The organism is Acidovorax sp. GW821-FHT10E04 (genome assembly GCF_059415185.1).
The window spans coordinates 278,527-336,197 of the sequence record NZ_JBWKMT010000007.1 but is presented as its reverse complement, the minus strand read 5'-3'; the positions used below and the strand labels follow the sequence as shown (position 1 = coordinate 336,197).

General features: G+C 68.6%; 42 protein-coding genes (2 of these 42 only partly in view). 22 read left to right on the top strand and 20 right to left on the bottom strand.

Translation table 11 applies throughout. The features are described 5' to 3' along the window. Both AC07OC_RS22385 and AC07OC_RS22380 read left to right on the top strand, forming a co-directional pair. Positions 1-855, top strand: the 3' portion of a protein-coding gene (locus tag AC07OC_RS22385) for a sensor histidine kinase (protein WP_218341352.1). The gene continues 1,050 nt to the left of window position 1, outside the view; the window shows 855 of its 1,905 coding nt (coding positions 1,051-1,905); its start codon lies beyond the left edge, outside the window; it ends in the stop codon at positions 853-855. Then, on the top strand, positions 855-2,210 hold the full coding sequence (locus tag AC07OC_RS22380) for a sigma-54-dependent transcriptional regulator (RefSeq protein ID WP_218341353.1): 1,356 nt from the start codon (positions 855-857) through the stop codon (positions 2,208-2,210). The genes AC07OC_RS22385 and AC07OC_RS22380 overlap by 1 nt, the downstream gene beginning before the upstream one ends. A 174-nt stretch (positions 2,211-2,384) precedes the next feature. Here AC07OC_RS22380 and AC07OC_RS22375 read toward each other — a convergent pair whose 3' ends face one another. Beyond that, the gene (locus tag AC07OC_RS22375; RefSeq protein ID WP_218341354.1) at positions 2,385-4,352 is read right to left on the bottom strand and encodes a sensor histidine kinase; all 1,968 of its coding nucleotides are present in this window, start codon (positions 4,350-4,352) and stop codon (positions 2,385-2,387) included. After that, positions 4,342-5,088 carry a helix-turn-helix transcriptional regulator gene (locus tag AC07OC_RS22370; RefSeq protein ID WP_218297342.1) on the bottom strand — a complete coding sequence of 249 codons (747 nt, stop codon included), beginning with the start codon at positions 5,086-5,088 and terminating at the stop codon, positions 4,342-4,344. Before AC07OC_RS22370 ends, AC07OC_RS22375 begins: the two co-directional genes overlap by 11 nt. Before the next feature lie 387 nt (positions 5,089-5,475). Between AC07OC_RS22370 and AC07OC_RS22365 the strand changes: the two genes are divergently transcribed. Further along, on the top strand, positions 5,476-8,361 hold the full coding sequence (locus AC07OC_RS22365; protein WP_494602270.1) for an IPTL-CTERM sorting domain-containing protein: 2,886 nt from the start codon (positions 5,476-5,478) through the stop codon (positions 8,359-8,361). Between the two features lie 54 nt (positions 8,362-8,415). Here AC07OC_RS22365 and AC07OC_RS22360 read toward each other — a convergent pair whose 3' ends face one another. Beyond that, a complete protein-coding gene (locus AC07OC_RS22360) occupies positions 8,416-11,781 on the bottom strand; it encodes an EAL domain-containing protein (protein ID WP_218341356.1) in 3,366 nt (1,121 codons plus the stop codon). 292 nt (positions 11,782-12,073) lie between these two features. Here AC07OC_RS22360 and AC07OC_RS22355 point away from each other — a divergent pair, with 292 nt between their 5' ends. Then, a complete protein-coding gene (locus AC07OC_RS22355; RefSeq protein WP_218297339.1) occupies positions 12,074-12,499 on the top strand; it encodes a Fur family transcriptional regulator in 426 nt (141 codons plus the stop codon). 458 nt (positions 12,500-12,957) lie between these two features. Next, the gene (locus tag AC07OC_RS22350; RefSeq protein ID WP_218341357.1) at positions 12,958-14,214 is read left to right on the top strand and encodes an Hsp70 family protein; all 1,257 of its coding nucleotides are present in this window, start codon (positions 12,958-12,960) and stop codon (positions 14,212-14,214) included. Positions 14,215-14,352: 138 nt separating this feature from the next. On the opposite strand, the gene rsmI is transcribed toward AC07OC_RS22350, so the two are convergent. Next, entirely contained in the window at positions 14,353-15,306 is a 954-nt protein-coding gene (rsmI, locus tag AC07OC_RS22345) for a 16S rRNA (cytidine(1402)-2'-O)-methyltransferase (RefSeq protein WP_218297337.1), read from the bottom strand. On the opposite strand from rsmI, the gene AC07OC_RS22340 reads away from it, so the two are divergent. The 3 genes from AC07OC_RS22340 (at position 15,306) to AC07OC_RS22330 (ending at position 17,083) form a co-directional block, all read left to right on the top strand. After that, positions 15,306-15,716 carry a YraN family protein gene (locus AC07OC_RS22340; RefSeq protein ID WP_492805894.1) on the top strand — a complete coding sequence of 137 codons (411 nt, stop codon included), beginning with the start codon at positions 15,306-15,308 and terminating at the stop codon, positions 15,714-15,716. The genes rsmI and AC07OC_RS22340 overlap by 1 nt on opposite strands. A 99-nt stretch (positions 15,717-15,815) precedes the next feature. Next, the gene (locus AC07OC_RS22335; RefSeq protein WP_218297335.1) at positions 15,816-16,418 is read left to right on the top strand and encodes an SIS domain-containing protein; all 603 of its coding nucleotides are present in this window, start codon (positions 15,816-15,818) and stop codon (positions 16,416-16,418) included. Next, positions 16,415-17,083, top strand: coding sequence for a BON domain-containing protein (locus AC07OC_RS22330; RefSeq protein WP_218341359.1), 669 nt, complete (start codon positions 16,415-16,417; stop codon positions 17,081-17,083). Before AC07OC_RS22335 ends, AC07OC_RS22330 begins: the two co-directional genes overlap by 4 nt. A gap of 223 nt (positions 17,084-17,306) precedes the next feature. On the opposite strand, the gene AC07OC_RS22325 is transcribed toward AC07OC_RS22330, so the two are convergent. From AC07OC_RS22325 to AC07OC_RS22310, 4 genes are all read right to left on the bottom strand, one after another. Beyond that, complete coding sequence (locus AC07OC_RS22325; RefSeq protein ID WP_218341360.1) at positions 17,307-18,221, bottom strand: NAD(P)-dependent oxidoreductase; 915 nt, start codon at positions 18,219-18,221, stop codon at positions 17,307-17,309. 167 nt (positions 18,222-18,388) lie between these two features. Then, positions 18,389-19,525 (bottom strand): PilT/PilU family type 4a pilus ATPase, encoded by a 1,137-nt coding sequence (locus tag AC07OC_RS22320; protein WP_218297332.1) that lies wholly within the window; start codon positions 19,523-19,525, stop codon positions 18,389-18,391. A gap of 64 nt (positions 19,526-19,589) precedes the next feature. Next, positions 19,590-20,225 (bottom strand): Crp/Fnr family transcriptional regulator, encoded by a 636-nt coding sequence (locus AC07OC_RS22315; RefSeq protein ID WP_218297331.1) that lies wholly within the window; start codon positions 20,223-20,225, stop codon positions 19,590-19,592. A gap of 60 nt (positions 20,226-20,285) precedes the next feature. Then, positions 20,286-21,329, bottom strand: a complete 1,044-nt coding sequence (locus AC07OC_RS22310) for a type IV pilus twitching motility protein PilT (protein WP_010463046.1) — start codon at positions 21,327-21,329, stop codon at positions 20,286-20,288. Between the two features lie 36 nt (positions 21,330-21,365). Between AC07OC_RS22310 and AC07OC_RS22305 the strand changes: the two genes are divergently transcribed. After that, the gene (locus tag AC07OC_RS22305) at positions 21,366-22,082 is read left to right on the top strand and encodes a YggS family pyridoxal phosphate-dependent enzyme (RefSeq protein ID WP_494602267.1); all 717 of its coding nucleotides are present in this window, start codon (positions 21,366-21,368) and stop codon (positions 22,080-22,082) included. A 16-nt stretch (positions 22,083-22,098) separates the two neighbouring features. Here the strand turns inward: AC07OC_RS22305 and ltaE are convergent, their stop codons facing one another. From ltaE to AC07OC_RS22285, 4 genes are all read right to left on the bottom strand, one after another. Continuing rightward, a complete protein-coding gene (gene ltaE / locus AC07OC_RS22300; protein WP_218297329.1) occupies positions 22,099-23,169 on the bottom strand; it encodes a low-specificity L-threonine aldolase in 1,071 nt (356 codons plus the stop codon). A gap of 193 nt (positions 23,170-23,362) precedes the next feature. Further along, positions 23,363-24,631 carry a branched-chain amino acid ABC transporter substrate-binding protein gene (locus AC07OC_RS22295; RefSeq protein ID WP_218297328.1) on the bottom strand — a complete coding sequence of 423 codons (1,269 nt, stop codon included), beginning with the start codon at positions 24,629-24,631 and terminating at the stop codon, positions 23,363-23,365. 78 nt (positions 24,632-24,709) lie between these two features. Further along, on the bottom strand, positions 24,710-25,690 hold the full coding sequence (locus AC07OC_RS22290; RefSeq protein ID WP_494602265.1) for a Bug family tripartite tricarboxylate transporter substrate binding protein: 981 nt from the start codon (positions 25,688-25,690) through the stop codon (positions 24,710-24,712). Positions 25,691-25,742: 52 nt separating this feature from the next. Next, positions 25,743-26,390 carry a TetR/AcrR family transcriptional regulator gene (locus AC07OC_RS22285; RefSeq protein ID WP_218297326.1) on the bottom strand — a complete coding sequence of 216 codons (648 nt, stop codon included), beginning with the start codon at positions 26,388-26,390 and terminating at the stop codon, positions 25,743-25,745. A gap of 159 nt (positions 26,391-26,549) precedes the next feature. Here AC07OC_RS22285 and AC07OC_RS22280 point away from each other — a divergent pair, with 159 nt between their 5' ends. The 3 genes from AC07OC_RS22280 (at position 26,550) to AC07OC_RS22270 (ending at position 32,743) form a co-directional block, all read left to right on the top strand. Next, complete coding sequence (locus tag AC07OC_RS22280; protein ID WP_218341364.1) at positions 26,550-28,157, top strand: AMP-binding protein; 1,608 nt, start codon at positions 26,550-26,552, stop codon at positions 28,155-28,157. 65 nt (positions 28,158-28,222) lie between these two features. Beyond that, entirely contained in the window at positions 28,223-31,510 is a 3,288-nt protein-coding gene (locus tag AC07OC_RS22275; RefSeq protein ID WP_494602262.1) for an acetyl-CoA carboxylase family protein, read from the top strand. 93 nt (positions 31,511-31,603) lie between these two features. Next, on the top strand, positions 31,604-32,743 hold the full coding sequence (locus tag AC07OC_RS22270; RefSeq protein WP_218341365.1) for an aminotransferase class V-fold PLP-dependent enzyme: 1,140 nt from the start codon (positions 31,604-31,606) through the stop codon (positions 32,741-32,743). 186 nt (positions 32,744-32,929) lie between these two features. On the opposite strand, the gene AC07OC_RS22265 is transcribed toward AC07OC_RS22270, so the two are convergent. Continuing rightward, entirely contained in the window at positions 32,930-33,355 is a 426-nt protein-coding gene (locus AC07OC_RS22265) for an XRE family transcriptional regulator (RefSeq protein ID WP_218297323.1), read from the bottom strand. 436 nt (positions 33,356-33,791) lie between these two features. On the opposite strand from AC07OC_RS22265, the gene AC07OC_RS22260 reads away from it, so the two are divergent. Together AC07OC_RS22260 and AC07OC_RS22255 are read left to right on the top strand one after the other, a co-directional pair. Continuing rightward, a complete protein-coding gene (locus AC07OC_RS22260; protein WP_218341366.1) occupies positions 33,792-34,007 on the top strand; it encodes a hypothetical protein in 216 nt (71 codons plus the stop codon). Positions 34,008-34,143: 136 nt separating this feature from the next. After that, entirely contained in the window at positions 34,144-35,445 is a 1,302-nt protein-coding gene (locus AC07OC_RS22255; protein ID WP_218341430.1) for a DUF445 domain-containing protein, read from the top strand. 442 nt (positions 35,446-35,887) lie between these two features. Here the strand turns inward: AC07OC_RS22255 and AC07OC_RS22250 are convergent, their stop codons facing one another. The 6 genes from AC07OC_RS22250 to purU form a co-directional block, all read right to left on the bottom strand. Further along, the gene (locus tag AC07OC_RS22250) at positions 35,888-36,322 is read right to left on the bottom strand and encodes a hypothetical protein (protein ID WP_218341367.1); all 435 of its coding nucleotides are present in this window, start codon (positions 36,320-36,322) and stop codon (positions 35,888-35,890) included. 238 nt (positions 36,323-36,560) lie between these two features. Next, positions 36,561-37,073 carry a hypothetical protein gene (locus AC07OC_RS22245; protein ID WP_218341368.1) on the bottom strand — a complete coding sequence of 171 codons (513 nt, stop codon included), beginning with the start codon at positions 37,071-37,073 and terminating at the stop codon, positions 36,561-36,563. Positions 37,074-37,264: 191 nt separating this feature from the next. Beyond that, positions 37,265-38,764, bottom strand: a complete 1,500-nt coding sequence (locus AC07OC_RS22240) for an FAD-linked oxidase C-terminal domain-containing protein (RefSeq protein ID WP_494602259.1) — start codon at positions 38,762-38,764, stop codon at positions 37,265-37,267. A gap of 189 nt (positions 38,765-38,953) precedes the next feature. After that, positions 38,954-40,948: a UvrD-helicase domain-containing protein gene (locus AC07OC_RS22235; RefSeq protein WP_494602257.1), complete on the bottom strand. Its 1,995-nt coding sequence runs from the start codon at positions 40,946-40,948 to the stop codon at positions 38,954-38,956. Between the two features lie 205 nt (positions 40,949-41,153). Then, positions 41,154-42,059 carry a LysR substrate-binding domain-containing protein gene (locus AC07OC_RS22230; RefSeq protein WP_218297316.1) on the bottom strand — a complete coding sequence of 302 codons (906 nt, stop codon included), beginning with the start codon at positions 42,057-42,059 and terminating at the stop codon, positions 41,154-41,156. 13 nt (positions 42,060-42,072) lie between these two features. After that, the gene (gene purU / locus AC07OC_RS22225; protein ID WP_218297315.1) at positions 42,073-42,924 is read right to left on the bottom strand and encodes a formyltetrahydrofolate deformylase; all 852 of its coding nucleotides are present in this window, start codon (positions 42,922-42,924) and stop codon (positions 42,073-42,075) included. A 53-nt stretch (positions 42,925-42,977) separates the two neighbouring features. On the opposite strand from purU, the gene AC07OC_RS22220 reads away from it, so the two are divergent. Beyond that, positions 42,978-45,284 carry a putative bifunctional diguanylate cyclase/phosphodiesterase gene (locus AC07OC_RS22220; protein ID WP_218341371.1) on the top strand — a complete coding sequence of 769 codons (2,307 nt, stop codon included), beginning with the start codon at positions 42,978-42,980 and terminating at the stop codon, positions 45,282-45,284. Positions 45,285-45,302: 18 nt separating this feature from the next. On the opposite strand, the gene AC07OC_RS22215 is transcribed toward AC07OC_RS22220, so the two are convergent. Next, positions 45,303-46,199, bottom strand: coding sequence for a ChaN family lipoprotein (locus tag AC07OC_RS22215; protein ID WP_494602255.1), 897 nt, complete (start codon positions 46,197-46,199; stop codon positions 45,303-45,305). A 72-nt stretch (positions 46,200-46,271) separates the two neighbouring features. Here AC07OC_RS22215 and AC07OC_RS22210 point away from each other — a divergent pair, with 72 nt between their 5' ends. The 7 genes from AC07OC_RS22210 to narJ form a co-directional block, all read left to right on the top strand. Then, positions 46,272-48,272, top strand: coding sequence for a type IV pili methyl-accepting chemotaxis transducer N-terminal domain-containing protein (locus tag AC07OC_RS22210; protein WP_255591675.1), 2,001 nt, complete (start codon positions 46,272-46,274; stop codon positions 48,270-48,272). Next, a complete protein-coding gene (locus AC07OC_RS22205) occupies positions 48,269-49,033 on the top strand; it encodes a response regulator (protein ID WP_492245696.1) in 765 nt (254 codons plus the stop codon). The genes AC07OC_RS22210 and AC07OC_RS22205 overlap by 4 nt, the downstream gene beginning before the upstream one ends. A gap of 341 nt (positions 49,034-49,374) precedes the next feature. Next, positions 49,375-50,667: an MFS transporter gene (locus tag AC07OC_RS22200; protein ID WP_369641217.1), complete on the top strand. Its 1,293-nt coding sequence runs from the start codon at positions 49,375-49,377 to the stop codon at positions 50,665-50,667. A gap of 19 nt (positions 50,668-50,686) precedes the next feature. Then, the gene (locus AC07OC_RS22195; protein WP_494602252.1) at positions 50,687-52,096 is read left to right on the top strand and encodes a NarK family nitrate/nitrite MFS transporter; all 1,410 of its coding nucleotides are present in this window, start codon (positions 50,687-50,689) and stop codon (positions 52,094-52,096) included. Between the two features lie 34 nt (positions 52,097-52,130). Further along, positions 52,131-55,934, top strand: a complete 3,804-nt coding sequence (locus AC07OC_RS22190; protein WP_494602250.1) for a nitrate reductase subunit alpha — start codon at positions 52,131-52,133, stop codon at positions 55,932-55,934. Positions 55,935-55,957: 23 nt separating this feature from the next. Then, positions 55,958-57,481 (top strand): nitrate reductase subunit beta, encoded by a 1,524-nt coding sequence (narH, locus tag AC07OC_RS22185; protein ID WP_176888071.1) that lies wholly within the window; start codon positions 55,958-55,960, stop codon positions 57,479-57,481. 21 nt (positions 57,482-57,502) lie between these two features. Beyond that, positions 57,503-57,671 carry the start of a nitrate reductase molybdenum cofactor assembly chaperone gene (gene narJ, locus AC07OC_RS22180; RefSeq protein ID WP_218297308.1) on the top strand. 533 nt of this gene lie beyond the right edge of the window, so 169 of the gene's 702 nt are visible here — the first part of the coding sequence; it begins with the start codon at positions 57,503-57,505; its stop codon lies off the right edge, out of view.

Below are 57,671 nucleotides of genomic sequence, written 5' to 3'. Positions count from 1 at the left end.
CGTGAGGAGATGCGCAAAGCCAAGCGCGCGCTGGTGGAAGCGAATGCCCGGCTTGAGCAGCGCATCATCGAGCGCACGGCGGATATCAGCCACGCCAATGCCTCGCTGGAACGCAAGATCGAAGAACTGCGCCGTACCGAGGCGATTCTTCATGAGACGCGGGACGGTGCGGTGCATGCGGGCAAGCTCGCCGTGCTCGGGCAGATGTCTGCAGGCATGGGCCACGAGCTCAGCCAGCCGCTCACCGCGCTGCGGACCCTGTCGGACAACGCGATCACGCTGCTTGACGGCGCGCGCCTGGAAGAGGTGCGCGAGAACCTTCACCTCATCAGCGAACTCACCGCCCGCATGGGGCGCATCATGGCGCTGCTCAAGGCCTTTGCCCGCGCCGACAGCACCAGCCTCGAACCCGTGGCCATGGACATGGCGATCCATCATGCGCTCATGCTCGTAGAGTCTCGGCGGTGCGAGGTGCGGGCGGATATCCTGGTCAGCTCAACGCTGGCGACCCGCCCGGTGCGGGCCGACGCCACCCGGCTCGAACAGGTGCTCGTGAACTTGATGCGCAACGCGCTCGACGCGGTCGAGTCCCGGGCGGAGCGCCTGGTGAGGGTGGCGGTCCGGCAAAAAGGGCGCCATGCCGTCATCTCCGTCAGCGACACGGGCGGCGGCATCGCGCCAGAGGCCATGCAACGGCTGTTCGAACCGTTCTACACCACCAAGCCCGCGGGCGCGGGGCTGGGTCTTGGGCTCGCCCTTTCGCAAAGCATCGTCGAGAGCTTCGGCGGGCGCATCGAAGCGCGCAACCTGGACCGGCAGGGCGCGCTCTTCACCATCACGCTGGAGGTCTATTGATGCCCGTGCCACCCATCCCTGCCGACGAAAGGCCGCGAGTTCTCCTCGTGGATGACGAGCCCGCCGTGCGGCGCGGCCTCGAGCAAGCCATGGTGCTTGCCGGCATCACTGTGAAGGCGGTCGGCAGCGCGGAGGCCGCGCTGGATGTTTTCGAGGACGTGCAGCCGTGGGCCGTCGTGAGCGACGTCAAGTTGCCCGGCATGGATGGCCTGGAGCTGCTCAACAAATTGCGCCAGTATGATCGTGAAGTCGCGATGGTTCTCATCACCGGGCACGGGCACGTCGCCATGGCGGTGCAGGCAATGCGCGAAGGCGCCTACGATTTCATAGAGAAGCCGTTTTCCTCGGAAACGCTGGTCGGCGTCGTGCGCCGGGCCGTCGAGCGGCGCGTGCTGCTGGAAGAGAACCGGCGCCTGCGTGAGCGCTTGCCTTGCGAAGAGGGGCGTCCGCTCATTGGCCAGACACCCGCCGTGCAGCGTGTCCGCCAGCTGGTTCGCGCACTGGCGGCGACCAACGTGGATGTCCTGATCGCCGGAGAGACGGGCGCGGGCAAGGAGGTCGTGGCACGGGCGATTCATGCCGCCAGCGGCCGCAGCGGTCCCTTTGTTGCGCTCAACTGCAGCGCCCTGCCAGAGAGCGTCATCGAGAGTGAAATCTTCGGCCACGAGGTGGGTGCCTTCACCGGCGCCGCCAAGCGGCGCGTGGGGCGCATCGAGTTCGCCAACAAAGGCACATTGTTCCTCGATGAAATCGAGTCGATGCCGCTCTCCGTTCAACTGAAGCTGCTGCGGGTGCTGCAGGAGCGCGAGATCGAACGGCTGGGCAGCAATGTCTCCATACCCGTCGATTGCCGCGTGCTCGCCGCCGTCAAGGGGGACCTCAAGGCCATGACGGCGGCAGGCCGATTTCGCGAGGACTTGTTCTACCGGCTCAATGTGGTGACGATCGACGTCCCGCCATTGCGCGATCGCATGCTGGACATCCCGCTGCTCATGGCCCACTTCCTGCGCGAGTTCGCCCAACACCACGGCATGGCGCAACCGGAATGGAGCGATGACGACCTGCGCCGCTGGAAGGCCCACCGGTGGCCCGGCAATATCCGCGAGCTGCGCAACGTTGCCGAGAGGCTTTGCCTGGGCCTGCCCGACGGGCTTTCGCAAGCCGATCCGCCGCCGGTTTCTACGTCGCTCACCGCGCGCGTGGACGAAACAGAGGCCGCGCTGATACGTGAAGCGCTTCGCCAGGCACGGGGCCGCGTGGCCCAGGCCGCCGAGCAGCTCCATCTCCCCCGAAAGACGCTGTACGACAAGTTGCGCCGGCATGGCCTGGTGGCAAGAGACTTCCTGCGCGGCTAGGGTCCCGCTGCGCACGGAAGTCCCCATCGCATAGTCTTCTTCGCTCGATGGCGGCACTTCATGCCCTCTGGATCGCCACCGCTGTCGCTGCGGTGGATGCCTTGTGCTGGCGCCATCGGCCCTGAACCGGTGCCAACGATCCCGTGGCGGCTGGCTCGCGCGGAGGGCGGGGTGTCAGCCCTGCTTGTGCAGCGGCAGCCACAGCGTGAACGTGGAACCTTGCGCCTGGGCGCCGTCACTGGTGCTCCAGGTGCAATGCGCGCCCAGCACCAGCGCGCGGCTGTGCACGTTGGGCAGGCCCCGGCGGGCGGGCGCCAGCGCCTCGGACGCCGGGGGGGTGAATGGACGGCCGTTGTCCCGTATGCACACCTGCACGCCGCGCGTGCCATCGCCGCCGCCCTCTGGCGGGGGCCAGACGGCCTCGGCCGTGCTCAGCACGATCTCCGTCGCGCCACTGTGCTTGAGGATGTTGGTGAGGATCTCCTGCAGGATGCGCAGCACGTGCAGCGCGTTTTGCGCGTCCAGCCAGGGCAGCGGCGGCAGGTCGTCCACCTGCCAGTGCATGACCAGTCCCGCGCCCTCCAGCCGCAACCCGAGCCGATAGCGCAGGCCGGCCAGCAGTGCCAGCAGATCCGCATTCACGGGCTCCAGTGAGTCGATGGAGATCTTCAGGTCGTCGATGCACTCCCGCAGCACCTGCGCCACGTCCACGGGTGCCGCCGGCGCAGTCTCTACCAGCCGCAGCGCGCTCATCAGCGAGGAACCCACGCCGTCGTGCATCTCCCGCATCAGGCGCTGGCGCTCGTGCAGCAGCGTCTGCTCGCGCTCGGCGGCGCGCAGCAGCTCGTGTGTTTCGCGCAACTGCAATTCCTGCGCGGCCAGGCGCTCGGCCTGCACGGCATTGGCTTGCTCGGCGACTTCCAGCGCGCGGTGGTAGCGCGTGAAACCGACCAGCAGGAACATGGTGAACACGCCCATGTACACGTAGGGTGTGAGGTAGATGTGCTCGATGCTGATGCGGTAGCGCTGCATCGCCAGGTCGTGGACGGCCAGGGGGAACGAGAGCGCCACGGCCCCGGCCAGCAGCACGCTGGACCAGGAGCGTTCGCGCCAAGCGCCCAGCGCCGCCACGCACAGCACCACCAGGGCCGGAGGAAACAGCGCCAGGCGCAACAGCGGCAGCATCGCCTCGTGCCGCAGGTCCCACAGTGGCAGGGCCGCCAGCGCCACCAAGCCGCAATAGGCGACCACGGCGCGCGCCAGCCGCGGATAGCCCCGGCCCTGCATCCGGCACAACAGGAAGAAGGAGCAGGCCGACGACCCCAGCGAGCCCACGAGCGTGAGCCAGGAGAACCATTCGTCGGGCACGCCGAAGCCCTCGGCATCGACCAGGTAGAACAGCGTGGCCAGCAAGTGCCCCACCGACAGCAGGAAGAACAGCAGGTAGCCCGCCTCGCCCCGGCCGCGCCGCACCAGCCACACCGCCAGCGCGAACACGCCCAGCACCAGGTAGGCACCGCGCAGGTAGGCCACCAGGTCGGTCTGCAGCAGGCTGCGCAGCCGCCACCCCGGCCAGAGCGCCTCGGCCGGCCCGGCCCACACGCTGGACAGCGCGCCGCCCACGCCGGGCAGATTGGCCATGCGCACATGCACCTCCAGGGGAACGCCGGGCGCAGCATGGCCCGCCAGGTCCACCCACACCGGGCGGTTGAAGCTGTTCCAGACCCGGCTGCCGTGCGACTGCCAGACGAGGTGCCCATCGGCATACACCGCCACCGTGCCCACTGTCTGCCAGCGCGGGATGTACAGGCGCGTGCCCTGGGGCGTGGCGGCGAGCGCCTCGCCCGGCACCCGCAGGCGGTACCACCACACCTCGGGTGGCGCATCGGCCTGCGCGGCTGTCGAGACCGTGCTGCGTGCGCGGGCATGTGGCAGGTCCACCGTGCTCCACGGTATGGTGCTCGAAAGCACTGCATCGGGTGATTCGTGCAGCGAGGGCGGCGGCGCCCAGCCCCCGCTGGCGGGGTTCCACGCCTGCGCCTGCACCAGGTGCGCGGGCAGCACGCCTGCCAGCGCCGCGCCCCCGGCGGCGGCACCGGCCAGCAAGAGCCGCAGCGCCAGGCGCGCGAGATCAAGCCACATCGATCCACCCTTTGCGCGCCGCGGCGCTCACCGCTTCGGCCTGGGTCGTCACCTGCAGCTTGGCGTACACGCGCCGCACGAAGGTACGCACCGTGTGGCGCGACACGCCCATCGCCCGCGCCACCTCGTCCAGTGTGTAGCCGCGTGCCACCATGCGCAGCAACTCGGCCTCGCGCGCCGAAGGTGCCACCTCCGTGATCTCCGCCGCCGCCAACCCCGGCTCCAGGCCCGCTGAGGGCTTGGCTGTCACGGGAGACTGCGCGCGGCGCAGCAGCAGCTTGCGCGCCACCATCGGATTGATGGGGCTGCCCCCCGCATGCAGGCTGCGCACTTCGTCCACGACGGCGCTGGGTGGCAGGTCCTTGAGCAGGTAGCCCATCGCACCGGCCTCGATGGCGCCCAGAACATGCGCCTCATCGCCAAAGATCGTGCTCACCATGGCCGCCGCCCCGGGCCAGCGCGCGCGCAGCACGGCCAGCACGTCGAGCCCGCTGCCATCGGGCAGCCCCAGGTCCAGCAGCAGCACGTCCAGCGGCGCATCGTCCGCCTGCAGCGCCGCCAGCGCTTCGGCGCGGCTGGCCGCCACCCACTGCAGATGCATGTCGGCCGCGCCTTGCAAGGCATGCGCCAGCGCGTTGCGGCAGACGAAGTCGTCCTCCACCACCGCCACGCGGATGGCAGGGGGCGCAGGCGCCGCATCCGGCGCCCAGGGAGTTGTGCGAGGAAGGGAAACCATGCGCCGATGCTGCCACAGGCCCAGGTCAAAAGCGCCGGGCCTGGCGGGGCTGCTGTGCCCGGCAGGCCGGCTGCGCCAGCCGGTACGGTGGCAAGCGGCGGATCATGGTCGGTTCTTCGGGCTGCATGCGGGGTCGGTGGGTTTCTGCATGGGTTCCAGGTCGTCAATGCGCGCCCATTCGGCGGGTGCTCCGTCCATGCTGCCATCCCCCGGGGCCCTTGTCATGTCGCCCAAACGGGGGACATACAAAACCGTGCCCATCCGGTAACTTCCGGTCCCGCAAGCAGGGGCCTGCACCTGAATCCACAAGAACACGGTGGCCGACACCGTTCCATTCAGGGCAAGCCCGAGCGGCTTTTCTCGAACGCACCACGGAGTGAGGAATACATGATTCGGATGGTAGAGGCCGCGATGCGGCCGGGCGCAACGGCGCGCCACAGCTCCCGGCCAAGGCGCAGCGCGGGCGCATCCCTGGAAAGGTTCCGGGCGGTCCGGGGGCTCGCGCTTGCGGCGGCGGTGGTCTTGCTGCAGGCCTGCGGCGGAGCGACCTTGTCGTCGTGGATCGAGGCGCCGCTTGTCGCCGACGGCTACACCCGCAACGCGGACTATTTCCCCTTCGAGCCCACGCTGCTCGTGAACCCCGACGCGAATGCGCAGCTGAAGTTCTCGTACGCCACGTTGCCGAGCGGAACGTTGACCAAGCTGGTCGTGGACAAGGCGAGCACGACGGCCTCCGTGGGGCAGGAAGCCTACACGCTGAATGCCGACAAGGTCGCGCGCGCGCGCCTGGTGCTCTATGTGGAGAAAGTGGCCGCGCCTGGCTACATCGCGATATTCAGCGCCCATCAGGACGGTGCCGATTGCTTCGAGCGCGAGGACACGGCACCCCACTGCGGCCAGTCCGTGGCCAGCGCCGATGCGGCCGCCACCGATGCGGACAGTCCCGCGCAGCCCCTGCGCATCACCACGCCGGGTTTCTACAGCTTCGATGTCACCAAGCTGGTCAAATACCGGTTGGCCAACAACGTCGAGTCGATGATGCGTGTGGGCGCGGCCCCCGATCCCAACGACAACACCTTTGGCAGTTTCGAGTTCGCGAGCAAGGAGCTGCCAGCGGGGCAGGCCCATGTACTGCACCAGCCCCAGCTGCTGATCACGCTCAGCGATGCGGTGGGCGCCACCAGGAACGCCTATGCCGCGACCAGCGTGCGCCAGTCGTCCATCGACCCCTCCGTGGCTTCACGGAATTTTGCCCAGGACGAAAATCTGTGGCTGAGCGGCGTCCCGGGCAACCGGGCATATGCGCTGATACAGCCGCAATCATTGCCCACGGGCGCCTTCACCTTGCGCACCGCCCTGAACGAGATGGGTTCCGTGGGGGTCAAGCAAACCATGGTGGCGTTCGTGAATGCGCCGGTGCCGGAACAGGCCACGGCACAGCCGCAGGCGAATTTCTACACCAGGCCGGGATTCACCTCGCAGAACCAGCAGGTCACCTCCTGGAACGGGGGCTGGACCGAACCATCCGCAGCAGCCTTGTTCGCCACCGCACCGCTCGACCGGGATGCGCAGAACCAGTCCCTGTTCGTCGATGCCAGTGAGGGCTATGTCTCCGCGCTCGCGGGTGCCTACAACGCGGATCGCCGCGAGAACTTCGCCATCGCCGGCTCGACGAACCTGCAGGCTCCGCTGACGCTGGACAGCGACAACAACACCCGGACCGGGCACATGCCGCGTTTCGTCGCCGCGATCACGCCCGTGTCGGACAGGATGCGCAATTTCATGAAGTTCGACAGGGACGACAGCGAACACACCCGCAACTACTGCCTTGCGCTGGGCGATGGGATGTGCAACCCGTCGCTGTCGCTGCGCGCGCGCCTGGGGCAGCTCTTCACGAGAAACCCCATCGTCATCGACCCAAGGGCATCGACCCCCGAAGGTTCCTACCTGCCCTATGCGACCCCGATCAACGTCGCGGTGCCGTCCAGCGGCGCCAGCGCGATCATCCAGAGTGATCCCGATCCGGCGGAGCAGGGCTTCATGGGCGATGGCGGCACCGGCTACTACATCTACGACGCCCGGGCCAACCGCGTCGCGGGCCAGTACCAGGGAATCATCAGCATGCCGGGGCACAACCTGCGCGCCGTCATCCACTTCGAGAACCTGCCGCTGCCCGCGCCGTCGCTCGGTGGCCCGGGCACCATCGACATGGTGCCCGGCGCCGCGTCGGTGACGGTCGCGGCCAATGCGCCGATCCCGTTCCGGCTGACCGTGGTCGACCCGATCAATGCGAACATCGACGATACGACACGCTGGGCGATCACGAGCAGCAACCCGGGCGACACGATGCCGGGCGAGATCCAGCAAAGCGAAGGCAGCGCGGCGTTCGCGGCGACGTTTGCCGGGCCCGGCTCGCGCACGCTCACGGCGACGAGCAAGGGCGACGGCACGATCAAGACGACGATGAACGTCCTCGTCAACCAGGTGGTCCTGCCCGGCCAGGCGATCACGTTCACCTCCACGCCACCGGCGTACCCCGTCGTGGGCGGGGCCTATGCGGTGTCAGCCCTCGGCGGCGGCTCGGGCAACCCGGTCGTGTTCACCATCGATGCCGCCTCGACGGCCGGGGCCTGCTCGGTCGCGGGCAGCGTGGTGACATTTGCCGGCGCGGGCACCTGCACCGTCAATGCCAACCAGGCAGGCGACGCGAACTACGCCGCTGCCGCCCAGGTGCAGCAGACCATCGCCATCCCTGTCACCTACAGCGGCACCACCGTGCCCACCACGGGTGCGGGCGGCCCGGCCAGCGCCAGCTTCACGGGTGGAGGCGCCGGCTGCCGGTTCGACCCCGCCGCCACCGGCTTCATGGCCGCCAGCGCCGCCCCGCCGGGGCAGAGCGCACCGCAGGGCGCGTTCCGCGTCCGGCTGGTGGACTGCACCCCGGGCGCCACGGTGCGCGTGACCACCCTGTGGCCGCAGCCGGTCGCCGGCTTCACCAAGTACGGCAAGGCCAGCAGCGGCGCCGCCAGCGCCAGCTTCTTTGCGCCGAGGAATCTCACCATCGACGGCAACGCCGTGAGTTTCGACCTGACCGACGGCCAGCTGGGAGACGACGATTGGGCCCAGAACGGCGTGATCGTGGACCCGGTGATGCCACTGGCCGCCGCGGGCCTGGCCACCGCCATTCCCACGCTGAGCGAATGGGGCGTGGTGCTGACGGGGGCCACGCTGGCCGCCATGGCCTTGCTGGGGTTGCGCCGCCGCCGGGGCTGATGGGCGTGCAGGGGCCCTCACGGCGCACGGCCTCTGCCCGGCGCGTGAACGCGGTCATCCCCCGGGCGGGGGAGCCGGTGCCCTGAAGCTGGCGGCCCACGCCGGGAACTCGTCCGCCGGCATGGGCCTGGCAATGAAGTAGCCCTGCGCTATGTCGCACCCCAGATGCAAGAGCTGCTCCCAGTGCTCGCGGGTCTCTATGCCCTCGGCCACTGTCTTGCGGTCCAGGTCATGGACCAGGTCGATGGTGGAGCGCACGATCTTGGCGGAGCTCTTGTCGTGTGTCATGGCGGCGACGAAAGACTGGTCGATCTTGATGCAGTCCACGGGGAGCTTCTGCAGGTATGCCAGGGACGAGTAGCCGGTGCCAAAGTCGTCGATGTACAGCGGAATGCCTTCCTCCCGCAGGGCGTGGAGCACGCCCATGGCGTATTGCGCATCCTCCATGACGGTGCTCTCGGTGATCTCCACCTCCAGCAGCCCGCGTGCCACGCCGCGCTCGCGCTGCCAGTGGCGGAACTTGGCGAACAGCTGCTCATCGCGCAGGTTGCGCGCCGAGAGGTTGACGGCGATGGGCAGGGCGCAGTCCTGGCGCTGCCAGGCCTGGAGTATGTCGAGCACGGACACCAGCATCCATTCCGTCAGCGGCTTGATGAGCCCCGTGTGCTCCGCCAGTTCGATGAAGACCCCGGGCGCCAGCAGGCCGCGCTGGGGGTGGAGCCAGCGCACCAGTGCCTCGGCGCCGCAGACGCGGCCGCTGGCGAAATCGACCTTGGGCTGCAGGTAGACCCGCAGCTGGCCGGCGTCGATCGCGTGGCGCAGCTCGCCCGCCATGTTCAGGCGCTCGGCCTGGTCCTGTTCCTGCTGAGGAATGAAAACGACGTGGTCCACGCCCATTCTCTTGGCCTGGTGAACCGCCTTGTCCATGCGGCGCAGCAGGTCGTGCACGGTTCGCCCGTGCTCCGGGAACAGCGCGATGCCGGCCTTGGCCACCACATCCAGCGCGATGCCGGCCACCGAAATCGGCTGTGACAAGTTCTGCTCCAGCATGTTCACCGTGTGGCGGGCGGCGTGCAGGTCGCTGTCCGGCAAGAGGGCCGCGAACTCATCGCCGCGCAGGCGGGCCACCAGGGCCGATGGCGGGGCGCTGCGCTGCAGCCGCCGTGCGAACTCGCGCAGGATGTCGTCGCCGTGCGCAAAGCCCAGCGCTTCGTTGATTTCGCTCAGGCGCTCGATATTGAATTGCAGCACCGCCAGCGAGCGCGGCTGTTCGCCGCCTTCGTGGATGGCGGCGGCCAGCGCCTCTTCGAACTGGAGGGCATTGGGCAGGCCCGTCAACGGGTCATGCCGGGTGAAGTGGTGCATGGCGGCCTGCACGCGCTCCTGTTCGACGCGCGAGCGCAAGGTCGCGATGCCATAGGCAAGGTCATCGCTGGACTCCGTGAGCAGCGCGATTTCGTCCTCGCCAAAGGTGTCGGGTTCCGGGTCGTAGATGGACAAGGCGCCAATGACCTGGCCTGCCACCCGCAGCGGGCACGAGATGCCGGATCTCGGCCCGTGGGGCCTGCCGTGCCAGGGCGCATGGCCGGGGTCGGTGTTCATGTTGCGCACCAGGCAGACCTCCTCGGTCCGGATGGCGCTGGAGGTGACCCCCTGGCCCAGGGCCGTGCCGCTCAGGTCCAGCCCCAGCTGCCGCAGCGCGTCCATGCCGCCGGGGTAGCCGCATTCGGCCATGGGTTCAAGGGGCAGCTCCGGGCGGCTGCCGCAGTACCAGACCACGGCCATGCCATAGCCGCCGGCCGTGACGATGGCCTGGCACATGCTGTCCAGCAGATCCTGTTCCTCGCTGGCCCGCAGCATGGTGCGGTTGCCGGCGCTCAGGGTGCGCAGGGCGCGGGTCGCGTGCTCCAGCTGCCGTATGCGCTGCTCCAGTTCGGTGTTGAGCGTCTGTATGCGGTTCTCGAAGTGCTTGCGGTCCGTGATGTCGGTGCCCAGCACGTAGTAGCCGCCCACCTTGTCGTGCGCCTCGAACCTGGGCAGGTAGCGGATGGCCTGCCAGACCCCGGGGAAGGGCTGCCAGTCATAGGCCTGCGGGGTGCCCGCCAGCACGCCGTCGATCATCGGGGCGGCCTGGCCGTAGCGTTCGTCGCCGAGTATTTCCTGCACCGTGCACCCCGTGATGTCCGCGCGTTCCGGGGCGAAGCTCTGGCGGTACTGGTCGTTCACGTACACATAGCGCCGCTCGGCGCTCACGAACGCGATCAGCGCGGGAACCGCGCCAATGACGCTGCGCAGGTGGTCTTCGCTTTCTTTGAGCTGCGTCGTCCGCTCCCGGACGTGCGACTCCAGCAGGATGTTCTGCGCGCGAATGGTCTGCTCGGCCTGGCGCTCCGCCGTGACGTCACGGAAGACGAGGACCACGCCATGCAGCTGGCCGTTGGCATCCCGGATGGGGGCCGCGCTGTCCGCGATGGGGCATTCCGTGCCGTCGCGCGCGAGCAGCGACGTGTGGTTGGCGAGGGCTTGAATCTCGCCGGTGGCAAGCGCGGCGGCCACGGGCACCAGGGCGGGCTCGCGGGTCTGTTCGTTGACGATGCGAAACACCACTTCCACCGGCAACCCCCGGGCCAGCGCGATGGGCCAGCCCGTCAACTGCTCGGCCACGGGGTTCATGCGCAGGATGCGGCCTTCGGTGTCGGTGGCCAGCACGGCATCTCCGATGGAGTGCAGCGTGGTCGACAGGCTCTCTTCGCTGTCCGCCAGCGCGCGCTGGCTGGTTTCGGTTTCGCGCAGCTGCCGGCGGATCAGCACGTAGGTCGCGCCCAGCAGGGCCACCAGCATCGCGGCGGCGATGGAGCCCGCCACCACCAGTTTCTGCCGTGCCTGGGCATGCGCGTTGGCGCGCAGCGTGAGCAGGTGGCGCTCCGCCGTGTCCATGTCGCCGAGCAGCTCGTAGGTGCGTGCGCGCGTGGCCCGCAGCGGCGCCGTGGCCACGAAGGCATTGGCGGCCTCCTGGCCCTGGGTCTTGCGCAGCATCTCGACCTGCCGGGAGATCACCATCCGCTGGTTCACGATTTCCCGCAGCTGGCCCCAGCGCTGGTGCTGGTCGGGGTTGCTGGCGGTCAGCAACTGGATCCTCTCCAGCGTGCGCTCTCTCTGCGCGATGGTGTCGTCGCGTTCGGCGATGTGGGCGGGGTCTCCGCTGAGCCGGAAGTTCTGCGTGGCCAGCTCGATCTGCAGGGTGTAGCCACGGGTGCGGGCCAGGTTGTTGAGCACCTCATGGGTATGCGCGAGCATCAGCGCGGTCTGGGACGCATCGTTCGCCACCCGCCAGGTGGCCGCCACCAGCGCCGCCACCACCAGCACGGCGGCGCCGAATGCAATGGCGACCTTGCTTTCGAAACTGGACCAGCGTGCCACCGTATTGACCTTTCCGTGAGGAGACCCGGCCGGAGGGACCCGGATCGAACAGTACGCCGGCACCGGAAGGACGGGGTTCGCCATGCCTGCTGCATCGTGCAGCACATCAGGAATCCGTTGGCTGGCTGCTATCGGCCAGTTCGAATATACCGACTGGAGGCCTTGCGGGGAACCAATAGATGGCATGGTGGAGCTTTGTGGGCCCCCTCAGGGCGCGCCGCCCGCCGGTCCCGTGGGGCGCGGCGAGTCCCTAGAATCGCGGGAGCCCACCGACCCCCCAAGAAACACGACCATGGAACGAGCAACCCGCCAGCGTGCGGCAATCCACGCCGCGATAGCCACCGCAGGGCGTCCCTTGTCGCCGCAGGAGGTCCTGGAGGCAGCACGCGCCGACATCCCCTCGCTGGGGGTGGCAACCGTCTACCGGAATCTTCGCGCGCTGATGGAGGACGGCACGATCGAGCCGGTGACCCTGCCCGGCAGCAGCGCCCGCTACGAGATGGCGGGGCAGGACCACCATCACCATTTCCTGTGCCGGGTCTGCCACCGCGTGTTCGATATCCATGCATGCCCCGGCGGCTTCGCGCACCTGGCCCCGCCGGGCTTCACCGTGGACGGCCACGACATCACCTTGTACGGCCAGTGCAGCGATTGCCAGCCCCCGCCGCCGGCGAAGAAGGCGCCGGCCCCGGCGCGCCGGGGCCTCACCCGGGGCTGACGGCCTGCCTTTCCCGTGCCCGCCGGTGGCCGCGGCGGGCGGTCGCCGGTTTCCATGCGCACCTGCCGGGGGCGGCATGCCGCTTCGGGCCAAGGGCGCGCGGAGCGTGAGACAATGCCGCCGCTGCGCAGCGGCTCCACGGGAGCCCCACTGCCGCTGCCGATCCGAGGGCGCCATGCCGTGGCAGGCACCAGGCCCGGCGGCAACGCCAAGCAACGGCGTGTGAATGCGCGGCCGATGTGCCGGTACCCGCCTGCACAGCCGAAGGCCCTTGATTTGATGAAGGAATCAAGGGCCTTTTCTTTTCAATGGGCGCCCTGGGCGCCGGACGGTTTCCCCCGGCATGCCTCGCGGCATGCCATTCACCCTGTTCCACGCGGCCACCGCCGCCACTCGCCGGCCCGGGCACGACAGTTCGGCCGTGCAGAGTGACTTCGCCACCGATTCTCTGACCTCCCATGACACCCTTCCTGAAGGACACCACCCTCGGCATCGACTTTGGCACTTCCAACTCCGCGATGGCCGTGCGCCAGGGCACCGGGCCCGCGCGGATGATCGCGCTCGAAGGAGGCGCCCCCACACTGCCCACCGCGCTGTTCTTCAATGCGGAAGACCACCGCACCCACTTTGGCCGGGATGCCGTGGGGCAGTACCTGGCGGGCACGGAGGGGCGCCTGATGCGCTCGCTCAAGAGCCTGCTGGGCAGCGCGCTGCTGCAGGACAAGACGGCGGTGCACAACAAGCTGGTGAGCTACCAGGACATCATCAGCCTCTTCTTGCGCATGCTGGTGCAAAAGGCGCGCGATGACCTGGGCGGCATGCCGGCCCGGGTGGTGATGGGGCGCCCGGTGCATTTCGTGGACGGGGACGCCGGCCGCGACCAGCAGGCGGAAGATGCGCTGCGCCAGGCCGCGGTGGACGCGGGGTTCGCCGAGGTGTCGTTCCAGCTGGAGCCCATCGCCGCCGCGCTGGACCACGAGCAGCGCATCACGCACGAGTCGCTGGTGCTGGTGGTGGACATCGGCGGGGGCACGTCGGACTTCACGGTGGTGAGGCTGGGGCCGCAGCGCATGGCGCGCGCCGAGCGCGGCAGCGATGTGCTGGCCACCACCGGCGTGCACGTGGGCGGCACCGACTTCGACCGGCGGCTGAGCCTGGACCTGCTGATGCCCCTGCTCGGATTTCGGCACACCGGCCCCGCGGGGCGAGAGGTGCCCAGCCGGGTGTTCTTCGACCTGTCCACCTGGCACCTGATCCAGTGGCTGTACTCGCCGCGCGCGCTGCGCGACGCGCAGAACCTGCGCACCGACTATTCAGATGCCCGGCTGCACGCGCGGCTCATGCGGGTGCTGCACGAGCGCTTGGGGCACCGCATGGCCAACACCGTGGAGCAGGCCAAGATCGCCGCGTCCCTGGGCGATGCCGATGCGCCCATGCCGCTGGACTGGATCGAGGCCGGGCTGGCTGAATCCGTCACCCCCGAGGGGCTGGCGCGGTTCCTGTCGCAGCCCCTCGAACAGGTGGTGGCCTGCGCGCAGGAATGTGTGCAGCTGGCGGGCCTGGGGCAGCAGGGGGTCGATGCGATCTATCTCACGGGCGGCTCGTCGGCCCTGCGGCCGCTGCGCCAGGCCCTCAAGGCGGCATTTCCCGGCACCCCCCAGGTGGAAGGCGACCTGTTCGGCGGCGTGGCGGCCGGGCTGGCGGTGTCGGGGTGAGAGTCCGGCGGGAGGTGCCGCGCACCCTGGCCGGTGCCGGTACTCGCCGTGGCGGGTCGGTTTGCTATTGAAAATGTAGCTTTTGGCGCTTTCCTGCCAAGGGTCTAAGGCCAATTTGGCATGAAATCCGGGCCGGAATCAGTCCGCGGTGCCGCTGTCTGCACCACCGTCGTCCGCACCGCTGCGCTTCCATGCCAGGGCCGTGTCGTACAGCACATTGCGCGATGCGCCGGTGATCTCGGCGGCCAGGCGCACGGCGGTTTTCAGCGGCAGCTCCTGCACCAGCAGGCGCAGCACCCGCAGGCTGGAGCCATCGTCGCTGGCCACCGCCACCGGGTGCAGCAGCACCACGAACTCGCCGCGCGAACGCTGGGGGGCGCCGTCCAGCCACGCCGCCAGCTCATGGGCGGGCCGCGTGGTCACTTCCTCGAACTGCTTGGTCAATTCCCGCGCCAGCGTCACCGGGCGATCGCCCAGCACTGCCAGGGCCTGGGCCAGTTCGCCGATGCGGTGCGGGGCTTCGAGCAGCACCACGCAGCGGGGCTCATGGGCCAGCTGCTGCGCAATCACCGTGGCGCGTTCAGCGTTCTTGACGGGCAGGAAGCCCGCAAACACGAAGCCGCCGTGTTCGGTGCTGTGGGCCACGGCGCCAGCCACGCTCAGCGCGGTGGTGATGCTGCTGGCGCCGGGCAGGGGCACGGCGCGCAGGCCGGCCGCCTGCACGGCGGCCACCAGCCGGGCGCCGGGGTCGCTCACGCCGGGCGTGCCCGCGTCGCTCACGTACGCCACGCGCTGGCCCTGCTGCAGCCGCTGCACCACGTTCTGCGCGGCTTCGGCCTCGTTGTGCTGGTGCACGGCCAGCAGCTGCGAGGCCCCCTTGTCGATGCCATAGGCGCGCAGCAGGGATTGCGTATGGCGCGTGTCCTCGCAGGCCACGGTGTCGGCCATCTGCAGCACATGCAGCGCGCGCAGGGTGATATCGGCCAGGTTGCCGATGGGCGTGGCCACCACGTACAGGGCGCCCTCGGGATAATGCTGCGCAGCCGCCGCTTCACGCGCGGCGCCCTGGGCTGAAGCGAAAGATGCGCTCAATGAAATTCCTTGGAAAGAGAAAACCGGCGGAAGCCCCTGGCCCGGCCGCCAAACCCGCCACCACGCGCGAGCGCGGCAATGCGGCGGAAGACCAGGCCCTGGCCCACCTGCAGGCGGCGGGCCTGCACCTGGTGCAGCGCAATTATCGGACGCCCGGGCGCGGCGGCGGCGAGATCGACCTGGTGATGCGTGCACGGGACGGCACGCTCGTGTTCGTCGAGGTGCGCAGCCGCGCGGGCCGCGCGTTTGGCGGCGCAGGGGCCAGCATCGGCGCCACCAAGCAGCAGCGCATCATTTTCGCGGCCCGGCACTACCTGCTGCGCCTGCCTTCCCCGCCGCCGTGCCGCTTCGACGTGGTGCTGGTCGAGGAGTCCGTGCAGTGGCTGCAGGCCGCCTTCGATGCGCAGTAGGCGCGCGCCCGGTGGCCGCCATCCCTGGCGCCGGCGCCATGCAGGGAACTACGGTTTGCTACAAAAGCTGTAACACGCGGCGGGTATCATCGGGCCCTCATGCTTGAGCAACGCATCCAACAGCATTTCATCGACAGCGCCGACCTGAAGTACCAGGCCGCGCAGGTTCTGAGCCACCCCATCGCCGCCGCCGTGCAGGCCGTGCTGGCCTGCGTGACCAGCGGCGGCAAGGTGCTGGCCTGCGGCAACGGCCCCTCGGCCGCCGAGGCGCAGCAGTTCGCCGCGTTCTGCGTGGCCGGTTTCGAGCGCGACCGGCCCGAGCTGGCCGCGCTGGCCCTCACCTCCGACAGCACGCTGCTCACGGCCGCCACGGGTGGCAGCCACGATGCGGCGCAGCAGTTTGCGCGCCAGGTGCGTGCGCTGGGCCAGGCGGGCGACGTGCTGCTGGCGCTGTCGGTCACCGGCAATGACGCCAACCTGCTGGCCGCCGCCGAGGCCGCCCACGAGCGTGACATGACCGTGGTGGTGCTGACCGGCCGCACGGGCGGCAAGCTGGCCGCCCTGCTGCGCGAGACCGATGTGTTGATCAGCGTTCCGCACGACCGCGCCGCGCGCGTGCGCGAAGTCCATGCCCTGGTGCTGCATTGCCTGAGCGATGGCGTGGACGCCCAGTTACTTGGCGAACAGGAGATTCCCCTATGAAGCAAACCACCCTGAAACGTACCCGACGCACCGTGTGCACGGTGCTGGCCGCCGCCGCGCTGGCCGCGGGCCTGTCGGCCTGCGCGCCGTTGATCGTGGGCGGCGCCGTCGTGGGCGGCGTGATGGCCGTGGACCGCCGCACGACCGGTACGCAGATCGAGGACGAAGGCATCGAGCTGCGCGCCGCCAACCGCATCCGCGAAACCCTGGGCGACCGCGCCCATGTCAACGTGACCAGCTACAACCGCCAGGCCCTGCTGACCGGCGAGGTACCGAGCGCCCAGGACCGCCAGACCGTCGAGCAGATCGTGTCGCAGGTGGAGAACACGCGCTCGGTCGTCAATGACCTGGCCGTGATGCCCGCCAGCAGCCTGAGCCAGCGCTCCAACGACACCTTCATCACCGGCAAGGTGCGCGCCAGCCTGGTGGACGCCCAGGACATCTCGGCGAATTCCTTCAAGGTGGTGACCGAGCGCAACATCGTCTACCTGATGGGCCGCGTGTCGCAGCGCGAGGCCAACCGCGCCACCGAGATCGCCCGGGGCGTGAGCGGCGTGAGCAAGGTCGTGCGCGTGTTCGAGATCGTCTCGGAAGAAGAGCTGCGCCGCATCGCGCCGCAGCCCGCGCCAGTGACCACCGACAACAGCGCATCGCCCGGCGGTTGAAAGCGGGCGGCCAGGCTCGATAGCCTGCACAGCCCCTGGGTCGAAACATCCCGGTTCGCATGACGCGGACCGGGATTTTTTCTTGAAGACCCTGCATCGCGCGTTGCGGCATGAAGCTGGCACGGCACAAGCGAGTGCACCCGCAGAGCCGGCTTCGCCAGGCCGAAGAGGCCGCGCGCGCTTCTGGCGCGTGCCACCGGGGCGCCGCAGGCGACCCAGGGAGCTACGTCAGCCTTTTGATCAGGCTCGACGTGTCCCAGCGGTTGCCGCCCATCTTCTGCACATCGGCGTAGAACTGGTCCACCAGCGCCGTCACGGGCACGCGCGAGCCGTTGCGCTTGGCTTCGTCGAGCACCAGGCCCAGGTCCTTGCGCATCCAGTCCACCGCAAAGCCGAAGTCGAACTTGCCGTCCACCATGGTCTTGCCACGGTTGTCCATCTGCCAGCTCTGGGCCGCGCCCTTGCCGATCACCTCCAGCACCTGTTTCATGTCCAGGCCCGCGTTCTGGCCAAACGCCACCGCCTCGGACAGCCCCTGCACCAGCCCGGCGATGCAGATCTGGTTGACCATCTTGGCCAGCTGGCCCGCGCCGCTGTCACCCAGCAGCGTGAAGGCGCGCGAGAACGCCATGGCCACGGGCTGGGCCGCCTCGAAGGCCGCCGCGTCGCCGCCGCACATCACGGTGAGCAGGCCGTTCTGCGCGCCGGCCTGGCCGCCGGAGACGGGGGCATCCACGAAGTGCAGGCCCAGGGCATGGGCGGCTGCGTACAGCTCGCGCGCCACCTCGGCCGACGCGGTGGTGTGGTCCACGAAGATCGCGCCCGGCTTCATCCCGGCAAAGGCGCCGTCGGCCCCCAGGGTGACGGAGCGCAGGTCATCGTCGTTGCCCACGCAGCAGAACACGATGTCGGCACCAGCCGCGGCCTCGCGCGGCGTTGCGGCATGCCTTGGCGCCTTGGCGCTGGCGTACTCCGTGCACCAAGCTATGGATTTTGTAGCGGTTCGGTTGTAGACCGTGACCTCATGCCCGGCCAGCGCGAGGTGGCCGGCCATCGGATAGCCCATCACGCCCAGGCCCAGGAAGGCGACCTTGCGGGATGGGGTTGCGTCGTAGTTGCGGGGATTGGTGCTTGGCATGGGAGTGGTTCTTGCAAAAAAAGGCCGCCACGGGGGCAGCGTTTGAAACTGGCGCGGCCCAGGCCAGCGGACGCCGTGGAACTGGCTTTGCCAGGCCACCAGCGTCGTCCCCCTTCCCGCGCGCAGCGCGAGAAAAGGGGGAAGCGGCGCAGCCGCTCAGGGGGTTGTCACACAATCGCGAAGTGCTCGGTGCCCGAGGCAAGGTCCGGCGATTTGGCGCGCTGGCTGTTGAGCTTGATCTGCAGGCGCAGGTCGTTGAGCGAATCGGCGTTGCGCAGCGCGTCTTCATAGCTGATCACGTTGGCCTCGTACAGGTCGAACAGTGCCTGGTCGAAGGTCTGCATGCCCAGGTTGCGGCTCTTCTTCATGATCTCCTTGATCTCGGAGACATCGCCCTTGAAGATCAGGTCGGAGATCAGCGGCGTGTTCAGCATGATTTCCACGGCCGCAGCACGGCCCTTGCCGTCCTGCTTGGGGATCAGGCGCTGGGACACCATGCCGCGCAGGTTGAGCGACAGGTCCATCAGCAGCTGCGCGCGGCGCTCTTCGGGGAAGAAGTTGATGATCCGGTCCAGCGCCTGGTTGGCGCTGTTGGCGTGCAGCGTGGCCAGGCACAGGTGGCCGGTTTCCGCAAAGGCCACGGCATGCTCCATGGTCTCGCGGTCGCGGATTTCGCCCATCAGGATCACGTCGGGCGCCTGGCGCAGCGTGTTCTTCAGGGCTGCTTCCCAGCTGTCGGTGTCCAGGCCCACCTCGCGCTGCGTCACCACGCAGTTCTTGTGCGGGTGCACGAATTCGATGGGGTCTTCCACCGTGATGATGTGGCCGAACGAGTTCTCGTTGCGCCAGTCCACCATGGCGGCCAGCGTGGTCGATTTGCCCGAGCCCGTGGCACCCACCAGGATGCACAGGCCGCGCTTGGTCATCGTCACTTCTTTCAGCACCTGCGGCACGCCCAGGCCGTCGATGGTGGGCAGCGTGAGCGGAATCGTGCGCAGCACCATGCCGACCTTGCCCTGCTGGATGAACGCGTTGACGCGAAACCGCCCGATGCCGGCGGGCGAGATCGCGAAGTTGCACTCCTTGGTGCGTTCGAAATCGGCCACCTGCTTGTCGCTCATGATGGCGCGCGCCAGCGTGAGCGTGTGGTTGGGCGTGAGCGGCTGGGGCGACACCTTGGTCACCTTGCCATCGACCTTGATCGCGGGGGGGAATTCCGCCGTGATGAACAAGTCGCTGCCATTGCGGCTCACCATCAACTTGAGCAGGTCATTGATGAATTTACTGGCCTGATCGCGTTCCATCAGAATTTCTCCCGGGGGTGTTCGTCTGTCGGGTGGTCGTTGTGCAGGTGGTATCCGCGCATCATCATTTCTGGTTGTCGCTCAGGCGGGCGCTCACCACGCGCAGGCGCAGCGACAGCTTGCGGGCCAGCAGCGCGATCAGGCTGGCGGCGAGCTGCGGGTCCTTGGTCATCATGTCGTCCATGGCCTCGGCGCTCAGCACGGCGATCTCGCAGTCGGTGAGCGTGGTGCAGGCCGAAAAGCGGATGCCGCTGTCGAGCAGCGACATCTCGCCCAGGATGTCGCCGGGCCGGGTCTCGGCCAGGCGCAGCTGTTCGCCCCAGGGCTGCACGCGGTCCACCGCGATGGTGCCGGTGAGCAGCACCACCATGAAGTTGCCGTATTCGTCCTGGCGGATCACGTCGCGGTTGGACGGGATGGCCGCGAATTCGAAGAAGCGCTCCATGCGCTCCACGGCGTCCTTGTCCAGGTGCGCCATGTACTTGTCCTTGGCCCACAGGCCCTGCAGCAGCTTGCCGCCACGGCTGGTGGGCAGGCGCTTGGCGCCCACTTCTACCGCACGCGCCTCCCAGGGCACGAGCATCGAATCGTCCACGCCCTGGCCGGCGAAGGCCGTGGAAAACAGCACCGAATCCGTGTTGTCCTCCATGGGCTTGCCGCCGCGGGTTTTCATTTTCAGAAGGCTCAGAATGCCTTTCATACAGTGCTCCGGTGTGCGGCAGCTCGTCGGGCCGCAGGGTACATGGGTGCCGCGCGCGGATCAGCCCGGGAAGTTTTCGGGGATCTTGGCCTTGGCGCGCGCCTCGGCCGGGCTGATGATGTTGCGGCGAACGAGGTCGGTGAGATTCTGGTCCAGCGTCTGCATGCCCACGCTGTTGCTGGTCTGGATGGTGGAGTACATCTGCGCCACCTTGGCCTCGCGGATCAGGTTGCGGATGGCGCTGGTGCCCAGCATGATCTCGTGCGCCGCCACGCGGCCCGAGCCGTCCTTGGTCTTGCACAGCGTCTGCGAGATCACGGCCTGCAGCGACTCGGACAACATCGCGCGGACCATTTCCTTTTCTTCGGCGGGGAACACGTCGATGATCCGGTCGATGGTCTTGGCGGCGCTGGAGGTGTGCAGCGTGCCGAACACCAAATGGCCCGTTTCCGCCGCCGTCATGGCCAGGCGGATGGTTTCCAGGTCGCGCATTTCGCCCACCAGGATGGCGTCCGGGTCTTCGCGCAGCGCGGACTTCAGCGCGGCGGCGAACGACAGCGTCATCGGGCCGACTTCACGCTGGTTGATCAGGCACTTCTTGGATTCGTGCACGAACTCGATCGGGTCCTCCACCGTGAGGATGTGGCCGTACTCGGTTTCGTTCAGGTAGTTGACCATGGCGGCCAGCGTGGTGGACTTGCCCGAGCCCGTGGGGCCGGTCACCAGCACCAGACCGCGAGGCTTCAGGGCCAGGTCGCCGAAGATCTTGGGCGCATTGAGCTGCTCGAGCGTGAGGATCTTGGAGGGAATGGTCCGGAACACGGCGGCCGCGCCACGGTTCTGGTTGAAGGCGTTGACGCGAAAGCGGGCCAAGCCTTCGATCTCGAACGAGAAGTCGACCTCCAGGAACTCTTCATATGTCTTGCGCTGCGAGTCGCTCATGATGTCGTACACCATGGCATGCACCGTCTTGTGGTCGAGCGCATCGACATTGATGCGGCGGACATCCCCGTGGACCCGGATCATGGGCGGCAGGCCTGCGGAAAGGTGCAGGTCGGAGGCCTTGTTCTTGACGCTGAAAGCGAGCAGTTGGGTAATGTCCACGGAATCCCTCTATCGTTTGATACGCTGTCAAACATTATGACCACGATTGCTAACAACCTCCAACAGGTTCTGGGCAGGATGGCGCGGGCGTGCACAGCCGCCTCGCGCGACCCGGCCAGCGTGTCCTTGCTGGCGGTTTCCAAGACCTTTGGCGCCGACGCCGTGGCCGAGGCCGTGGCCGCCGGGCAGCGCGACTTCGGCGAGAACTACATCCAGGAAGGGGTGGACAAGATCATCGCCCTGCGCGCCGCCGCGCCCGGCGTGGCGCTGCAGTGGCACTGCATCGGGCCCATCCAGAGCAACAAGACGCGCCTGGTGGCCGAGCACTTCGACTGGGTCCACACGGTGGACCGCCTGAAGATCGCCGAGCGCCTGTCGGCCCAGCGCCCGGAGCACCTGGCGCCGTTACAAATATGCGTTCAGGTCAACATCGATGGCGGGGCCACCAAGTCGGGCGTGGCGCCGGCCGACGCGCTGGAACTGGTCCGCGCTGTCGCGAAACTGCCACGGCTGGTGGTGCGCGGGATCATGAGCATCCCGGACCAGGCTCCTGAATTCGAAGCACAGTTGGCCATCCACACCCGCGCCCGAGCGCTTTTTGACGAGATATGCGCCCTGAACGAGCCAGGCTTGGCTCGTTTTGACACGCTCTCGCTGGGCATGACGGCCGACCTGGAGGCCTCCATCCACGCCGGCAGCACGATGGTGCGCGTGGGCACCGGCATTTTTGGAGGTCGGACTTACCCCGCCTGAAGCATGAGCCGGTCGATCAGCCCGGTAGCTGGAACCGCCCCACGCAGTCCAGCGCCGCTGTCACATCGGCCTCGCTCACGTCCAGATGAGCCACCCAGCGCAGGCGCGTGGCGACGCCGTACAGGCTGCTCGTCACCCGCACGCCGTGCTCGGCCAGCCAGGCGGTGAAGGCCGGGGCCACATCCGCATGCAGGTCGGTGAAGAGGATGTTGGTCTGCCAGGGGTGGACCGTGATCTTGCCCTGCAGCACCGGATGGCGCTGGTTGATATCGCTCAGCCCCTGGGCCAGCCGTGCCAGGTTCGCATGGTCGTCGGCCAGTCGGCGCACGTGGTGCTCCAGCGCATGGTGGCCTGCTGCGGCCAGCACGCCGGCCTGGCGCATGCCGCCGCCCAGGATCTTGCGGGTGCGGCGCGCCTGGCGGATGAAGTCGCGCGAGCCCAGCACCAGCGAGCCCACGGGGGCGCCCAGGCCCTTGCTCAGGCACAGCGACACCGAATCGAAATGGCTGCACAGCGAACGCGCCTCGTCGTACACATCGGTGCCGTGGCGCGCCGCGTTGGCCGTGGCGGCGTTGAACAGGCGCGCGCCGTCCAGGTGCATCGCCAGCCCCCGGCTGCGCGCCAGATGGGCCACCTCGGCGATGTAGGCGGGCGGCAGCACCTGGCCGCCGGTCGTGTTCTCCAGGACCACCAGGCGGGTGCGCGCGAAGTGCGGGTCGTCGGGCTTGATGGCGGCGGTGATGTCGGCAATGCGCAAGGTGCCGTCGGGCTGCGTCTCCACCGGCTGCGGCTGGATGGAGCCCAGCACCGCCATGCCACCGGCCTCCCAGCGGTAGGTGTGCCAGCTCTGGCCCACGATGGCCTCGTCGCCGCGCTGGCAGTGGCCCCACAGCGCGATCAGGTTGGTCTGCGTGCCCGAAGGTGCGAGCAGCGCGGCCTCGAAGCCCAGCAACTGCGCCGCATGCTCCTGCAGTGCGTTCACGGAAGGGTCGTCGGCAAACACATCGTCGCCCAGCGGGGCCTTGAACATGGCCTCGCGCATGGCGGGCGTGGGCTGGGTGACGGTGTCGCTGCGAAAGTCGGGCATGGGCGCGGTCCTCGTGGGTCGGGTCAATGAATGCAAAGACCGGCCATGTTAGTCGCGTTGGCCTCCCCTGCGGCCGCAAGGCGCTCGGCCGGCGACATGGGCGCTGCCGAGGCCAGGGACGCCGAGCCAGGGCCGCCCCGCAGCGAGGGCGTCGTCCCCCTGGGGGGAAGGCGCCGAAGGCGACTCAGGGGGGCTACGGTCTGGTCATCTTGCAGTCCGTGCCTTGCGCCAGCTCATTGCCGGTGTAGGCGGCATCGGTGCGGAAGCCATAGTTCGTGCCTTCCCAGCCCACCTTCACGGTCTTGCCGTCCACCGGCGCGATGGTGTTGACCACCTGCGGCAGCAGCAGCTGGTGGTCCTCGCCGCGCATGCGCACGGGGCCCACCACCGAGTCGATGGTCAGGTCTTCCAGCGCGCGGGCCACCTTCACCGGGTCGGTGGACTGTGCCTTGTTGATGGCCGCGGCCAGAAAGCGCGGCGTCATCTCGATGCGCGGCGCGAGGAAGTCCTTGCCCGTCTTGGCCTGGTAGGCCTTGGCGAGCGCGTCCACCTTGGGGGTGTCGGCCTGGCCCGGGTGCCATTCGGCCACCCAGGTCAGCTGGCCCTGCTTGGCCTGCGACACCGCCAGTACCGTGCCGGGAATGGAGCCCGCGCTGTGGTTGAAGTAGCGCAGGTTGTAGCCCGCGTCACCCGCCGCCTTGAGCAGCAGCGTCATGTCCTGCCCCCAGTTGCCGGTGATGACCGAGTCGGCCTCGGTGCTCTTGACCTTGGCGAGGTAGGGCGCGAAGTCCTTCACGCGGCCGATGGGGTGCAGCGCCTCGCCCACGAACTGGATGTCGGGCCGCGCCAGGCCCACCATCTCGCGGCCGTAGTGCGCCCACTGCTTGCCATGCGCGTAGTCCTGGTTGAGCAGGTACACCTTCTTGATGTCCGGCTGCTTCTTGATGTAGTTGGCGATGGCCTTCATCTTCATGGCGGTGTTGGCCTCGAACTGGAAGTGCCAGAAGTTGCAGGCCTTGCCGGTGAGCTCGGGGTCGATGGAGGAGTGGTTGAGCACCAGGATCTCCTTGCCCGGGTTGCGCTGGTTGTGGCGCGCCGCGGCCTGCACCAGCGCCGTGACCACCGACGAGCCCGAGCCGCCCGTCACGATGGCCTTGGCCCCCTGGTCGATGGCCGCCTGCAGCGCGCTCTGGCTCTCCTGGGCCGAGAGCTTGCTGTCGAACTGCAGCAACTGCAGCTTCGTGCCCTTGAGCACGCCGCCCTTGGCGTTGATGTCCTCGATGGCGTACTGCGTGTGCGTGAGCATGAGCTCGCCCACGTTGGCGAAGGGGCCCGAGAGCGGGTCGATGTAGGCGACCTTGAAGGTCTCCTGCGACCAGGCCGTGGAGGCGGCGGCGGTGCACAGCAGGGCCGCACAGGCAGCCAGGGGCGTGAGGGAACGCGTCAGGGGGTGGCGCAGCATGGTGCTTGTCTCGCTTTCTTGTCGTGGTGAGACCGGGGCGGGCTTGCCACCCCGGCGGGAGGGAGAAGGCTGGGCCCGTCAGTCGAGCGCGATGCCCAGGCTGCGTATCAGCGGGTGCCAGCGCGACACCTCGGTCGTGATCATCTGCGTGAACTCCTGCGGCGTGTTGCCCACGGGCTCGATCCCCACCTCGCGGTACCGGGCGCTGGTCTGCGGCGACAGCAGGGCCTGGGCGATGGCTTTCTGCAGCGCCTGCACGGTGGCATCCGGCGTGGACGCATGCACCGCCACGCCCACCAGCGCCGTGGCCTCCACGCCCTTGAGTCCCAGTTCCTCGAACGTGGGGACATCGGGCAGGCGCGGGTGGCGCCGGCTGTCGGCCACCGCCAGCGCGCGCAGCTTGCCCGCCTGCAGGAAGCCGCCCGCGGCCGCGTAGTCGCTCATCACCGCCGGGATCTGCCCGCCCGCCAGGTCGGCGAGCGCGGGCGACGATCCCTTGTAGGGGATGTGCGTCATCTTCAGTCGGGCGTGGTGCATGAGCATCTCCATCGCCATGTGCTGCGGCGTGCCCGCGCCCGCCGAGCCAAAGTTGAGCGTGCCGGGCTGGCGCCGCGCCTGCTCGATGAACTCCTTCGCGTCCTTGGCGTCGCAGGCGGGGCCCACGACCAGGATCATCGGGGCGCGCGCCAGCAGCGTCACGAGCTTGAGGTCCTTGTCGGGCGCGTAGCCGAGCTTGCGGTACAGCACCGGGTTGAAGACCAGCGTGCCGTTGTCCACGTTGATGAGCGTGTGCCCGTCGGCCGGGCCGCGCAGCACATCGGCCACGGCGATGGCGCCATTGCCGCCGGGCTTGTTGTCCACCACCACGCTCTGGCCCACGGCGGCCGACATGGGCTGGCCCACCGTGCGCGCCATGAAATCGGAGCCGCCGCCCGCGGGGTAGGGCACGATCCAGCGCAGCGGCTTGGCCGGGAACGGGGCGGAGGCGTGCAGCGCGCGGCTCAGGCCGAGCGATGTGGCGCCGAGCAGCGCCAGTGTGGATCGTCGTGACAGCAGCATGGTGGCTAGGTTTCCTTGAGGGGTGTGTGGGGGCGAAAGACTCTCGCCGCGCTCAGCGCGCGGGCCGGCGCCGGGCGCGCAGGCCCAGCACCCGGTAGGCCAGGGTGGACAGCTCCTGCGCCACTTCGTCGGCCGACAGGCGGCCGTCCGGCCGGTACCAGTTGTAGAGAAAGCCCGGCAGGCTGCAGGCCGCCAGGGCGGTGATCTTGGTGTCGTGGAACTCGAACATGCCGTCCTCGCGGCCTTCCTCGAGCAGGGCGCAGAGCTTGTCGTAGAAATGGTTGGCCAGCTGCTTCTGGGTGGCCAGGTATTCGGGGCGGTACACCTGGGGTTCGCGGTACGGAAAGAACGCAGACGGGTGGTGCGCGAGCGTGGCGCGGATCAGGCGGTCGATGCCCTCGGCCACCTTCACGTGCGCGGGGCGCGGGTCGTCCTCGGCGAAGTCCATGGCCGTGAAGCACGCCACGGCGGGTGCCCACGACAGGGTCTCGAAGATCTCCTGCTTGTTGCGGAAGTAGTAGTAGACGAAGGGCTTGGTCACCCCCAGCTTCTGCACGATCTGCTCGATGGTGGTGTTGGCGTAGCCCTGCGCATCGAACAGCGCCTCTGCTGCGCGCAGGATGCGCTCGCGCTTCTCGTCCGACCCGGCCGTGGCGGCTTTCTGCCGGCCGCTGGCCTGCATGGGGAGCTGCTGGCCCATGGCAGGCTGTCCTTTGTGTGACGGTTGATTTATACCCATGGGTAGCATTGTTCTACCAGTCGGTATATATTGGCAAGACGCTGGCGGGCAGGGGTGCCTATCGCAAACCCTTAGCAAGCCCTTAGAACCAGCGATTCCAGACACCTCGGAGACAACGCCATGCCACAGACCGCACCGCAGCTGCCGCTGCACGAACACCTGCGCCGCCACGCGCGCGAAACGCCCGACCGCACCGCGTACCTCTGGTACGGCCAGCCCGTCACCTGGGCAGAGCTCGACGCGGCCAGCGACGCCTTCGCCGCGCGCCTGCAGGCGCTGGGCGTGGGCAAGGGCGAGCCCGTGGCGCTGTTCATGAACAACTGCCCGCAGTACGTGATGGCGCACTACGGCATCCAGAAGATCGGCGCCATCGTCTGCCCCTGCGGGCCGCTGAACAAGGAGCACGAGCTGGAATACCAGCTCACCGACCTGCAGGCGCGCGTGATCGTCGCGGCCGACGTGCTGCTGCCCGTGGTGGACAAGGTGCGCGCCAGCACGGCGCTGCGGCACGTGTTCGTGGTGCGCTATGCCGAGCTGCTGCCCGACGGCGCGCTCAGCATCGACGCGCCCGCCGAGCTGCTGGCCATGCGTGCCGCCATGGCGCCAGCCCCCGCGGGTTGCGAGGACTTCCTGGCCGCCACGCGCACCGGGCAGCGGCCCGCGCCCGTGGCGCTGTCCATGGACGATGTCTCGCTCATGACCTACACCTCGGGCACCACGGGGTTGCCCAAGGGCGCGATGCTGAGCTACGGCAACGCCACCTTCAAGACCGCCGCGTCGGCCGACTGCAATGGCATGACGCAGCAGGAGACGCTGCTCGCGGTGGCGCCGCTGTACCACATCGCCGGCATGGTGATGGGCGTGAACCTGCCCGTCTACACCGGCGCCACGGCCGTGCTGCTGTACCGCTTCGATCCGCTGGGCGTGGCCCAGGCGCTGGAGCGCCACCGCATCACCTGGTGGTACAGCATCGCGCCCATGAACGGCGCGCTCATGCAGGTGCCGGGCGCGCGCGCCATGGACTGGAGCGCGCTGCGCCGCAACCCGGTCACGAGCTTTGGCATCACCTTCACCGAGGCGCTCGCCCAGCAGTGGCGGCAGTTCGCGCCCCATTGCATCGCGCACGAGGCCGCCTACGGCTTGAGCGAAACCCACACGGTGGATACCGCCATGCCCGTGGACGCGATCCGCTGGGGCACCCAGGGCAAGCCCGTGCCGGGCAACACCTTGCGCATCGTCGACCCCGACACCGGCGCCCCGCTGGCCACGGGCGAGGTGGGCGAGATCACCATCCATGGCCCCGGCAACTTCAAGGGCTACTGGAACAAGCCCGAGGCCACGGCCAAGACCCTGCGGGACGGCTGGGTCTACACCGGCGACATGGGCAAGATCGATGCCGACGGCTACGTCACCTTCATCGGCCGCTTCAAGGAGATGATCAAGGTCTCCGGCTACAGCGTGTTCCCGGAAGAGGTGGAGACCCTGCTCATCAAGCATCCCGCCGTGGCCCAGGCCGCCGTCATCGGCGTGCCCGACGCGGAAAAGGGCGAGGTGGTGCGTGCCTTCATCGTGAAGAAACCCGGCCAGGACGTGGACGCCGCTGCCCTGGTGGCCTGGTGCCGCGAGAACATGGCGCCCTACAAGGCCCCGCGCGAGGTGCGCTTCATCGACGCGCTGCCGGCCACGGGCGCCGGCAAGGTGCTGCGCCGCCTGCTGCGCGACCTCTGAACCAGAAACGATTCCAGCGCTTGCCCATCCTGCGCTGGCAGCTCCACCAACCATAGCAACACCCCATGCCATCGCCCGCTCTGTTCACCAAAGTTCTTGTCGCCAACCGGGGGGAGATTGCGCTGCGCACCGTGCGCGGCCTTCATGACCTGGGCATCGCCAGCGTGGCCGTGTTTGCCGATGACGATGCGGCCAGCCCGCACGTGCAGGCCGCGGGCACCGCCGTCGCCCTGGGCGCCACCGGGCCCGCCGCGTACCTGGACGGCGCGCGCATCATCGCCATCGCGCAGGCGCAGGGCTGCGACGCCGTGCACCCCGGCTACGGCTTCCTGAGCGAACGCGCCGACTTCGCGCGCGCCTGCGCCGGGGCCGGCCTGCGTTTCATCGGCCCCACGCCTGCGCAGCTCGCGCTGTTCGGCGACAAGGCGCAGGCCCGCGCGCTGGCGCTGCAGCAGGGCGTGCCGCTCATGCCGGGCACCCAGGCGGCGGTGTCGCTGGAGGAGGCCCAGGCCTTCTTCGCGCAGCAGGGCGGCGCCGGCATCGTGATCAAGGCGATTGGCGGCGGCGGCGGGCGCGGCATGCGCGCCGTGCAGGCGCAGGACGACCTGCCCGCCGCCTACGCGCGCTGCCGCAGCGAGGCGCAGGCAGCGTTTGGCGTGGACGGCGTGTATGTGGAGCGGCTCATGTCCAACGCGCGCCACATCGAGGTGCAGGTGCTGGGCGACGGCCAGGACGTGGTCGCGCTGGGCGAGCGCGAGTGCACGCTGCAGCGGCGCTTTCAGAAGGTGGTGGAGATCGCGCCCAGCCCTTCGCTGCCCGCGCCGCTGCGTGAACGCATCATCGCCGCCGCGCTGGCCATGGCGCGCGCGGTGGCCTACGAGGGCCTGGGCACCTTCGAGTTCCTGGTGGACCTGGCCTCCAGCGACGTGCCCTTCGTGTTCATCGAATGCAACCCGCGCCTGCAGGTGGAGCACACCATCACCGAAGAGGTGACCGGCGTGGACCTGGTACAGGCGCAGATCGCGCTGGCGGCCGGCCGCAGGCTGCAAGACATCGGGCTCGACCCCGCCGCGCCGCCCGCCGTGCGCGGCTTTGCGGTGCAGTGGCGCATCAACGCCGAGACGCTGGACGCGCAGGGCGGTGCCACCCCCGGCAGCGGCACGCTCACCCGCTTCGACCTTCCCACCGGCCCCGGCGTGCGCGTGGACACGCACGGCGCAGCGGGCGCCACGCCCTCGCCGCACTACGACACGCTGCTGGCCAAGCTCATCGTGCACACGCGCAGCCCACGTTTTGCCGATGCGCTGCGCCGCTCGCAACGCGCGCTGGCCGAGTGCCGCATCGGTGGCGTGGCCACCAACCTTGCGCTGCTGCAGGCCCTGGCCGCGCGGCCCGAAATGGAAAGCCAGCAGGTGCATACGCGCTGGCTGGAGTCGGTGCTGCCAGAACTGCTGGTTGCTACCAAAAATATAGCTACTGGCGCATATGATTCAAGCGCTAGCGCTCAAAACCCCCAAAATCCGTCAGCGCCCGCACCCGAAGGCGCCGTGCTCGCTCCCATGCCCGCGCGCCTCGTGCAACTGAGCGTGTCCGAGGGCGACGTGGTGGCCGCGGGTGCCGAGCTGGCCGTGCTCGAGTCCATGAAGATGGAGCACATGCTGCTGGCGCCGAATGCGGGCCGCGTGCGCGCGCTGCTCGCGGTGCCGGGCGGCTACCTCGTGCAGGGCCAGCCGCTGCTGGTGCTCGATGCCGTGGAGGGGGCGGACCTCGCCCAGGACGCACAGGGCGCGCAGCAGGACCTGGATGCCATTCGCCCCGACCTGCAGCGCGTGCGGGACCGCCACGCCTTCACGCTCGACGCCGCGCGGCCCGAGGCCATCGCCAGGCGCCACGCCCAGGGCGGGCGCACCGCGCGCGAGAACATCGCCGACCTGTGCGACGCGGACAGCTTCATCGAATACGGCACGCTGGCCATCGCCGCGCAGACGCGCCGCCGCAGCCTGGATGACCTCATCGCCAACACGCCCGCCGACGGCATGGTCACGGGCATCGGCGGCATCAACGGTGCGCTGTTCGGGCCCGAGAAGTCCCGCGCCGTGGTCATGTCCTACGACGCGACCGTGCTCGCGGGCACCCAGGGCGCGCGCAACCACGCCAAGACCGACCGCATGCTGGGCGTGGCGCTGGCGCAGAAGCTGCCCGTGGTGCTGTTCGCCGAAGGCGGCGGCGGCCGCCCGGGCGATACCGACATGCCCGTGGTGGCCGGTCTGCACGTGCACACCTTCGCCAGCTACGCCGCGCTCTCGGGCCAGGTGCCGGTGATCGGCATCGCGGCTGGGCGCTGCTTTGCGGGCAACGCGGCCCTGCTGGGCTGCAGCGACGTGATCATCGCCACGCGCGGCAGCAACATCGGCATGGGCGGCCCGGCCATGATCGAGGGCGGCGGCCTGGGCGTGTTCAAACCCGAGCACATCGGCCCCAGCCGCGTGCAGCATGCCAATGGCGTGATCGACGTGCTGGTCGATGACGAAGCCGGGGCCGTGGCGGCCGCGCGGCACTACCTGTCGTTCTTCCAGGGGCGCACCGGTGCCTGGACGGCCCCGGACGCACGCGCCCTGCGCTCCGTGGTGCCCGAGAACCGCCTGCGCGTGTACGACACCCGCACGGCGATGGCCGGCCTGGTGGACGACGGCAGCCTGCTGCTGCTGCGCACCGGCTTCGGCGCGGGCATCCACACGGCGCTGGCGCGCATCGAGGGCCGCCCCGTGGGCATCCTGGCCAACAACCCGCTGCACCTGGGCGGCGCCATCGACGCCGATGCGGCCGACAAGGGCGCGCGCTTCATGCAGCTGTGCAACGCGCACGGCCTGCCCATCGTGAGCCTGGTGGACACGCCCGGCTTCATGGTCGGCCCCGAGGTGGAGGCCACGGCCCAGGTGCGCCACGTGAGCCGCCTGTTCGTCACCGCCGCCAGCCTGCGCGTGCCGTATTTCAGCGTGGTGCTGCGCAAGGGCTACGGCCTGGGCGCCATGGGCATGACGGCCGGGGGCTTTCACGCGCCGGTGTTCACCGTGGCCTGGCCCACGGGCGAGTTCGGGGCCATGGGGCTCGAAGGCGCGGTGCGCCTGGGTTTCCGCAAGGAGCTGGAGGCCTTGCCCGAGGGCGCCGAGCGCGACGCGCTGTTCGCCAAGCTGCTGGCCAGGTCGTACGCCAACGGCGAGGCGCTGCACATGGCGACCACGCTGGAGATCGACGCGGTGATCGACCCGGCCGACACGCGCGCATGGCTGGCACGGGGCCTGGCATCGGCGCAGGTGGCGCCGCCCGGGCACCGGTTCGTGGACACCTGGTAGGGCCGCGCGCGGGCCGCGCGCTGCATGCTAAGCTGGCCCGCCTTGCCCGCCCCACGCCGGGGCGGCGCCCCTGTTTGACGGAGACTTTTCACCATGCCCGGACTGCTGCCCGATATCGATCCCGATGGTTTGCTCGAGTTTTCGGTGGTCTACACCGACCGCGCGCTCAACCACATGTCCAAGCGCTTCACCGGCGTGATGCAGGACATCCTGGCCACGCTCAAGGAGGTCTACCACGCCCACACCGCCGTGCTGGTGCCCGGCAGCGGCACCTTCGGCATGGAGGCCGTGGCGCGCCAGTTCGCCAATCGCGAGAAGGTGCTCATCGTGCGCAACGGCTGGTTCAGCTACCGCTGGACGCAGATCTTCGACGCCGACAAGGGCCTGGGCGGCGGCTCCGTGGTGTGCAAGGCGCGCCCGCAGGGCAGCGGCCCGCAGGCGCCCTGGGCGCCGTGCCCGGCCGAGGAAGTGGCGGCCACCATCCGCGCCGAAAAGCCCAAGGTCGTGTTCGCGCCCCATGTGGAAACGGCCAGCGGCATCATCTTGAGCGACGACTACCTGCGCACCCTGACGGCCGCGGCCCACGAGGTGGGCGCGCTGTTCGTGCTCGACTGCGTGGCCTCGGGCGCGATGTGGGTGGACATGCAGGCCACCGGCGTGGACGTGCTGATCTCGGCCCCGCAAAAGGGCTGGAGCGGCTCGCCCTGCTGCGCCATGGTGATGTTCAGCGAGCGCGCGCGCCAGGCCATCGACGGCACCACGAGCAGCAGCTTCTCGTGCGACCTCAAGAAGTGGATGCAGATCGCCGAGGGCTACGAAAAGGGCCAGCACGCGTACCACACCACCATGCCCACCGACGCGCTGGTGCGCCTCTCCGAAGTGATGGCCGAGACGCGCGAATACGGTTTTGCCAAGGTGCGCGACGAGCAGATCGAGCTGGGCGCCAAGGTGCGCGCGCTGCTCGAGTCGCGCGGCTTCCCGAGCGTGGCGGCCGAGGGCTTCAAGGCCCCCGGCGTGGTGGTGAGCTACACCACCGACCCCGGCATCCAGAACGGCAAGAAGTTCATGGAGGTGGGTCTGCAGACCGCCGCCGGCGTGCCGCTGCAGTGCGACGAGGGGCCGGACTTCAAGACCTTCCGCATCGGCCTGTTCGGTCTGGAGAAGTGGCACAACGTGGACCGCACGGTGGGCCACCTGAGCACCGCGCTCGACCAGGTGGCCCCGCGCGGCTGAACCGGGCCGCCGCCCGTGTTTCGCGGGCCTCTTGAAAAAAGCCACCCGCGGGTGGCTTTTTTTCGTGGTGGCGGGCGCGGTGGCGGTGCCTGGGGGCTCGGCACGCACCGGGCGGCAAGTGCGCGCCGCGGACCGCCCGAGACCGCAGATGCACACGGCGCGGTGATTCGTTCGTCCAGAGAATCCCTAGGGGGCCTGGGTTTCGCGCTCGGCCTCTTCGGCCGCGTGGGCGCGCGCGATCGCCAGGATCACGTCGCGCGCGAGGCGCCGCTTGGGCACGGGCAGGCGCAGGTAGATGTCGAACAGCTCGCGGTCCTGGTAGCCCAGGCCCGCATGCCACTGCGCCTGCCGCTCCCGCACGCGCAGGGGCTCTGCATCGCCGTAGCCCAGCTGCTGCACCGGCACCTGCAGCCATTCGGCCAGGGTGGTGAGCTTCTTGTGGTCGGGCATGGTCTCGCCCAGCAGCCAGCGGCGCACGCCGTGCAGCGTCATGGGCTTGCCCCAGTGGCGGGTGTTGAACTCGCGCTCCAGCACCGCCGGCCTGGGTTCATAGCCGGCGTCCATCATCGCCTTGCGTAACCGGTCCGCAAACTGTCTTTTTGCATCCTGCATGCAGTCACACTAAAAAGGCGCGCAGGAGTCGCGGTGATTCTTGTATATAGTCACGCAATCAATTTGCTCGTTGGTTACGTAGCGGGTCTGCCCGCCAATTCAGGGGCAACGAGCGGCCTTGCAAGGAGGGTGGCGTGGCTGTCGAACACCGAAGGATGGAAACCTGGGAAGCCCGGCGGGAGCGGGTGGGCTGGTTTCCCGGTGCCTGCATGCGCGCGGCAGCCCTGCCGGGCGGGCGGCGGCCGCGCGGGTGGCCCGGCCTCCGCCCCATTGTGCGGGGTTCTGCATTGCGCCACAGTCACCCATGTACTTGCGCGGCGGTCACGCCCGCGGTGCGCGGGCTGCCGCACTGACAGGGGGTCGGGACGTGTGCAGCAGCGGCCCCCGCCACCCCCGCGAAGGATCGCTGCCGCCCTGCGCAGGGCGGGACCATCCCGTGGGGGGCTGTTCGCAGGACGGCGCCCGGCCGGTGGCGGCGGTGGCGGCAGTGGTGCCCGCCCCGCACGTGGACGACCGTGAACGCCAGCGGCTCATCCTGACGCCCGCCCAGCGGCAGATGATCCTGGCGAACGTGCGGCGGTTGCGGGAGCTGCGGGAGGAGGAGCGCGCCGCGCGCGGCATCCTGGCCAGGGAGCCCGCGCCCCGCGAATGACAGTGGGTGCGCCTGGACGGCCGGGGCGCGAGTGGAGACGGGGCATGCGCCGGGGCCGGGCATGGTAGGGTGAATGCATCTTGAATCCCCCGCCGGCCGGCCGCCCCGCCCGCTCGCATGCTGCCTGTCCGATGCCATGACCCCGGAATCCGAACCGCTGCCACAAGCCCTTGCCCTGCAACGTGCGAGGCGCCACGCCCTCGGGCTGCTGGTGCTGGTGTCGGCCGTGTTCGTGGCCACCAGCGTGGTGGAGCGCGGCCTGTGGCTGAACTGCCTGAAGGCCGTGGCCGAGGCCGCGATGGTGGGCGCGCTGGCCGACTGGTTCGCGGTGGTGGCGCTGTTTCGCCGCCCGCTGGGCCTGCCGATCCCGCACACGGCGGTCATCGCGCGCAACCAGGCGCGCATCGGCCGCAACCTGGCGGTCTTCGTGCGCGACAAGTTCCTGGACGTGCCCTCGCTGGTGGCGCTGATCCGCCGGCACGACCCCGCCGAGCGGCTGGCGCAGTGGCTCACGGCACCCGGCAACGCCGCGCTCCTGGGCCACCAGGCCACCCGCCTGGCGTCGGCCGCGCTCGAGACGGTGCAGGACGCGCAGGTGGAGCGCTTCATTCAGAAGGCGGCGCGCGCATTGATCGGGCAGGTGGACATGTCGCGGGCCCTGGCGGCGGTGCTCGACACCCTCACGCACAACGGCCGCCACCAGGCGCTGCTGGACGACGTGCTGGGCAAGCTCATCGAGCTGCTGCAGAACGAGCAGACCCGTGCCTGGGTGGCGCAGACCATCGTGGCCTGGCTCAAGAAGGACCACCCGCGCACCGAGAGGCTATTGCCCAGCGACTGGCTGGGCGACAAGGGCTCGGCCCTGCTGGCGCGCGCGCTGGAGAGCGTGATGGCCGATGTGGCCGCCAACCCGCAGCACGCCTTGCGCGCGCAGTTCGACGCAGCGGTGCAGCGCTTCATCGAGCGCCTGCGCGGCGACCCCGATTGGGCGCGCAAGGGCGAAGAGATCCGCGCCTGGCTGCAGACCGATGCCACGGTGGGTGGCTATGTGCAGGCGCTGTGGCAGGACCTGCGCGGGGCGCTGCAGCGCGATCTGGCCGACTCGGATTCGGTGCTGGCGCGGCAGGTGCGCAACCTGGGGCAGTGGCTGGGTCAGTCGCTGGCGGGGGATGCGGCGCTGCGGCAGTCGCTCAATGCGCGGCTGGAGGAGTGGGTGCGGGGGCTGGCGCCGGAGGTGTCGCAGTTCGTGGCGCAGCACATCGAGGACACGGTGCGGCGCTGGGATACCGAGGAGATGACGCGGCTGATTGAGCTGAACATCGGCAAGGACCTGCAGTACATCCGGATCAACGGGACGGTGGTGGGTGGGTTGATCGGGCTGGTGCTGTTTGCGGTGTCGCACGCGGGGGAGATTTGGCGGGCGGTGGTGGGCGGCTGAGTTTTAGGGACGTCATCGCACTTCGCCGACCGTTAGGGCTGAGCTAGTCGAAGCCTGGGCCTGTAGGTCGTTTTAGGCGCATGCCTGGTTTCGGGGCTGAGGCCGGGAGTCGCCCGGCGTGCGAGTAACTTTCTTTCGCGTCGCCGAAAGAAAGTCACCAAAGAAAGGGCGACCCCCAGTCTGCGACCCCTTCGCTGTGCGAAGGGGCAAACCTGCGGCGGGGCGGTTGCGGGGTGCGCCGTGGAACTCGCTTTGCGCCTGCGGCGCGCCGCTCGGACAACCACAGCGAGTCAGAGCACGAGGCATGGGCGCTGCGACGCCCATGCTCACCCCGCAACCGCCCCGCCGCAGGCGCAGCCAGCAGGGGGTGGGAGCCGAACAGCCAACAGCCGAACAGCCACACGGGCCATCGCTTTGCTCGGCCGCGGCTGGGCTGCGTCAGCTAGCGTGCTGCCTGATCCGCCACCATGTTGGCCGCGTGTTCTTCCTGCAGATGCTGCGCAATCTGCGCCCACGCCTGTTTGGCCTCGGCGTCCTGCGCCCAGGCGTAGCAACTGGCGATGTGCATGGCCGTCACTGCATGGTGCGGGTCGAGCGCAAAGGCCACCTCGCACTGCAGCGCCGCCTGGCGCCACATCGCGGTCGCATCTTCTGATCCTTCTTTCTGCAGCGCATGGGCCTCTGCGACCCACGCCTGCCCCAGGCGAAATGCCGCAGCATGTTGCGTGGGGTCGGCGTCGTGCGCCCGTTGAAACAACACGCCCGCCTCCCGCCACAGCGCCCGCGCTGCGGCAAAGTCTTGCGTGGCCACGGCCTGCGCCTGGGCGACGAGGGCGTTGCCGGATTGGAGGAGGGTGGAGGCGGAGTCGCTGGGCATGGTTGGGGAGGGTGGACGGTTGGGGCTGCGGATTGTCGGGGATTTTGCTGGATGCAATCCGCCACGAACTGTCACTGGTACCAAGGGGCTGTCGTTGAGCCGTGAAGCTGAACCGCGAACCGCGAACCGCGAACGGCGAACGGCGAACGGCGAACGGCGAACGGCGAACGGCGAACGGCGAACGGCGAACGGCGATCTGCCGACGCGATTCGCCTAGTGCGACCGGCTCAATCCTCTCTCATTGCCACCATAACTGCCCAGCGGTTGCGAAGAAGAGTCCGGGCAGAAATGCTGCCCGGAAGAAGAACGGTCGCAATTGCTCATGCAACAACTCTCCACTAAAGGTTTCGCGGTACCCGCCTAGTTCAAATAGCGTGGCCCAAGCGGCGAGGAGTCCTCCTGCCACGCTGAGTACTTTGCCCCAATCCCAAGGTAGACCCGGATGAACCTTGCCAGAAATTGCAGCTAGGGCAAGGCCTGCAGCTGCAAAAGAAAGTGTTGTAGCGAGGGCCGAGAACAATCCTCGCTTCAGCTCGTGGGCATGGACGGCCGCATCCAAGCGGGCATCAACCTCCCACCCTGCGGGGGGGAACTTGCCTGCGTCAAAGGCCAGTCGCAGATCCTGAGCCTCAAGGTTGATTGCCATGCGGTGAGAAACAGCCCAGTCTAGATACTTCTCATGCCTGAACAGAAGGCAGAGAAACGCCTTGGCGCTTGAAGCTCTGGCGAAGGATGCGGTTGTGTTTGACATGTGGCTAACTTTTAGGTGAGCCGCAATTCCGCTGGAATTCGCGACTAACGCACGAATGGAAGAACTCGAAGGATGAAGCGCTTGGCGCAGCTTGCGTTGACTAGATTCTGCCGCGTGGCCCGCCGTTTTGTGGCCGGTCGTAGGGCCGAGAAATCAATCCCGCGTTGCCGGAGGGGGCGGGTCGCCACCACTCAAAACCTCGGCAATTCCGGATGCTTGATCTGCCCCCCGCGCACCAGCATCTTCCCGTACTCCGCACACCGGTTCAGCGTGGGGATCACCTTCCCCGGGTTCAACAGCCCCGCCGGGTCGAACGCGTGCTTGAGCCCGAACATCTGCGCGTTTTCCTCGGCCGTGAACTGCACGCACATGCTGTTGAGCTTCTCCACGCCCACGCCATGCTCGCCCGTCACCGTGCCGCCCATGGCCACGCTGGTCTCCAGGATGTCGGCGCCGAACAGTTCGCAGCGGTGCAGCTGGTCGGCATCGTTCGCATCGAACAGGATCAGCGGATGCAGGTTGCCGTCGCCCGCGTGGAACACGTTGGCGCAGCGCAGCTGGTATTTCTTTTCCATCTCCTGGATGGCCAGCAGGATGTCCGCCAGGCGCTTCCTCGGGATGGTCGAGTCCATGCACATGTAGTCGGGGCTGATGCGGCCGCTGGCGGGGAAGGCGTTCTTGCGGCCGCTCCAGAAGCGCAGGCGTTCGGCCTCGTCCTGGCTGACCGAGATGGCGGTGGCACCCGCCGCGCGCAGCACGTCGCTCATGCGGCCGATTTCTTCTTCCACCTCTTCCGGCGTGCCGTCGCTTTCGCACAGCAGGATGGCTTCGGCCGTGAGGTCGTAGCCTGCGTGCACAAAATCTTCCACGGCGGCGGTCATGGGCTTGTCCATCATCTCCAGGCCGGCGGGGATGATGCCGGCGGCGATCACGGCCGCCACGGCGTCGCCCGCTTTGCGCACGTCGTCGAAGCTGGCCATGATGCAGCGCGCCAGCATGGGCTTGGGGATGATGCGCACCGTCACCTCGGTGATCACCGCGAGCATGCCTTCGCTGCCGATCACGGCGGCCAGCAGGTCGTAGCCAGGGGTGTCCAGCGCATCGCTGCCGAACTCCACCGGCTCGCCTTCCACCGTGAAGCCCTTCACCTTGAGCACGTTGTGCACCGTGAGGCCGTATTTCAGGCAGTGCACGCCGCCCGAGTTCTCTGCCACGTTGCCGCCGATGGTGCAGGCGATCTGGCTGCTGGGGTCGGGCGCGTAGTACAGGCCGTAGGGCGCGGCGGCCTCGCTGATGGCCAGGTTGCGCACGCCGCACTGCACCACGGCCGTGCGGCTCACCGGGTCGAGGTCGAGGATGCGGTTGAACTTGGCGAGCGAGAGCGTGACGCCCAGGGCATGCGGCATGGCGCCGCCCGACAGGCCCGTGCCCGCGCCGCGCGCCACCACGGGCACCTGCAGGTGGTGGCAGGCCTTGAGCACGGCCTGCACCTGCTCGTATGTTTCGGGCAGGCACACCACCAGCGGGCGCTGGCGGTAGGCGGTGAGGCCGTCGCATTCGTAGGGGGTGGTGTCTTCGGCGTGCCACAGCAGCGCGTGCGCGGGCACCACGCGGCTCAGGGCCTGGACAACCTCGGCCTGGCGTGCGGCGCGTTCGGACAGGGCTGTGGTGGGTTCGGCGGCAGTGTTCATGGCCGCCACTGTAGAGGAAGCCCGCGCGCGGGAGCGTGAGTTTTCTTGCAGCGGTCTGTGAAATGGCCTGGGTGTGGCCGTTTACTATCAACCAATGAGCGGCTGGCGCATATGGACAAAGCGCTGGAGGCTCCTTTGCCTTGAATTGGGCCGGTGGGCGGCCCGCAGCCCCCCTCCTCATCCTCCTCCTCACACCGGCCCGGGGCTCACCGGGCGTTGGCTGCCTTCCAGAAGCCACAGGCGTTTGCTGGCGCGCGTCATGGCGACATACAGCATGTTGCGTTCGCGATAGGCCTCCTGCCGGGCGGCACTGCGCGGAAAGCGCCCGCGCTCCACCAGGGGCACGGCCACATGGTCGTATTCATGCCCCTTGCAGCGCTCCACCGTCAGCAGCTGCAGGCTGGAGGCTTCCTGCTGGGTGTGCTGGTGGATGCTGGCCTGCACCATGAGCGTGAGCCGGCCCAGGAATTCGTCCACGGACAAGCCGGCGCAGATGCGGGCCAGCGCCGCCAGGCTGTCCCTGCAGTAGCGCAGCTCCTGCGGGCTGATGGGCGCCTGCGCGAAGAAGCGGTGCACCAGCGGGTGCGCGCACAGCTGCCCCGCGTCGGCGCAGGCTTCGGGGGGCAAGGCCAGCAATTGTTCGCACACGGGGGACGCCACCGGGGCCTGGGGGTTGAAGCTGGCGCGCACCAGAAACCGGCGCACCAGGTCCTGCCTGTCGATGAGTTCCGCCGCCACGGCGCGGGTGTCCATTTCGACGGGGGAGTCCTCCACCAGCGCCTGCATGTCGAACGCGCCGTTGGCCAGCACGTCCTGGTCCGGCTGGCTGCCGCGCCGCACGTAGCGCAGCAGGCCTTCCATGGCGCTGCTCAGAATGCCCTGCGTGAGCCGCACGCCGGTGCCGCAGCCCTGCATGGCCCCCATGATGGCCAGCACCAGGGCGATCTCGCGGCGCTGGTAGAAGCGCTTCAGCCCCAAGCAGGCGTAGTGCACGCCTTCGTGGGCGAACATCCATTCCAGCAGGATGGAGTCTTCCGGCGACCGCAGCACCACGTTCAGGCAAGGAGGGGGCGTGGTGCCGCCGGGCGCGGGGGGCTGCTGGTGCAGCACGGCGTCGTGGATCGCCAGCAGTTGCCGGGCGCAATCCTCGTCGTCGGTGTAGCTGCGCCGCTCGAACGCGGAGGGCTTGGTGGGGTAGTGCGCGGCAAATTCCACGCCGAACAGGGGGTTCAGCCCCTGGCAGATGGCGTTGCCGAAGCGGTAGGTGGTGTTGAGGGCGACCACCTGGGTGTCCGCGGGCAGCTCCTGCCGGATGCGGGCCAGGCTGTCGCCGAAGACGGAGAACGCGCCGGGCAGGATGTGCTGGTTGAAGTCTCCCGCGCCGACGAACAGACCGTTGCCGCCCTGCACCAGATGCCGCAGCACCAGCATGGCGGCTTCGTCCAGGTCCTGCAGCTCATCGAACAGCACCGCATCGAAGCGCCCCTGCAGCGGCGCGAAGGCATCGCCGAAATCCAGCTCCCCGAGCTGCGTGGCCACTTCATACGTGCAGTCGCCCGGTGCGTAGAAATGCGGCTCGTGGTTCAGCCCCCGGCGCAGGCGTTCGTACTTCACCAGCAGCTGGTAGAGCCCGTAGTCGAGCTGGTGCTCGCGGCAGTAGGGCAGGGCGCCGAGGTCCGAGCGGTCCATGTCGCGCAGCAGCAGTTGCTGCTTGGCCCGGGCCTCGAAGTCGGCGAAGGCCTGCACGTCCAGTTCACGCGACAGGAAGTCGCCGGCCTCGGGCGCCCTGTCCAGCGCCGGGTCCTGGAGCAGCGCGGTGTGGGCCTGGCGGACCAGCAGGTTCTTTTGCAGGGGCTCGGTGACACGCACCAGCTCGTCGCCCTGTTCCTTGAGCACGGTGGCGCACAGCTGCTCCACGGTCATGATCTGCACCTGGCGCGGAATGGCCGGAACGAGCTTTTCCAGGCGCTGCGCAATGGCGGCCAGCCCGGCCTCCGAATACGCGAGCATCAGGATGCGGCTTGCGCCCTGGGTGCGCAGGAGGTCGGCGGCCTTGATGGCCAGGGTGGTGGTCTTGCCCGTGCCCGCGAGCGCGTTGACCAGCACCGCGCTCGCCGTGGCGTTGAGCACCGCGTTCTGCTCCAGCGTGGGGTATCTCTTCTTGAAGTGGGCGTCTTGTGGCACGGCGTGGTGAGATGGTGGAGAGGTCAAGAGACAGGACAGGCGAGAGGCGCGTGCCGGGTGACGGCGTCAGGCGGGCTGCGTGAATCTGGGACCCTGCGCGCCACAGGGGAGGGCAGGGCGGATTCGGTGTGCTATAAAATGTATAGCTATTGACGCTTTATAGGTAAGCGCTGGGGGCCAGAATGGCCTTGAATGCGGCGAGGGCTCAGGCCATGGTCTTGCGCAGCCACTCGGCGAACGCCGCGCACTCCCAGCGGTCCATGGTGCCCGTGCGCCAGCACAGGTAGTGTGCGTGGGGGCTGGTCGTATCGGTGTCGAACAGGCGCACCAGCGTGCCGTTCTCCAGCCACGGCGCCCCGAGCTTCAGGCGCACCAGCGCCACGCCCATGCCGGCGGCGGCGCCGTCGCACATCAGGCCGATGTCGTTGAACTGCGAGCCCTCGCTGGGCTCGGCCCAGTCCAGGCCCGTGGCGGCAAACCAGGTGCGCCAGGGCTCCAGCGGGCTGCGCAGCAGGGGCACGCCCTCCAGGTCCTCCGGCCGGTCGAACGGGCCGTGTTCGCGCACGAACGCGGGCGAGGCCAGGGGCGTGACCACGTCGCGGGCCAGCTCCACATGCTCCACGTCGGCGTAGTGGCCGGGGCCAAAGCGCACCATCAGGTCGGCGTCCTCGGCCACCACGTCCAGCAGCGGGATGGACACCTGCAGCGCCAGGTCGATCTCGGGGTAGGCCTCGGTGAACTGGCGCAGGCGCGGAATGAGGATGGTGCGCGCGAACGTGGGCGTCACGGCCAGCTTGAGCCGCCGGCGCCCGGGCGCCGCAGCGGCCCCCGGAAACCGCTGCAGCGCGCCCAGCCCCTCGCGCACGTGGGCCAGGTAGGCGCTGCCCTCGGTGGTCAGCGAAAAATCGGCCCGCCCGAACAGCCGCACGCCCAGGATCTGTTCGAGCTGCTTGACCCGGTGGCTCACCGCGCTGGGCGTCACGCACAGCTCGTCCGCCGTCTGCGTCACGCTGCGCAGGCGGGCCAGGGCTTCAAACGTCAGCAGGCACTGTATCGGCGGGATGCGCCGTGCCGCGCTGCTGAGGAAGGAGGACGGAGCTGCCGTGGCCATGGGGCAGAACGGGCTAGCGGAAAACCACGGTCTTGTGGCCGTTGAGCAGCACGCGGTGCTCGCTGTGCCACTTCACGGCGCGGGCCAGCACCTGGCTTTCGGTGTCGCGGCCCCGGGCCGTGAGGTCTTCCACCGTGTCGGTGTGGTCGGCGCGGGCCACGTCCTGCTCGATGATCGGGCCTTCGTCCAGGTCGGCCGTCACGTAGTGCGCGGTGGCGCCGATGAGCTTCACGCCCCGGTCGTGCGCCTGGTAATAGGGCTTGGCGCCCTTGAAGCTGGGCAGGAAGCTGTGGTGGATGTTGATCGCCCGTCCGGCCAAAGCTTGACACAGATCAAGAGAAAGAACCTGCATGTAGCGCGCCAGCACCACCAGCTCGGCCCCTTCGGCCTCGATAATCTCCAACTGTTTCGCTTCGGCCTGCGGCTTGCTGGCGGCAGTCACCGGGATGTGGTGGAACGGCACGTTGTAGCTGGCCGCGAGCTGGTAGAAGTCGCGGTGGTTGCTGACAATGGCGCGGATGTCGATGGGCAGCAGGCCGCTTTTCCAGCGGAACAGCAGGTCATTGAGGCAATGGCCTTCCTTGCTGACCATGAGCACCGTCTTCATGGGGGCGGCCGTGGCGTGCAGGCTCCAGCGCATGGTGTGGGGCTCCGCGAAGCTGGCCAGGCGGGTCTTGAGCGTGGCGTGGTCATGCTGGTCGCAGGCGAACTGCACCCGCATGAAGAACAGGCCGGTGGCGTGGTCGTTGTACTGGGCGGCTTCTTCGATGTTGCCGCCGTGCTCCAGCAGGAAGCCGGAGACTGCGTGCACCAGCCCGAGGCGGTCGGGGCAGGACAGAGTAAGGATGTAGGCGTTGGTCGTCATAGCTGCCCAATTGTCGCAGCATGGCTACAGGCGCCCAAGGAACGAGGGAATCGATGGTCAATCCGGGCGATGCCCCGCGTCTTGCCCCCTGGCGGGGGATGCTGCTGTACCTGGTGCTCGGGGTAGCCTGGGTGTTCGCGGGCGACGCGCTGCTGGCCCGCTGGGTGACCGACCCGGCCCAGCTCACGCACTGGCAGACCTGGAAAGGCTGGGGCTATGTGCTGGCCACCAGCGTGCTCGCCTGGTGCATGCTGCGGCGCATGCGCTACGCCGAGAAGGTGCGCTGGGCCATGGCCCGGGAGCTGGCCCAGGTGGTGCGCCATGCACCCGCGGGCTTCGCGCGCGTGGCGCCGGACGGCCGCTTCCTCTGGGCCAATGAGCGGCTGTGCGAGCTGCTGGGCGTGTCCCTGGCGCAGGTGCGCCACCTCAATTTCCACGATGTGATGCAGTCCCCCGACCCCGAGGGGGCCACCGCCCAGCTGGTGCGCCTGCTGGCGGGAGAGATCGACCACTGCGTGGACGAGCGCGAGTGCCGGCGGCCCGGCGGGACGCGCGGGGTGCCGGTGCTGTGCACCGTGACGCAGATCCCCGAAGCGGGCGACGAGCCCGCCCACCTGGTCTGCGTGGTGCAGGACCTGGACGAGATCAAGGCCGCGCGGGCCGCGCTGCAGACCAGCGAGGCCCGCCAGCGGCTGGCCGCCACGGTGGTGGACAACACCATCGAGGGCGTGGTGGTCACCGATGCGCACAGCCGCATCCTGTCCGCCAACGCGGCCGTGACGCGGCTCCTGGGCTATACCGAGGAGGAACTGCTGGGCAAGACGCCGCGCGTGTTCAAGTCCGGCCGGCACGACAAGGCGTTCTACGAGGCCCTGTGGAGCACGCTGCGGCGCACGGGCCACTGGCAGGGCGAGATCTGGAACCGGCGCAAGAGCGGCGAGGTCTTCCCCGAGCACATGTCGCTGTCGGCCGTGCGCGACCCGGCGGGCGAGGTCACGCACTACGTGTGCATGTTCACCGACATCTCCGAGGAGAAGGCGCACCAGCGGCAGCTGGAATTCCTGGCGCACAACGACGCGCTCACGGGGCTGTCCAACCGCGCCTGGTTCGGCCACCAGCTGGAGCAGGTGGTGCAGGAGGCGCGCGCCAGCGGCGAGCACATCGCCGTGCTGCTGCTCAACCTGGACCGTTTCAAGGACGTGAACGACAGCTACGGCCACACGACGGGCGACGAGGTGCTCAAGCACATCGCGCGGCAGGTGCAGTCGGCCCTGCGGCCCGGCGACGTGCTGGGGCGGCTGGCCGGCGACGAGCTGGCCGTGGTGGCGCGCCACCTGCGCCATGCGGACGGCGCTGCGGCCGTGGCGCGCCACCTCATCGCCGCCGTGGCCGAGCCCTGGCGCTCGCCCGACGGCTTCGAGGTGGTGGCCGGCGTGAGCGTGGGCATCTGCATGTTCCCCGAACACGCCGCCACCACCGAACTGCTGCTGCAGGGCGCGCACGCTGCGGTGTACGGCGCCAAGGCCCGGGGCCGGGGCGCGTGGTGCTTCTTCCACGAAGCCATGACCCAGGCCGCGCGCGAGCGGCTCGCGCTCGAATCGCGCCTGCGCCTGGCGCTGGCCCAGGGCCATCTGCAGATGCACTACCAGCCGCAGGTGGACATCGCCAGCGGGCGCATCCTGGGGGCCGAGGCGCTGGTGCGCTGGAACGACCCCGAGGAGGGGCTGATCTCGCCCGCGCGCTTCATCCCCGTGGCCGAAACCTCGGGCGTGATCGGCCCGCTGGGCGAATGGGTGCTGCGCGAGGTCTGCCGCCAGGGCCAGCAGTGGCGCGCCGAGGGCCTGCCCGACCTGACGCTGGCCGTCAACGTATCGCCCCGCCAGTTCCACCTGACCGACCTGGCGGGGTGCACCTCGGCGGCGCTGGCCGACTCGGGTTTTCCCAGCGAATTGCTGGAGCTGGAGATCACCGAGTCCGCGCTGGCCGAGCGCACCGAGGAGGCGCGCCAGGTGCTGATGCGGCTGCGCAGCGTGGGCGTGCGGATCGCGGTGGACGACTTCGGCACGGGGTACTCATCGCTCGCGCAGCTCAAGCGCTTTCCCATCGACGTGCTCAAGATCGACCAGGGCTTCATCCGCGACATCCCCCAAAGCGCGGATGACATGGCCATCAGCGCGGCCATCATCGCCATGGGGCACAGCATGGGGCTGTCGGTGCTGGCCGAGGGGGTGGAGGACGAGGGCCAGCTGGCCTTCCTGAAGGCGCGCGGATGCGACGCCTACCAGGGCTACCTGTGCAGCCGCCCGCTGCCCGCCGACGGGTTCGCCGCGCTGCTGCGGGAGCGTGGCGAGCCGCGCTGAACGCCCGCCCTGCCGTCGTCAGCCGCCCGTGCGCGCGCCCTGGCCCCATTGCTGGCGCAGTTCCGCGCAATGGTCTCGGGGCGGCGGGGCGGGGGTCTCGATCACCGCATCTGCTTCGTTTTTGATAGCTTCCTGCGCTTTTCCTGCTTGGGCCAGGGCCACCTTTGACCTGAGATTCGAGGGCCAGTGCGTGGGCACGCCCAGGCTGCGCAGCACATGGCCGCCGCCGGCCACCAGCAGCACGGTCTGGCCGGGCCGCAGGGCCTCCCGCGCGGTGCGGGCCATGCTGGCGTCGCGCGCGATCTGGATGCGGGCCATGGGGGCGATCTGCGCCTCGGGCAGCAGGCCGCAGTGGCCCTCGCGCAGCGCCTCGTGCTGGCGCTGCAGCGCGGCGGCGGGCAGGTGCCGGTCCCACGCGGATTCGCCCATCGCCGCGCGCATGCCCGCGCGCGGCAGGTTGCCGCCCAGCACCGGCACGCCGGCGGCCACGGCGGCCATCACCACGGGGCCATAGGCCTGCCAGGGCCAGGCGGCGTCCTTCCATTGCAGGGCGGCCTGCACCTGGTCCGGGGTGGCGCCACGGGGCAGGCCGGTGGTGCCGTTCCCGCGCTCGGCCATCTCCAGCACCAGGGCCGCCAGCTGTCCGCGCGCCGCCAGCCACTGCACGGCCTCGCGCTGCAGGCGCTGGTGCTCGGGGGCATCGTGTTTTTCGCCCAGCAGCAGCACGTCGGCGGGCAGCAGGGCCTCAAGGCGCGCGGGCCAGGCGGCGGGCGACACCGGGGCGCTGGATTCAGGGCTGGCGCAGGCGCTCAGCGCCGCCGCCGTGGCGGCGGCCCAGGCCAGCGTACAAGCCCGCCAGCGGCCACGGGCCGGGGCCGAAGACGGTGCAAAGGTGGTCGGGTGCTGTGTGTGCATGGGGCGATGCTACGCGGCCGCGACTTGACGCAGGTCAAGACTTCGGGCGAACCCCCTGCCTACACTGGGCCGATGCGCTCCAAGCCCACCCTGACCACCAAGCTCCTGGCGATGGGTGGAGGCTTTCTGCTCGTGGCCCTGGCCTCCATCAGCCTCACGCTGTGGGTGACCTGGAAGCTGGAGGGCGGCGCGGCCGCCGTCAATGAGGCGGGCCGGCTGCGCATGAACATGCTGCGCATGGTGCTGGTGCTGCAGACCGAACCGCCCGAGGCGGTGCAGGAGCGCGCCCGCCTGTTCGATGCGAGCCTGGAGCTGCTGCGCACGGGCGATCCTTCGCGGCCGCTGTTCGTGCCCTGGAGCGCCGAGACGCGCACGCGCTTCGACGCGATCCGCGCGCAGTGGGCGCAGGCGCGCAGCGGCTGGGTGGCCACGCAGCCACCCGACCGCGCGCGCACGCTGGCGCAGGCCGACGCGTTCGTGCAGCAGGTGGACGGCTTCGTCGACGCGATCGAGCTGCAGATCGCGGGCTGGACGGCCGCGCTGCACCTGTTCCAGCTGTTCATGATGGCGCTGGCCATCGTGGCAGCCGTGACCTTCATGGCCGTGAGCTACCTGCTCGTCATCAACCCCGTGGCGCGCCTGCAGCAGGCCCAGGCCCGGCTGCGCCAGGGCGAGCTGGGCACGCGCCTGCCGGTCGATACCGATGACGAGTTCGGCCAGCTCTCGGCGGGCTTCAACCTCATGGCGCACGCGCTGCAGGCCTCGCACGACGAGCTGGAGCACAAGGTGCGCGACAAGACCGCCAGCATCGCCGTGAAGAACCAGCGCCTGGCCGCGCTGTACGAGGTGAGCGCGCTGGCGTCCACCGCGGGCAGCCTGGAGCTGCTGGCCCAGGGCTTCGTGCAGCAGATCCGCCGCGTGGCCGGGGCCGACGCGGCGGCCGTGCGCTGGTCCAACGAGGCCAACGAACGCTATGTGCTGCTGGCCGGTGACGGCCTGCCGCGCTCCATGGCCGACGGTGAGCACTGCCTGCACACGGGCAGCTGCCTGTGCGGCCAGCCCCAGGCCCAGGCGCGCACGCGGGTCATTCCCATCACGCCGTCCACCCACGTCGCGCTGCCCCACTGCCGCGAAGCGGGCTTTGAAACCATGGTGACCATCCCCGTGCAGATGCAGCAGCGCCTGCTGGGCGAGGTGGACCTGTTCTTCCGCTCCCAGGTCGAGCTGACCGACGAGCTGCGCGACCTGCTCGAAGCCATGACGCGCCACCTGGCCAGCGCCATGGAGGGCCTGCGCGCGACGGCGCTCGAGCGCGAGGCGGCGGTGGCCGAGGAGCGCAGCCTGCTGGCGCGCGAGCTGCACGACTCCATCGCGCAGTCGCTGGCCTTCCTCAAGATCCAGACCCAGCTGCTGCGCGACGCGGTGGCGCGCGGCGACGAGGCCAAGCGCGACCGCAGCATCGGCGAGCTGGACGTGGGCGTGCGCGAGTGTTATGCCGACGTGCGCGAGCTGCTGGTGCACTTTCGCACGCGCACCAGCGAGGAGGACATCGAGTCCGCCCTGCGCGCCACGCTGTCCAAGTTCGAGCACCAGACCGGCATGGCCACCGTGCTCAGCATGGTGGGCCATGGGCTGCCGCTGCCGCCGGACCTGCAGATCCAGGTGCTGCACATGGTGCAGGAAGCGCTGTCGAACGTGCGCAAGCATTCGGGCGCCACGCGCGTGGAACTGCTGGTGCACCGGCACCCGCGCTGGCGCTTCGAGGTGCAGGACAACGGCAAGGGCTTCGACGTGGCCAGCGTGCCGCCCGACTCGCTGCACGTGGGCCTGGGCATCATGCGCGAGCGGGCCCAGCGCGTGGGGGCGGCCCTGCAGGTCGAATCCGCGCCGGGCCAGGGCACGCGCGTGTGCATCGAGCTGCCCACGGTGACGGCCGCCGCCCCCATGCCTGCGCCGCCGGCGCACCCGCCCGCCACCCCGCCATCCGTGGCCCGCGCCTCGCGCGGCACGCCGCCTGGCGCGGACACCCCCTCTGCCGCCGCCACCAGCCCGGTGGCGGCGCACGCACCATGAACAACACCACCACCACCGCCCCTTTCCCGGCACCTGTCGCTGCGCACCCGGACGCCCCGGTGCAGCCGCCGGTGACCCTGCTCGTGGTGGACGACCACACGCTGTTCCGCCGGGGGCTGATCGCCCTGCTGGGGCAGGACGCGGGCCTCCTGGTGCTGGGCGAGGCGGGCGACGCCGCCGAGGCGCTGCGCCTGGCGCCCCAACTGCGGCCCCAGGTGATCCTGCTGGACAACCACCTGCCCGGCGTGATGGGCGTGGACGCCATCCGGGGGCTGCGCGAAGTGGCGCCCGCATCGCGCGTGCTCATGCTCACCGTGAGCGAGGATTCGCAGGACCTGGCCGCCGCGCTGCGCAATGGCGCGCAGGGCTACCTGCTCAAGACCATCGACGGCGACCTGCTCGCCCAGGCCATCCGCCGCGCGGCACGCGGCGAGCCGGTGGTCAGCCCCGAGCTCATGGGCAAGCTGGTGGCGGCGTTCCAGTCGCAAGGCGCGCCCGAGGCGCCGCCAGCCCACGCCCTGGCGTCCGCGCCCGCGCCGCTGCAGGCCGATCCCGCGGGCGGTGTGGCGCCGCTCTCGCCGCGCGAGGAGGACGTGCTGCGCGAGATCGCGCGCGGCGCGAGCAACAAGGAAATCGCGCGCACCCTGGACATCGCCGAGACCACGGTGAAGATCCACGTGCAGCACATCCTGCGCAAGCTGGGCCTCACCTCGCGCGTGCAGGCGGCGGTCTACGCCTCGGACCGCCAGCGCACGGAGTAGAGGGTGCCCACGGCCGCCATCCCCGGTGGCCGCATGCGGTGATTTGCTACTGAATTGGTAGCTTCTGGCGCTTGTCCATCCAGCGCGAAAGCCTGTTTTCTCTCGATATCCAACCCCGGTGGGCCCGGCATTGGCGGCCCGTGCGCGCGCGCCGGGGACTTTGCTGCACCCAGACGGCCCCGGTGTCCATAGTTCCTTCGGACGATGCGCGGGCCTCGCGGCGCCCTCCGGCCTAGTCCTTCTGCCGTGGCGCGGGTGTGCTTGCGAAGGATGTTCAGGGCGGCCCTGAAAACGGACCATACAGCCATACCCCAAAGAGAAGAAGGAAGAGGAACCGCGCAATGGCACACACCACCTTGCCCCCGGGCGAAAGCCCACAGCGCACCCGCCAGGCCTGGTCGGTGCTGATCGTCAGCACCTTCGCATTCACCGTCTGCTTCATGGTCTGGATGATGTTCGGCGTCATCGGCATCCCCATCAAGAAGATGCTCAACCTGAACTCCACGCAGTTCGGGCTGCTCATGTCCATGCCCGTGCTCACGGGCTCGCTGGTGCGCGTGCCGCTGGGCATCTGGACCGACCGCTTCGGCGGCCGCATCGTGATGGCCGCCGTGATGGCGACCACCGTGCCCGCCATCTGGATGATGGGCTACGCCACCGAGTACTGGCACTTCCTCACCATCGGCCTGTTCGTGGGGCTGGCGGGGGGCTCGTTCTCGGTGGGCACGCCCTACGTGGCGCGCTGGTTCCCCAAGCACCGCCAGGGCACGGCCATGGGCGTGTACGGCGCGGGCAACTCGGGCGCGGCGGTGAACAAGTTCGTGGCCCCGGTGCTGCTGGTGGCCTTTGGCTGGACCATGGTGCCGCAGGTGTACGCGGCCATCATGCTGGGCACGCTGGTGCTGTTCTGGCTGTTCAGCTACAGCGACCCGGCCCACCTGGTGGGAAGCAACGTCAAGTTCACCGACCAGCTCAAGGCGCTCAAGGATCCCAAGGTACTCAAGTACTGCCAGTACTACAGCATCGTGTTCGGCGGCTACGTGGCGCTGTCGCTGTGGATGGTGCAGTACTACGTGGGCGAGTTCGGCCTGGACATCCGCGTGGCGGCGTTGCTGGCCGCCTGCTTCTCGCTGCCCGGCGGCGTGCTGCGCGCCATCGGCGGCATGCTGTCTGACAAGTACGGCGCCCACAGCGTGACCTGGTGGGTGATGTGGGTGAGCTGGATCTGCCTGTTCCTGCTGAGCTACCCGCAGACCGACTTCACCATCGCCACCGTCAACGGCCCGAAGACCTTCCACATCGGGCTGAACGTCTACCTGTTCACCGGCCTGATGTTCCTGCTGGGCATTGCCTGGGCCTTCGGCAAGGCCAGTGTCTTCAAGTACATCAGCGACGACTACCCCCACAACATCGGCGCCATCAGCGGCATCGTGGGCCTGGCCGGCGGGCTGGGCGGCTTCATCCTGCCCATCCTGTTCGGCGCGCTGATGGACCTCACCGGCATCCGCTCCAGCGCTTTCATGCTGATGTACGGCGTGGTGTGGGTCTCGCTGATCTGGATGTACTTCACCGAAGTGCGCAACACCCGTCTCATGGGCTCGCCGAACGCCGCCGCACCGGCTGGCGCCCGCTGATTTTTCAAGGAACCTCACCATGTCTGCCACCACCACCAGCGGGCGCCAGGGGCGCCTGCTCACCCTCTGGGCTCCGGAGGACAAGTCGTTCTGGGAGCGCGAAGGCGAGGCCGTCGCCAAGCTCAACCTGTGGATCTCGGTGCCCGCGCTGTTCCTGGCCTTTGCCATCTGGCAGGTCTGGAGCGTGGTCGCCGTGAGCCTGCCGGGCCTGGGCTTCAAGTATTCGACCAACCAGCTGTTCTGGCTGGCGGCAGCGCCCGCGCTTTCGGGCGCCACGCTGCGCATCTTCTACTCGTTCATGGTGCCGCTCGTGGGCGGGCGCCGCTGGACGGCGATCTCCACCGCCTCGCTGCTGATCCCTGCGATTGGCATCGGCTTTGCGGTGCAGGACAACACCACCGCGTACCCCACCATGCTCATCCTGGCGCTGCTGTGCGGCCTGGGCGGCGGCAACTTCAGCTCCAGCATGGCCAACATCAGCTTCTTCTTTCCGAAGGAGCGCAAGGGCTCGGCGCTGGGCGTGAACGCGGGCCTGGGCAACCTGGGCGTGTCGGTGGTGCAGTTCCTGAGCCCGCTGGTGGTCACGGCCGGTATCTTCGGCATCTTTGGCGGCGAAGGCCAGACCATTGTGAAGAACGGCCAGACCGTGCAGGTGTGGACGCAGAACGCCGCCTTCATCTGGGTGCCATGGATTGCGCTGACGGCGCTGGCCGCCTGGTTCGGCATGAACGACATCGCCGACGCGCGCGCCTCGTTCGCCGCCCAGGCCGCCATCTTCAAGCGCAAGCACAACTGGCTGATGTGCGTGCTGTACCTCGGCACCTTCGGCTCCTTCATCGGCTATGCCGCAGGATTCCCGCTCCTCATCAAGAGCCAGTTCCCTGGCGTGAACCCCCTGGCCTACGCCTGGCTGGGCCCGCTGGTGGGCGCGGTGATCCGCCCGTTTGGCGGCTGGATGGCCGACAAGCTCGGCGGTGCGCGCGTCACGCTGTGGAACTTCATCGTCATGGCCATGGCGGTGGTGGGCGTCACGTTCTTCCTGCCCTCGACGGGTAACGAAGGCCAGTTTGCAGGCTTCTTTGTGTGCTTCCTGGTGCTGTTCCTCACCACCGGCATCGGCAACGGCTCCACCTTCCGCATGATCCCCGTGATTTTCCTGACCGAAGCCATGCGCGGTGTGGACCCCCGCAACACCGCCGCCGTGGCACAGGCCAACAAGGAAGGCAACACGCTGGGCGCTGCCACGCTGGGCTTCACTGCCGCCATGGCCGCCTATGGCGGGTTCTTCATCCCCAAAAGCTATGGCAGCTCGATTGCCCTGACTGGCAGCCCCCATGCGGCGCTGTGGACATTTTTCGCTTTCTATCTCGTTTGCATCGTGATCACCTGGTGGTACTACGCACGCAAGCACGCCGAGATGCCTTGCTGATCACCCCTGGACAGAACAGAAAAAGGAGCCCCCGATGAGCCATTTCCTCGATCGCCTTTCGTACTTCTCGCAGCCCCGCGAGACCTTTGCCCAAGGCCACGGCGAAACCAACGGTGAAGACCGCACCTGGGAAGACGCCTACCGCGACCGCTGGGCGCACGACAAGATCGTGCGCAGCACGCACGGCGTGAACTGCACGGGCAGCTGCAGCTGGAAGATCTACGTCAAGGGCGGCATCGTGACCTGGGAGACCCAGCAGACCGACTACCCCCGCACCCGCCCCGACCTGCCCAACCACGAGCCCCGTGGCTGTGCGCGTGGCGCCAGCTACAGCTGGTACCTGTACAGCGCCAACCGCGTGAAGTACCCCATGGTGCGTGGCCGCCTGCTCAAGCATTGGCGCGCTGCCATTGCCCTCGCCAAGAGCCCGGTGGACGCCTGGGCCAGCATCGTCGAGAACGATGCCTCCAAACGCGAATGGCAAAAGCAACGGGGCCTGGGCGGCTTCGTGCGCAGCACCTGGGACGAAGTCAACCAGATGATCGCCGCGGCCAACGTGTACACGATCAAGAAGCACGGGCCGGACCGCATCATCGGCTTCTCGCCCATCCCGGCCATGTCGATGATTTCGTACGCCGCTGGCTCACGCTACCTGAGCCTGATTGGCGGTGTGTGCATGAGTTTTTACGACTGGTACTGCGACCTGCCACCCAGCAGCCCGCAGACCTGGGGCGAGCAGACCGACGTGCCCGAGTCGGCCGACTGGTACAACAGCTCGTACATCATTGCCTGGGGCTCCAACGTGCCCCAGACGCGCACGCCCGATGCCCACTTCTTGACCGAGGTGCGCTACAAGGGCACCAAGGTCGTGTCCATCACGCCCGACTATTCCGAAGTGGCCAAGCTGGGTGATCTGTGGATGCACCCCAAGCAGGGCACCGACGCTGCCGTGGCCATGGCCATGGGCCATGTGATCCTGAAGGAGTTCTACTTCAAGGACGGCGGCAAGGGCCGCTCGGCGTACTTTGACGACTACGCACGCCGCTACACCGACCTGCCGCTGTTAGTGGTGCTGAAGGAAAAGACGCTGCCCGATGGCCGCACGGTGATGGTGCCCGACCGTTATGTGCGCGCCAGCGACTTCCCCGGCCAGCTCGACCAGTCGAACAATCCCGACTGGAAGACGGTGGGCTACGACGAGCTGGGCCAGGTCACGCTGCCCAACGGCTCCATCGGTTTCCGCTGGGGCACCGATGGCCGCGCCGACCAGGGCCAGTGGAACCTGGAGAACAAGGAGGCACGCACCGGCAACACCGTCAAGCTCAAGCTGTCGGTGATCGAGGACGGCGCGCAGGCCCATGACGTGGCCGACGTCGCCTTCCCGTACTTTGGCGGTGTGGCAACGCCCAATTTCACCGCCAACGAACAAGGTGGCGACGTGATGGTGCGCCGCGTGCCGGTGAGCCACCTGGCGCTGGCCGGGCACGAAGCCCAGGGCCGCGTGATGGTGGCCACGGTGTTCGACCTGCTGGCGGGCAACTACGGCATCGACCGAGGCCTGCCCGGCGAAGAGCCCGGTGGCGGCTACGACGCCGACCGCCCCTACACCCCTGCCTGGCAAGAGGCCATCACCGGCGTGCCGCGCGAGCAGATCATCACCGTGGCGCGCCAGTTCGCCGACAACGCCGACAAGACCCATGGCAAGTCCATGGTGATCATCGGCGCGGCGATGAACCACTGGTACCACTGCGACATGAACTACCGCGGCATCATCAACATGCTGATGCTGTGCGGCTGCATCGGCCAGAGCGGTGGCGGCTGGGCGCACTACGTGGGCCAGGAAAAGTTGCGGCCCCAGACCGGCTGGACGGCGCTGGCCTTTGCGCTGGACTGGATCCGCCCACCCCGCCAGATGAACAGCACGAGCTTCTTCTACGCCCACACCGACCAGTGGCGCTACGAGAAGCTGGGCATGGAGGAAATCCTCTCGCCCCTGGCCGACAAGAAGGCCTACCACGGTGCGCAGATCGACTACAACGTGCGCGCCGAGCGCATGGGCTGGCTGCCATCGGCTCCCCAGCTCAAGACCAATCCCATGCAGGTGGCCAAGGATGCCGCTGCCGCGGGTATGGACGCGAAGGATTACGTCGTCAAGTCTCTGAAGGACGGCACGCTCACGATGAGCTGCGAGGACCCGGACCATCCGTCCAACTGGCCGCGCAACATGTTCGTGTGGCGCTCCAACATCCTGGGCTCGTCGGGCAAGGGGCATGAATACTTCCTCAAGCACCTGCTGGGCACCACCCACGGCGTGCAGGGCAAGGACCTGGGCAAGGACGAAGCCAAGCCCGAGGAAGTGCAGTGGCACACCCAGGCGCCCGAAGGCAAGCTGGACCTGCTGGTCACGCTCGACTTCCGCATGAGCACCACCTGCCTGTACTCTGACATCGTGCTGCCCACGGCCACCTGGTATGAGAAGAACGACCTCAACACCAGCGACATGCACCCCTTCATCCATCCGCTGTCCACCGCAGTGGACCCTGCATGGCAGGCCAAGAGCGACTGGGAGATCTACAAAGGTTTCGCCAAGGCCGTGAGCGAGGTTAGCGTGGGCCACCTTGGCGTCGAGAAGGACGTGGTGCTCACGCCCATCATGCACGACACCCCCGGTGAAATGGCCCAGCCTTATGGCGTGCGCGACTGGAAGAAGGGCGAGTGCGAACTCATCCCCGGCAAGACCGCGCCGCAGGTCACGGTGGTCGAGCGCGACTACCCCAACCTCTACAAGCGCTTCACCGCCCTGGGCCCCTTGATGGACAAGGCCGGCAACGGCGGCAAGGGCATCGGCTGGAACACGCAGACCGAAGTCGGCCAATTGGGCGACCTGAACGGCCGTGTGAAGGAAGAGGGCGTGACGCAGGGCATGCCCCGCATCGTCACCGACATCGATGCCACCGAGGTGGTGATGATGCTGGCGCCTGAGACCAACGGCCACGTGGCCTGCAAGGCCTGGGAGGCCCTGGGCAAGCAGACCGGGCGCGACCACGTGCACCTGGCGCTGCACCGCGAGGACGAAAAGATCCGCTTCCGCGACATCCAGGCGCAGCCGCGCAAGATCATCAGCTCGCCCACCTGGTCGGGGCTTGAGAGCGAAAAGGTCAGCTACAACGCCGGCTACACCAACGTGCACGAGTACATCCCATGGCGCACCCTCACGGGCCGCCAGCAGTTCTACCAGGACCATCCGTGGATGCGTGACTTCGGCGAAGGCTTCGTGAGCTACCGCCCACCGGTGCACCTGAAGACGCTGGAAGAAGTGGAGGGCAAGAAGCCCAATGGCAACCGCGAGATCGCGCTGAATTTCATCACGCCGCACCAGAAGTGGGGCATCCACAGCACGTACAGCGACAACCTGATGATGCTCACGCTGAACCGGGGTGGCTCGGTGGTGTGGCTGAGCGAAGACGACGCCAAGGTCGCCGGCATCGTGGACAACGACTGGGTCGAACTCTTCAACGCCAACGGCGCCATCGCCGCCCGCGCGGTGGTGAGCCAGCGCGTGAACCCCGGCATGGTGATGATGTACCACTCGCAAGAGAAGATCATCAACACCCCCGGCTCCGAGATCACCGGCACGCGCGGCGGCATCCACAACTCGGTCACCCGCATCGTGCTCAAGCCCACCCACATGATTGGTGGCTACGCGCAGTACAGCTACGGCTTCAACTACTACGGAACCATTGGCACCAACCGCGACGAGTTCGTGCTGGTGCGCAAGATGGACCGCGTGGACTGGCTCGACGACGAGCCCGTGTCCAGCACGGCAGCCCACGCCTGAAGCCGAAGACAAGGAGAAACACGATGAAAATTCGCGCACAAATCGGCATGGTGCTGAACCTGGACAAGTGCATCGGTTGCCACACCTGTTCCGTCACCTGCAAAAACGTCTGGACCAGTCGCCCGGGCGTGGAATACGCCTGGTTCAACAACGTCGAGACCAAGCCCGGCATCGGCTACCCCAAGGAATGGGAAAACCAGGACAAGTGGAACGGCGGCTGGGTGCGCAACCCGGACGGCTCCATCGCCCCCCGCCAGGGCGGCAAGTGGAAGCTGCTCATGCGCATCTTCGCCAACCCCAACCTGCCGCAGATCGACGACTACTACGAGCCCTTCACGTTCGACTACGACCACCTGCAGTCGGCGCCCGAGAGCAAGGCCGCGCCCACGGCCCGCCCGCGCAGCCTGATCACTGGCAAGCGCATGGAGAAGATCGAGTGGGGCCCGAACTGGGAAGAAATCCTGGGTGGCGAGTTCAGCAAGCGTAGCAAGGACAAGAACTTCGACGATGTGCAAAAGGACATCTACGGCCAGTTCGAGAACACCTTCATGATGTACCTGCCGCGCCTGTGCGAGCACTGCCTGAACCCGGCGTGCGTGGCATCGTGCCCCAGCGGCTCGATCTACAAGCGCGAGGAAGACGGCATCGTGCTGATCGACCAGGACAAGTGCCGTGGCTGGCGCATGTGCGTCTCGGGCTGCCCCTACAAGAAGATCTACTACAACTGGCAGTCGGGCAAGGCCGAGAAGTGCATCTTCTGCTACCCGCGCATCGAGGCGGGCCAGCCTACCGTGTGCTCGGAAACCTGCGTGGGCCGCATCCGCTACCTGGGTGTGCTGCTGTATGACGCAGACCGCATCCAGGAAGCCGCCAGCGTGGAGCGCGACCGCGACCTGTACCAGGCGCAGCTCGACATCTTCCTGGACCCGAACGACCCCGATGTGATCCGCCAGGCCCGCATCGACGGCATCCCGGACAGCTGGATGGACGCCGCCCGCAACAGCCCGGTCTACAAGATGGCCGTGCAATGGAAGGTGGCCCTGCCGCTGCACCCCGAGTACCGCACGCTGCCCATGGTCTGGTATGTGCCGCCGCTCTCGCCCATCACGGCCGCAGCCAACGCGGGCCATGTGGGCGTGAATGGCGACATTCCCGATGTGTCGCAGTTGCGCATCCCCGTGCAGTACCTGGCCAACCTGCTGACCGCAGGCGACACGGGGCCCGTGGTGCGGGCGCTCGAGCGCATGCTGGCCATGCGCACCTACCAGCGCGACAAGCATGTGGAGCAGCGCCAGAACCTGGCCGTGCTCAAGCAGGCGGGCCTGTCGATGGCCGAGGTGGAGGAGATGTACCACGTGATGGCGATTGCCAACTACGAGGACCGCTTCGTCATCCCGTCGGCCCACCGCGAGTACGCCGAGAACGCGTTCGACATCCGGGGCGGTTGCGGCTTCTCGTTTGGCAACGGCTGTTCCGATGGCGCCACCGAGACCAGCATGTTCGGCGGAAAGAAGCCCCGCACGATCCCGATCAAAGCCACGGTCTGAAGCACAGGCAAAGGAATCACCATGTTCAAGAAGAACCCGACCTCCGTGCGCCTGACCCTGCGCGCCCTGGGCTACCTGCTGAGCTACCCCGATGCGCAACTGCGCAGCGTGATGCCGCAGCTCATCGACGCGCTGCAGGTGGAGCAGGCGCTGACCCCCGAGCGCATGGCCGAACTCGAAGCCGTGTGCC

Bases quoted from the DNA above. Each gene is read 5' to 3' on its own strand.
- AC07OC_RS22270 (WP_218341365.1), top strand. From the start codon at position 31,604: ATGCCCGGACTGCTGCCCGATATCGATCCCGATGGTTTGCTCGAGTTT.
- AC07OC_RS22325 (WP_218341360.1), bottom strand. From the start codon at position 18,221: ATGCCAAGCACCAATCCCCGCAACTACGACGCAACCCCATCCCGCAAG.
- AC07OC_RS22355 (WP_218297339.1), top strand. From the start codon at position 12,074: ATGGAACGAGCAACCCGCCAGCGTGCGGCAATCCACGCCGCGATAGCC.
- AC07OC_RS22285 (WP_218297326.1), bottom strand. From the start codon at position 26,390: ATGGGCCAGCAGCTCCCCATGCAGGCCAGCGGCCGGCAGAAAGCCGCC.
- purU (WP_218297315.1), bottom strand. From the start codon at position 42,924: ATGACGACCAACGCCTACATCCTTACTCTGTCCTGCCCCGACCGCCTC.
- AC07OC_RS22210 (WP_255591675.1), top strand. From the start codon at position 46,272: ATGCGCTCCAAGCCCACCCTGACCACCAAGCTCCTGGCGATGGGTGGA.
- AC07OC_RS22280 (WP_218341364.1), top strand. From the start codon at position 26,550: ATGCCACAGACCGCACCGCAGCTGCCGCTGCACGAACACCTGCGCCGC.
- AC07OC_RS22220 (WP_218341371.1), top strand. From the start codon at position 42,978: ATGGTCAATCCGGGCGATGCCCCGCGTCTTGCCCCCTGGCGGGGGATG.
- AC07OC_RS22200 (WP_369641217.1), top strand. From the start codon at position 49,375: ATGGCACACACCACCTTGCCCCCGGGCGAAAGCCCACAGCGCACCCGC.
- AC07OC_RS22315 (WP_218297331.1), bottom strand. From the start codon at position 20,225: ATGAAAGGCATTCTGAGCCTTCTGAAAATGAAAACCCGCGGCGGCAAG.
- AC07OC_RS22290 (WP_494602265.1), bottom strand. From the start codon at position 25,690: ATGCTGCTGTCACGACGATCCACACTGGCGCTGCTCGGCGCCACATCG.
- AC07OC_RS22275 (WP_494602262.1), top strand. From the start codon at position 28,223: ATGCCATCGCCCGCTCTGTTCACCAAAGTTCTTGTCGCCAACCGGGGG.
- AC07OC_RS22250 (WP_218341367.1), bottom strand. From the start codon at position 36,322: ATGCCCAGCGACTCCGCCTCCACCCTCCTCCAATCCGGCAACGCCCTC.
- AC07OC_RS22255 (WP_218341430.1), top strand. From the start codon at position 34,144: ATGACCCCGGAATCCGAACCGCTGCCACAAGCCCTTGCCCTGCAACGT.
- narH (WP_176888071.1), top strand. From the start codon at position 55,958: ATGAAAATTCGCGCACAAATCGGCATGGTGCTGAACCTGGACAAGTGC.
- AC07OC_RS22375 (WP_218341354.1), bottom strand. From the start codon at position 4,352: ATGTGGCTTGATCTCGCGCGCCTGGCGCTGCGGCTCTTGCTGGCCGGT.
- AC07OC_RS22195 (WP_494602252.1), top strand. From the start codon at position 50,687: ATGTCTGCCACCACCACCAGCGGGCGCCAGGGGCGCCTGCTCACCCTC.
- AC07OC_RS22305 (WP_494602267.1), top strand. From the start codon at position 21,366: ATGACCACGATTGCTAACAACCTCCAACAGGTTCTGGGCAGGATGGCG.
- AC07OC_RS22365 (WP_494602270.1), top strand. From the start codon at position 5,476: ATGATTCGGATGGTAGAGGCCGCGATGCGGCCGGGCGCAACGGCGCGC.
- AC07OC_RS22230 (WP_218297316.1), bottom strand. From the start codon at position 42,059: ATGGCCACGGCAGCTCCGTCCTCCTTCCTCAGCAGCGCGGCACGGCGC.
- AC07OC_RS22380 (WP_218341353.1), top strand. From the start codon at position 855: ATGCCCGTGCCACCCATCCCTGCCGACGAAAGGCCGCGAGTTCTCCTC.
- AC07OC_RS22240 (WP_494602259.1), bottom strand. From the start codon at position 38,764: ATGAACACTGCCGCCGAACCCACCACAGCCCTGTCCGAACGCGCCGCA.
- ltaE (WP_218297329.1), bottom strand. From the start codon at position 23,169: ATGCCCGACTTTCGCAGCGACACCGTCACCCAGCCCACGCCCGCCATG.
- AC07OC_RS22370 (WP_218297342.1), bottom strand. From the start codon at position 5,088: ATGGTTTCCCTTCCTCGCACAACTCCCTGGGCGCCGGATGCGGCGCCT.
- AC07OC_RS22190 (WP_494602250.1), top strand. From the start codon at position 52,131: ATGAGCCATTTCCTCGATCGCCTTTCGTACTTCTCGCAGCCCCGCGAG.
- AC07OC_RS22205 (WP_492245696.1), top strand. From the start codon at position 48,269: ATGAACAACACCACCACCACCGCCCCTTTCCCGGCACCTGTCGCTGCG.
- AC07OC_RS22330 (WP_218341359.1), top strand. From the start codon at position 16,415: ATGAAGCAAACCACCCTGAAACGTACCCGACGCACCGTGTGCACGGTG.
- AC07OC_RS22335 (WP_218297335.1), top strand. From the start codon at position 15,816: ATGCTTGAGCAACGCATCCAACAGCATTTCATCGACAGCGCCGACCTG.
- AC07OC_RS22265 (WP_218297323.1), bottom strand. From the start codon at position 33,355: ATGCAGGATGCAAAAAGACAGTTTGCGGACCGGTTACGCAAGGCGATG.
- AC07OC_RS22350 (WP_218341357.1), top strand. From the start codon at position 12,958: ATGACACCCTTCCTGAAGGACACCACCCTCGGCATCGACTTTGGCACT.
- AC07OC_RS22320 (WP_218297332.1), bottom strand. From the start codon at position 19,525: ATGGAACGCGATCAGGCCAGTAAATTCATCAATGACCTGCTCAAGTTG.
- AC07OC_RS22295 (WP_218297328.1), bottom strand. From the start codon at position 24,631: ATGCTGCGCCACCCCCTGACGCGTTCCCTCACGCCCCTGGCTGCCTGT.
- AC07OC_RS22340 (WP_492805894.1), top strand. From the start codon at position 15,306: ATGAAATTCCTTGGAAAGAGAAAACCGGCGGAAGCCCCTGGCCCGGCC.
- AC07OC_RS22245 (WP_218341368.1), bottom strand. From the start codon at position 37,073: ATGTCAAACACAACCGCATCCTTCGCCAGAGCTTCAAGCGCCAAGGCG.
- AC07OC_RS22215 (WP_494602255.1), bottom strand. From the start codon at position 46,199: ATGCACACACAGCACCCGACCACCTTTGCACCGTCTTCGGCCCCGGCC.